Genomic DNA, 54950 nt, shown 5'->3' with positions numbered 1-54950 from the left:
TTCACCGAGTTCCTGGCGGCACACCGCCCGGAGCTGCTGGTCACTCGACGGGTCCTCCCGGACGGCGTGCGCGCGGCACCCGGCCGGACACCGCACGGCACCACGGTGCTCGCCCTCACCTACCGCGACGGCGTGCTGATCGCCGGCGACCGCAGGGCCACCATGGGCAACCTCATCGCACAGCGCGACCTGGAGAAGGTGCACCCCGCCGACGACCACACCGCGGTCGCCTTCGCGGGCACCGTCGGCCTCGCGCTCGACATGGTGAAGCTGTACCAGGTCGAGCTGGCCCACTTCGAGAAGATCGAGGGCGCCCCCATGACCCTCGGCGCGAAGGCCAACCGGCTGGCCGGGATGGTCCGGCAGAACCTCGGCCAGGCCATGCAGGGCCTCGCCGTCGTCCCGCTCCTCGCCGGCTACGACCTCACGGCACCGGGCGGCGGCCGCGGCCGCGTCTTCGGCTTCGACGCCGCCGGCGGCCGCTACGAGAAGGCCGACTTCCACGCCGAGGGCTCCGGCTCCCCGTACGCCCGCGGTGCGCTGAAGAAGCTGTTCCGCAGGGACCTGGTCCGGCGCGAGGCCGCCCTGGCCGCGCTGCAGGCCCTGTACGACGCGGCGGACGAGGACTCGGCGACCGGCGGCCCGGACATCGGGCGGCGGATCTACCCCGTCGTGTCGGTCGTCACCGAGGAGGGCTTCGAGCGGCTGCCGGAGGACGAGACGGAGGAGCTGAGCCGCGAGATGGTCCGGCAGCGGCGAACGCGGCCGGACGGCCCGGCCGCCGAGGTGTGACGGGCCCGCGCGGAGGCCACCGCGGGGCCGGAGGCCCGGGCGGGCGGAGCCGGCGAGGTTAGAGATCGCGTTTCGGGAAACGCGAATCACGCACGTGAACCAGGCGACGCACCGCGAGAGGGAGGCAGCGATGGGCACGGACCCGATGGCCGACGACGCCTACCAGCCCACCGGAACCAACGAGGAGCAGGAGGACGCCGCGCCCCTCGACCTCCAGGACGCCGTCGACGAGCGGACCTACGACGACACGCTCGACGAGGGCTACTCCCCGCCGGAGAAGCCCCTCGGAGTGACCAAGCACGGCACGACGGCCGCCGAGCAGCACGACGGCGAGACCCTCGACGAACGGCTGGCCCAGGAGGTCCCCGACACCTCCGAGCCCGCCGGGGACGGCGTGGGCGACCTCCCCGGGGGCACGGGCGAACCGGTCGACCCCGAGGCCGGCACGGAGCGGTCCGGCCGTCTGGTGGCCCCGGACGAGGGCGTGCGCACGGACACGACCAAGGAGAGCGTCGCCGAGGACGTGGGCATCGACGCGGGCGCGGCCGGCGCCGAGGAGGCCGCCGTGCACGTCGTGGAGGACGACACGGCACTGCCGGACGAGCGGTAGCCGAAGCAGCGGGAGGGCCCCCGGCCCCGGACGGACCGTCCGGGGCCGGGGGCCCTCCCCGTGTCAGGGCAGCAGCTTGTCGAGGGCCGCGGGGCCCTCGTCGGCCAGCTTGCGCTTGGCCCATTCCAGGTTGCGCTCGGTGAGGTCCCTGCCGGCGGCCAGGACGATGTCCTCCGGCGACACGTCGGTGCCGTTGCGGGTGTGGAGCAGATTGTCCGGGGTGGCGCGGTCGTCGGCCGCGCGGACCTCGGACGGCCGGGAAGCGCCGGGCTGTGACGTCGACATGATCTCAAGCTCCTCGGGTCCGATTCACGGGTTCGGTCCCGGTGCTGACATCGGTCCCGAATCTCCCTGTATCACCGTAACGTCCCCGCCCGATGCCCGCTGTGCCACTTCTGAGCCGTTCGTGGCCCGACGGGCCGCAGGGGACTGTGGGACGTTCCCCGGAGCCCCGGAACGCCGAGGAGGTGCACGCACGCCACCTCACCGGTCAGCCGGCGGGGACGGTGTGAGCACGAGCATCGTGACGTCGTCCTGCACGTCCGGGCAGAACCGTACGAGCTCCGCCCAGACCCGCTCGGGAAGCACGGCGGGGTCCTCGTCGGCCAGCGCGCTCAGCCGGTCGGCCAGCGGGAAGAACGCGCCGCCGTCGTCCCTCGCCTCGACCACGCCGTCGGAGGCGAGGAAGAGCCGGTCACCGGCGTGCAGGGACACCGTGCAGGACCTGATGGAGCCCGCGTCCTGCAGACCGAGCCCGAGCGGCGTCCACGGCGCGATCTCCAGCTCCGTCGCCGTCGCTCCCCGCAGCAGGACGGGCGGCGGACTGCCGCAGACGACGACGCGCACCTGCCGGGCGTCCACGGAGAACTCCAGCAGCGTGGCCGTGGCGAACAGCTCGGCGTGCCTGGCGCCCGCCGAGTCCACCAGCAGTCTGCGGTCGAGGCGGGCGGCCACCGCCGCCAGGTGGGGCTGGTCGAGCACCGCCTCCCGGAACGCCCCGAGCAGGGACGCGACCGTCGCCACCGCCGACAGGCCGTGCCCCTGCACATCGCCCATCACGGCCCGCACGCCGTGGGGCCCGCCGCGCACGTCGAAGAAGTCGCCCCCGACGAGCGTCCCGTGCTGCGCCGCCCGGTACAGCCCCGTACAGCGCACCGGTCCGACCCGCTCGGGCAGCGGGGGCACGACGGCGTGCTGCGCGGCCTCGGCGACCGTGCGCTCCAGGGTCAGCTGGGCGTCGCGGCGGCTGCGCACGAAGGACACGAACACGCTGAGCACGGCGACGAAGGCGACGGTGAGCAGGTCGGTGTCGCCCGGCCGGTTGAGCTGCAGGTTCGGGACGGTCAGCAGGGCGACCACGGTGCCGCCGAGCAGCGCGGTCGCCAGCGGCCCGTACGACAGGACGGCCAGCGGAGGGATGGCGCCCAGCAGGAAGCCGATGTCCAGCGGGTCGCGGCTGAGGAGTGCCGCGGCGCAGATGGCGACGACGAGGGCGAGCGGAAGCACGCGCACCCAGCGGGGTGGCGGCGCCCCGCGCAGCCATCCCCGCCGGTCCTCGGCCCGGCCCGGCGCCACGGCGGACGGCTTTCCCACATCACCACGCTCCTACGTCGCCCCACCCCACGCACGCCGAGCCGGGCCCGTACGGCTCAGAACGCGGTGAGCGTCAGCCGGATCCCGGTGGGAGCGGTGTCCTGGATGTAGGAGGCGAAGTCGGCCACGTCGTCGAAGGCGAAACCGTACGCCCTGCCGTCCTCGGTGGCCGCGTGCATGGCCTTGGCGTAGTGGTTGGTCAGGCCGGTGCGGTAGAAGGCCGCGGCGTCGGTCGTCGGCTGGTCGGCGAAGGAGAGCAGGGTGGAGCGGTTGAAGCCGGCCCCGAGGACCGCGGCGACGGGACCGGTCGTGCCGTCGTTGGGTGCCGCGAGCGCGCCGTCGCAGAACAGCACGTCCCGGGTGGACGGCCTGGCGAAGGACACCTGGGCGGGCCCGTCGAACGTCAGCCGGTCGCCGCGCACCCGGCCGGTGAAGGTGCCGGCGTTCGTGGTGATCCTGAGGTCCTTGCCGGTGTAGGCGCTCCAGACCTCGTCGATGTACGGGGCGAGGTAGTCCTCGGGGAACAGGCCGGCGTCCAGGCCGTGCCCCGGGGCGATCACACGGGTGTCGTCCACGACCAGCGGCGCGAACTCCTCGACCTGCCGCACCGCCGCGAAGGCGGCGGCCCGGCCTCCCGCGCGCACCGTGCCCGTCGTCTGGTCCTTCGCCCCGGTCAGCCGGATGCTCAGCGGCACGCTGAACATGTCGACCATGGTGGTGTTGCAGAACATGCCGGCGGCGTTGTACGTGAACTCGGCACAGTCGTGCAGCACGCCATGGCTGGGATCGGACGTCACCCAGCCCGCCGGGTACTGCAGCGCGGGGTTGCCGGCGCCGTCCGTGACCACCTTGAACCTCAGCTTCTCGCCGAGCGCCACGTAGATCCGGCCGGACATGTGGGGCAGGGACAGCCGGGTCTCCCCGCTGCCGGCGAGGCCTATGGCGTAGTCGGTGTAGCCGTCGGGGCCGTTGTCCGACAGGGCGACCGGTGCCAGGGTGCCGTCGGGGGTGACCCGTACCTGCCGGCCGTCCTGGTTGCCCACGATGTAGACGTGGACGTCGGCGTTGCCGAAGGAGCCGGTGCTGTTGACGATCGTCAGCGGCAGGGACCCGGCGGCCGGGGCCGCCTCGGCGTCCGGGGTGGTGCCGGCCAGGGCGTGGGGCGCCACGGCGGCGACGGCGGGGGCGGCCACGACCGCCCCGCCGAGAGCGACGAGCAGCTTGCGGCGGGCGAGTGAACGCTGGTGACGAGGAGTCATGTGGGGGCCTCCGACGATTTTTGAGCAGGACATGACAGACTGAGAGCGCTCTCAGATCGTGGGCTGATGGTACGCAGCGGGGGTGCCTCGGCCAACCGGTGCGGCAGGTCTCGAACGCGTTCGCGCTGGTGCGGCTCGGGCGCCAGGGCGTTGCGCGTGAACGCTTAACCGCCGTTTAAGGCCCCATTAAGGACGTCCCGCCGCGGTGCTCCGCGACGGAAAAGCGGTGGCGGGACTCGCGGGCGGCCCCGTACCGTGTGACGCCACGCCACCCGAGACCGAGGGAAGGAGGGCAGAGCCGTGCAGTACACACCACCCCCGCGCTCCCTCCCCGTCGTCCCGGCGTGCCGTCCGTGAACCCACCGGGAGCGCTCCACGCACCACGCATCCCGGAGGAATCCGTGACCGATCCGGTCATCCGCGCGCTCGACGCGAGCGACGCCCATCTCTTCGACACCCTGCCCGACCCACTGGGCGCCCGTGAGGCGCACCGGCAGACCCGGCACCGCCCCGACTGGAAGCGGGTGGCCCTGCGCGACGGCACCGTCGTCGCCCGCGGCGCCTGGTGGGGCGGCCCCGACGACGCCGAACCCCTCGTCGTCAACTGGTTCGACGTGGCCGAGGGCGAGGAGGAAGCGGGCGCGGAGCTGCTGCGGACCGCTCCCCGGCAGGTCGACCTCGAACTGAACCTGCCCGCCGCCTGGCGCGAGGACCCCGCCCTGCGCTCCGCCGCGCGGGCACGTTTCGCCGCCGCGCGGGCGGCCGGCTACGAACTCCTGGTCGAACGCTTCCTGTACCGGTGGACGCCGGAGTGCGGACTGCCGCAGCGCCCGGGACGGCTCGACTTCCGTCCCGAGCCGGACGACGCGGTCTTCTTCGACGCGCTGCGCCGCATCCACTCCGTCACCCTGGACGCCCACGCGCTGATGGCCGTTCGGCAGGGCGGGCTCGACCGGGCCGCGCAGGAGGAGCTGGACTTCTTCCGGTGGTGTCCGTCGCCGCGGGAGTGGTGGCAGGTGGCGTACACCCCGCGGGGCGAGCCGGTGGGCATCCACATCCCGGCGCACAACCCCTCCGGCCCGTGCGTCGGTTTCATCGGCGTCCTGCCGGAGCAGCGCGGGCACGGCTATGCCTACGACCTCCTGGCCGAGTGCACCCACTTCCTGGCCGACCGGGGCGCGGAGTTCGTCGCCGCCGCCACGGACCGCGGGAACCACCCCATGGCCGCCCATTTCGCCAAGGCCGGCTATCCGGTCGTGCGGGAACGCGTCAACTTCCGTCCCCGCACGGCCGGACAGCGGTGAGTCAGGTCTCCGGCAGGCTGCCGACGACCGTCACGGGCGGCGGATTCGCAGGCGTGGGCACCTGGATCAGGAAGGGGACGAACTCGATCTGCCCGTTCTGGTGCAGATGCCTGTACGAAACCCGATAGCACACCACTCTGTCGGGCTCACTCACGGTGGCGTAGCACGTGAGGACCTGCGGGAGCGCCACCACCTGGGAGCGCTGCGGCCGAGTGGTGAACTCACTCGCCGTGGCGCCCCAGGCGCTCCCCGTGAGGAAGCAGAGAGTCGCTGCCGCGGCACCGACGCTCCGCAAGGCGATCTTCCCCATACGTCATCACCCCGAAGGTGGGCGTCGAAGAACCAACGCTACCGCGGACGCCGCACATAGGCGTCCGCTCCCGCGCTGCGCGGGCCCGGGGCCACGTCGTCGGCCGCCGAGGCGAAGGCCACCGTCCGTCCCCGGGCGTCGAGCGGCCGGTTTCCGGTGGTCGCCTGCACCGGCGTGCCGGCCGTGTCGGCGATCGCCACCCGGGTGCGGCCGCTGTGCAGGTCGCGCAGGTACCAGGTGCCCGGATCCGACGACCCGGCCGTGAACGCCCGGAAGAGCAGGTAGCGGCCGTTGCCGTTCAGCGCCCCGTCGGCGGTCGAGAGAGCGGGATCGGGTGCCTCGACGATGCGCAGGGCGTCGGTGCGCAGGTCGCGGACGAAGACGTTGGAACCGGTGCCGTTGGTGTCCTCGGGACCGAGGTCGGCGGCGGTCGAGGTGAAGGAGGCGTAGCGGCCGTTGCCGCTGATGCCGGCCTGGGACGCCCTGCCCTGGGCCCGGGTGCCGTCCGGCCGGGTGTGCAGCGACCGGGACGTCCCGGTGAGCGGATCCGCCACCACCACGTCGGAAGCCGGATTGTCGTACGGCCAGTAGCTGAAACTCGAGTACACCAGGACGCTGCCGTCGTCGCTGAGCAGCGGGGTGTGGGACCGGTGCAGGTTGAACGACTGCTGCGTCAGCTGCCCGGTACGCATGTCGCGCACGGCGACCCTCGCGCCGGGCCGGGGAACGGTCTCGCTCACGGCGAACGCGACGTACCGGCCGTCGGCGCTGACGGACGCGTGCAGGGCCCACGTCATGTAATGGCCGAGGTCGTTGCCGACGTACTTCAGTCCCCCGGTCCGCAGGTCGCGCCAGTAGACCGACGGCTTGTCGTGGACCTCGCCCGGGATCAGGTCGGGCTGGGCCGACACGAAGACCGCGTACCGGCCGCTCGCGCTGATCGCCCCCGCGGTCGCGCCGAGCCCGGCCTGGCCTCCGGCGGCGTCCGTGCTGACGCGCTGGGTCCGGCCCGTCCTCAGGTCCCGCACGAAGACGTCCGGGGCGCCGTTGGTGTCGCCGGGGACCAGGTTGGAGGCCCACGAGGTGAACACGGCGTAGCGGCCGTCGGCGCTGAGTGACGGCGCGTCCGACTTCCCGTCGGCGTCCTGGGTGAGCCGGACGGTGTGCGCGGCCTTCGGCTTCTTCTTCCCGTGCTGCTCGTGATGCGCGCCCTGCGGTGCGGCCTGTGCTCCTGCGGGCGTCAGCAGCGCCGCGACGCACGCGGCGGCCACGACCGCGGTCGCGGCTCCGAGTCTGCTTCGCATGAATGCGGTTCCCCCTTCGGAGAGCGGTCGGTGTGTGCTCGGTCAGCGCGACGTGTGGACGTACACGTCGCCGCCCGGACTCGGCGTGCCCGGCGCCAGGGCGCCGTCGGTGGAGGAGAAGACGACGGTGCGGCCGCGGGCGTCGACCGGCCGCTCTCCGGTCGTCGCAGCGGCGGGAGTCCCCTCCGGTGTCCGGCTGACCGGAGTGGTGCGTCCGGTGCGCAGGTCGGTCCGGTACAGGTGGGTGGTGCCCCAGGTGGTGCCGGACGGCGTGAAGCCGAAGACGACGTACCGGCCGTCGCCGCTCAACGACGGGGCCGTGCTGTGGCCCTGCGGGGCCGGGGCGTCGAGGCGCCGGACGGTCCTGTCGCGGAGGTCGGTGACGAACACGTCGTGTCCCGCGCCGTTGGGGTCCTCGCCGGGCACCAGGTCGGTCGCCCACGAGGCGAACGCGGCGACCCGGCCGTTGCCGCTGATCGCCGGGGAGCCCGAGAGCGAGGTGGTGGTGGAGCCGTCCACCGCCACGTCCAGCCGCCGCGACTCACCGGTCCTCAGGTCCACCAGGAACACCCTGGACGGCGGCTTCTGCACCGGTGCGGGGACGCTCTCCCAGTAGACGAGCCGACGGCCGTCGTCGCTGAGGTGGGCCTCGGCCGCCCAGCCGGACTCCAGGACCGTCAGCTCGCCGGTGGCGAGGTCCCGTACGGCGGTGCGGTGGGCGGGACGGCCGCCGTTGTTCTGCCGCGCGGTGAAGGACACGTAGCGTCCGTTCGCGCTGAGGGAGGCCCCCACCAGGGTGCCCCGCACCGGGTACAGGTCGTCGGCGCCGCCGACCCAGGCGGTCGAGCCGGTCTTGAGATCACGGCGGAAGTACCCGGTCCGCTCCTGTCCCTCGATGAGGTCGCGCGACTCGAAGACGACGTAACGGCCGCCGGCACTGATCACCGGTGACCTGCCGCCGTACGGCGCCTGGGCGCCGTCCGCGGTCAGGCTGATCCTCGTGGTGCGGCGGTTTCGCAGGTCGTGCACGAAGACGTCCGGAGCGGCGTTGGTGTCGCCCGGCACGAGGTTGTCGGCGAACGACCCGAAGACGACGTAGCGGCCGTTCGCGCTGACCGAGGCGTCGCCCGAAGCGCCGTTCGCTCCCTGGGTGATGCGCTGGACGGAGAGCGCCTCGGGCTTCTTCCGCTGCTCGTACGGCGACGCGAGGGCGCCCGCGGGCGCCAGGAGCGTCGTGGCGCTCGCCGAGGCCACGACCGCGATCATCATGGATCTGAGCTTTCCGCGCATGAATCCCCCCTGATTCATCCGTGCCCGGCCCCCACCGGGCACCCGCCCGATACAAGCCCAACTCCCGTCCCCTGACAATCCGTTGATTGCTGTACAACCCGGTGGAGAGATCAGCGGTCCGTGCGCGCGGTCCGTCGCCCGGCGGTGCGGAGCCGCCCCGGGTGCGCCGGGTGTCCTCGGGCCCGGTGTCGGTGCCGGGTGGCATGCTGTTCGGCACGGCGATCACGGCATGCGGGCGGCGGAGGCTTTGTGGGGTTCGAGGGCGAGATCTGGCGCGTGCGCGGCGACGGCCAGGAGGTCGGGGAGATCCTGATCGACGACGCCGACTTCCCCTGGTTGTCGGGCCGGTTCAGCGCCGGTCCGGGGTTCGGTGCCGTCCGGGACCTGTTCGCCCGTGAGCTCGCCCTCGCGGAGCGGGACGACGAGGATCACTGGAGCGAGTGGGAAGCGGTCCACGACGAGATCCGAGGACGCGTGTCGCTGGCCTCGCCCGACGGCCCGGTCGCCGAGTTCCTCCTGCACATCCAGGGTGACCGGGCCTGGTTCCGGTGGAGCGACGAACCCTTCGGGCAGGAGCGGTCCGACGGCTGACCGGGGTCAGGTCCCGCCGTTCAGCAGGGCCTCGGCCTCGGCGAGGATCTCGGTGATCCGCAGGCCGAACGCGGCGTCGCAGGGGTGCGGTCGCCCGCCCTCGGCGGAGGCGAGGAGGGCGTCCGCGGCCCGCACGAGTGCGGGCACCGGTCCCTCCGTGGTCTCCGGGAGCAGCGTCGCACCGGCCCGGCCCCGCAGTTCCACCGCCGCCCCCGCCGCGGCGGGCGGCGCCGTCAGGCTGAGCGTGAGCGTGCTGGACGCGCCGCCGGTGTGGTCGAGGACCAGATGGACGGTGTCCCCGGGCCCGTGCGCGGCCGCCGCGACCCGCCGGGTGTCCCCGAGGACGGGCAGCAGCACGGACAGGGCGTGCGGGCCGACGTCCCACAGAGCGCCCTTCTCGCGCCGCCACGGCGAGTCCGCGAACGGACCGTCGCCGGTGAACACCGCGCCGAGCCACTCGGCCCGGGCCGTGAACCAGCCGTCCGAGGAGGCCTGTTCGGTGATCCACGCCTCGGTCTCGGACTGGAACCGGGTGGTGAGGAAGACGACCGAGGAGACACCGGCCTCCCGCACCGCATCGACCACCGCACGGCCCTGCGGCACCGTCGCCGCGAGCGGTTTGTCCAGCAGCAGATGGCACCCGGCTCGCGCCGCCCGCACCGCCAGTTCGGCCTGCACGCCGGGAGGGAGCGCGACCGCGACGGCCTCCACGTCGGCCAGCAGGGCGTCCACGTCGTCGTAGGCGCGGGTGCCGTGACGGTCCGCCAGTTCCCAGGCGGCCTCGGGCCGTCGCCCCCACACGCCCACGAAGTCCAGGCCCTCGTGCCGACGCAGGGCGGGCGCGTGCGCCATGTCCGCCCAGGGGCCGGTGCCGAGCAGTCCGATGCGCATGCCGCCGCCTCTCCACGGTGCCGGTCCTCACGGTGACCACCGTGCACGGTGGCCGGTCGAGGCCGAGGGTGTCACACGGACCTGGCGGGGGCGCAACCCCGCACGGCAGCCGCCGCGGTCCGCTTCCGGCCTCCCTCGCCCCATGCCTCACGGGAGACCGGTGATTCTGCCGATCCCCCCGACCGCACCGCCCCTCGACAGTGGCACCGCCAGCACATCGGCGAAACCCGGTCGGCGGATGTCCGGGGACGCGACCCCACGCGTTCCCGGGCCGTGCGCGACCGCCGGCCGGTTCCCTCGCCACGACAGAGAGGACGACTCGTCGTGCACCAGCACCCCCACACCCACACCGCCTCCCGGGCCTCCCGCCCGGCGTCCGGCGGGATGCGGCGGCGACTCGCCGGAGTGACGGCGGCCATCGTTGCCGTCGTCGGGCTCGGCACCCTCAGCGGCCCGGGCGCCCACGCCGCCGACAACCCCTACGAGCGCGGCCCGGCGCCCACCGAGGCCGGCATCGAGGCCCTGCGCGGCCCGTACGCCGTGTCGGAGACGAGCGTCTCCTCGCTCGCCGTCACGGGATTCGGGGGCGGCACCATCTACTACCCCACGAGTACCAGCGACGGGACCTTCGGCGCCGTCGTCATCTCGCCCGGCTTCACCGCGTACCAGTCCTCCATCGCCTGGCTCGGACCGCGCCTGGCCTCGCAGGGCTTCGTGGTGTTCACCATCGACACCAACACCACGCTGGACCAGCCCGACTCCCGGGGCCGGCAACTGCTCGCGGCCCTGGACCACCTCACCGAGCGCAGCTCCGTCCGCGGCCGGATCGACAGCAGCCGGCTCGGAGTCATGGGCCACTCGATGGGCGGGGGCGGCAGCCTGGAGGCCGCGAAGTCCCGTCCGTCCCTGCAGGCCGCGATCCCCCTGACGCCCTGGAACCTGGACAAGACCTGGCCCGAGGTCAGCACACCGACGCTGATCGTGGGAGCCGACGGGGACACGGTCGCACCGGTCGCCTCCCACTCCGAGCCGTTCTACTCCAGCCTGCCGGCCGCCACGGACCGCGCCTACCTGGAGCTGAACAACGCCACGCACTTCTCGCCGAACACGTCGAACACGACGATCGCGAAGTACAGCATTTCCTGGCTCAAGCGGTTCATCGACAACGACACCCGCTACGAGCAGTTCCTGTGCCCGCTGCCGCGGCCGAGCCTGACCATAGAGGAGTACCGGGGCAACTGCCCGCACGGCTCCTGACGGCTCCCGGCACCTCTCCGGCACCATCCGGCGGCGGTCGCGGACACGCGGGCGCCGCCGGCGCTGTGCCGGTGCACGGTCCCGGGGGCCGCGCACTGGGCAGCGGCACACGCCGTCACCCGCCCGCACCGGGCGAAAACGCAGGTGACACGGCCGACGGGCCTGCGAGCCGGCGCCGACCAGTGGCTTCCGCCCCAGGTTACGCGCGCGTAACCTCCGGGGAATGACCGGAGAGACGACGGTACGTGAGGCCGTGCGGATCCACGGCCGGGACGCGGGGCGGCGTGCGGTGGGCGCGCTGCTGGAGCGCCTGCGCGGTCACAGCGGCCGGCTCGTCGTGACCGGTGAGCCCGGTCTCGGCCGTACCACCCTCCTCCACTGGGCCGCCCGCTCCTTCGACGCGGGGCCGGTCGTGGGCCTGGAGAACGGACCGGACGGACTCACGGCCGTCGGCCACGACGGCCGGCGAACGACGGTCCCGGGGGCCGCAGTCGCGCCGGAGCGACTGCTCGCCACGCTACGGGCGGCGGCGGGAGCCGTCGACGCGCCGCTGCTCGTTTGGGTCGACGACGCGCATCAGTGGGACGCCCCGGCCCGGGCCCTGCTCGGCCGCGCGGCACAGGATCCACACACCGGAGGCCGGGTCGGCCTGCTCCTCTCCGTCGCCGGACACCGTGCCGTCGACCCCGAGTTGGCCCACCTGCCCGTCGTACGCCTGGACCCGCTGACACCGCAGCAGGCCGACGCCCTGCTCGACGACGTGACCGACGGCGCCGCCGACCCCGCCGTACGCGAGCGCCTGCTGGCCGAGGCGGAGGGGAACCCGGCCCTGCTGCTCGCCCTGACCCGGCGCCTGTCACCGGCCGAACTGCGCGGCCACCGCCCGCTGCCACGGCCCCTGGCCGACGCCGGGACCCTGGCGGACGTCGTGGGACGGGCCGTCCTGTGCGCGCCGTCGCCCGAAGAGCGGGACCTCCTGCTGACGGTGGCGGCGGCGGTACGGGCGTCGGACACCCCGGACGTCGACGCCGGCCTCGTCCTCGCCGCCGTACGGCACCCGCGGACCGCCGCGCCGCCGCCGTGCCCGGCGCCACCGCCCGAGTACCTCGCCCTGGCGGAGGGCCGGCTCCGATTCCTCAGTCCGCTGCTCGGCCGGGCCGTCCACGCCACCGCGGCGCCCGACCGGCGCCGTGCCGCGCACCGGGCCCTCGCGCACGTCCTGGAAGCCGGCGGACACCGGCTCCCCGGTCTGCTGCACCGCTCCTGGTCCCTGCCCGCAGGCGCGTCCGCGCCGACGCTCGCGGACCGGCTGGCGGCGCACGCGGCCGACAGCACGGCCACCGTCTCCTACCGGCAGCGCGCGCTGGCGTACACCCGCGCCGCGGAGCTGACGGCGCACGGCCCGGCACGGGCGGAGCGGTACACCGCCGCCGCCGAACAGGCACTGCTCGCCGGACGGCCGGACCGGGCACGCCCGTTGCTCGCCGCCGCCCGCGACTGCGGCGGCCCGGCCGCGGTACGGGGGCGGGCCGAGCTGGTGCGCGGACTGACGGAACTGCGGGACGGTCCCGTCGGCGACGCCCACCACTCCCTCCTGCTGGCCGCGACCCTGCTCGCCGCGGACGCCCCCGACCAGGCCGCGTCGGCCGCTCTCGCCGCGGCCGACGCGGCCTGGTCGGCGGGGGACCTGACGGCCTGCCTGACGGCACTGGGCACGGAACAGTGCCGTCCGGACGGCACGGAGCCGCCCGGAGCAGGAGACCCGGACCGGGCCGACCAGCCGGGAACCGCCGAGCCACCGGACGAGCCCGCCACCCCGTGCCCCGCGGACGGACCCGCCGCAGTCCGCGATCCGGGACCCGCGTCCCGCCCCCTCGGCCCCGACCCCGTGCGCGACCACCGCCTCGGCATGCGGGCGTTGCTCGAAGGACGACTCGACCGGGCCGCCGTGCCCCTCGGGCAGGTGGTGGACCGGGCCGGGAGCGACGACCGGCCCGAGGGGCTGCTGCGGTCGGCGGCGGCCGCCCTGCTGCTGGGGGACGTGGACGCCGCCCGCCGGGCGGGCGCCCGGGCCCTGGCCGCGGCCCGGCACGTCGGCTCGCACGCGCTGGTGCCGCAGGCGCTGGAGTACCTCGCCTACGCCGAACTGCGCGCGGGCCGGCACGCGCAGGCCCGGGCCCACGCCGAGGAGGGGCTGCGCACCGCGCTGCGGGCCGGGCAGCGCAACACGGCGGCCCACCACCACGCGGTCCTGGCGCTCGCGGGATCGATCGAGGAGCAGCCCGCCGCCGTCGCCCGGCATGTGACGGCCGCGCTGTCCATCGCGCGGCGGCACGGGCTGGCCCAGGCGGCCACCCTGGCGGAGTGGGCGGTGGCCCGGGCCGACCTCGGACGCGGCCGTCCGTTCGACGCCGCCGACCGGCTCGGCCTGCTGGTGCTGCCCGGGCCCCGGCGCGGCCACTTCGCCGTGTGGCGGCTCGCCGTGCCGTGCTTCGTGGAGGCCGCGGTCCTCGCCGGACGGCACGACGAGGCCCGTGCGCTCATGACGGACTTCGCCGGCTGGGCAGCCTTCGGCGCCGACCCGCACGCCGCCGCCCAACTGGCCCGCTGCCACGCCCTGCTGGCCCCGCCGGACCGCGCCGACGACCTCTACCGGCGCGCACTGGACCGGCACGACGAGGCGGACGGCGACTTCGAACGGGCGCGCACGGCTCTGCTGTACGGCAAGTGGCTGCGCCGGCGGCGCCGGCCGCGCGAGGCCCGCGACCGGCTCGGCACCGCCCTGGCGGGCTTCGAGCGCTGCGGCGCCGGCGTATGGGCCGAGCAGACCCGCGGCGAGCTGCGCGCACTCGGAGCCGCCTCGCCCGGGGCGGGCGCCGGGGCGCTGACCCGCCTCACGCCGCAGCAGCTGCGCATCGCGAGGCACGTCGCCGAGGGTGCCACCAACCGCGAGGTGGCGCTGGCCCTCGCGGTGAGCACCCGCACCGTCGACTACCACCTGCGGAAGGTCTTCGCGACACTCGGCGTGCGATCCCGGGTGGAGCTGGCCCGCATGGTCGAGCAGGTGGAGAAGACCGGTGCACGAGTCTAGGGACCGACCAGACGGTATGCGATCCTTCGGGGCAGGACGAGTCAGGGGACGGGCCCCGCACGGCGGACAGAGCCCGCCGCGGGACGGCCCCGGAAGCCCTAGCCAGGGGGAGGGCCGCCATGCAGCACGCCGTACGGTCACGAGCAGCGATCCGCAGCGGACTCACGCCCGTTCCACGCCCGCGGACACCGAGCGTCGCGTCGCTGATCGACGCCGACGCCCTGCGGGTCCTGCACCGGGCCGCCCGTGCCCTGCTCGACGACCTCCCCGGTCTCACCGACCGGCTGGTGGCCGTCCTGCAGGAACAGGAACCGGCCTATCGCGCCGCCATGACGAAGGACCCCACCGCGACCTGGCAGGAGGCGCACCGCTCGCTGCGGCACAGCGTGAACTCGCTGGTCGACCCCCGCGGTGCCCGGGACGCGGCCCGCCGCTGTTCCTGGCGGATCGGTGCCACGCGCGCCGAACAGGGACTGCCGCTGGACGCCCTGCTGCACGCGTTCCGCCTGGGCGGGTCGCTGGTGTGGCAGCGGCTGGTCGAGGAGACCTCCCGCACCGCACCTGAGGACGTCCGCCTGCTGGTGCACGTGGCGGCCGACGTGTGGAACTTCGTCGACGAGCACTGCACCCTCGTGGCGGACGCCTACCGGCAGACCGAGTGGCAGCTCAGCCGCCGCCGCGAGAACCGCGCCCGGCTCCTTGCGGCCGGACTGCTCGACGGCACCAGCCGCATCGCCGACCTGCCCGAGGCCGCCCAGGCGCTGGACCTGCCGGAACACGGCCGGTACGTCGTCGTCGCCGTCGCCGTCGGACCCGGTGTGCGTCCCGGTGCCGCCCGGTCCGCCGCCGTACCGGACGGAACACGGGTGCAATGGCACGCCGGCGCGGACGTCGACTACGGCATCGTCCTGCTCGGCGACGGCGACGGCGACGCCGGGCCGCCGCAACCCGTGCCGGACGGCCCGCCCCCGGGCGTCAGGATCGGCGTCGGCAGCCCCGTCGCCGGGCTGGCCGCGGTGGGCGACGCCCGCAGGCTCGCCGACACCGCCCTCGGTATCTGCCCCGCGGCCGGCGGCGCGGTCCGCCTCGACGACCACCTGCCCGCCGCCCTGGTCGTCTCCAGTCCCGAACTCGGCCGGGCCCTCGCAGGGCAGGTGCTGGGCCCGCTGCTGCGGCTGGAACCCGCGGACCGGGACGTGCTGCTGGACACCCTGACCACCTGGCTCGACTGCGACGGCTCGGCGCAACGCGCCGGCGAACGCCTCTATTGCCACCGCAACACCGTCCTCAACCGCCTGCGCCGCTGCGAGCAGCTGACCGGACGGTCCCTGGCCCGCCCGGCGGACCTCGTGGAGATCAGCCTCGCCCTGACCGCCCGCAGGCTGCTGCGCGACTAGGCCCTGCCCTGCGGGCCGGGTGAGCAGGGAGGCCGTGGTGGCTGTCGAGGCAGGTCAGCGGCGCCGGGGCGTCCAGCCGCGCGGCGGCGGAGGAGGAGGCCGGCACCAGGCGACGACGCCACTGCGGCACCCCCGCCCCTGAGCCGGTGGGGGAGGGGGTGCCGGACCCGGCGTCAGCGGCCTGATCCACCGGACGGGCCCAGGGAGGTGCGCGCCAGGACCGCCCGTGCCTGGGCATCCGCACAGACTGACCGCCCCCGGACTGGGACGCCGCAGCGACCCGGGCCGCGGCCCCTGTACGGCCACCCCCGCCCGTGCTGTCGTGAGCTCCCCCTTCCCTCGTCACCGTGCCGCTTCGGCACGGTCCCAAGGAGCCGCGATGCCCGAAGCACCACCGGACGACGAGCCCGCGCTGCACGTCGAGAGCCTCGACGTGACGTACGGGCGCGCCCTGTCCGCCCTCCGTTCCGTGTCGCTGACCGTTCCGCACGGCGGCGTCGTCGCCCTGCTCGGCGCCAACGGCGCCGGCAAGACGACCCTGCTGCGGGCCGTGTCGGGCACGCTGCGCCTGCACCGCGGCGCGGTCACCGCCGGCCGTGTCCGCTACGGCGACACGGTTCTCGACGGCCGGGACCCGGTCGCGGCGGTACGCGCCGGAGTCGTGCAGGTGCCCGAGGGCAGGCGGGTGTTCGCCGGGCTCACCGTCGACGAGAACCTCCGGGCCGGCGGGCTCGGCCTCTCCCGGCGTGCCCCGGCCCAGGTCCGCCGGGCCCGCGACCGCGTCTTCGCGCTCTTCCCGCGGCTCGCCGAACGCACCCACCAGGCCGCCGGCCTGCTGTCCGGCGGCGAGCAGCAGATGCTGGCCATCGGCCGTGCCCTCATGGCCGCACCCCGCCTGCTCCTGCTCGACGAACCGTCACTGGGGCTCGCCCCGCAGATGGTGCACCGGATCGGCGAGGTGATCCGCGAGATCAACACCCAGGGAACCGCGGTCCTGCTGGTCGAGCAGAACGCCGGCATGGCGCTGTCGCTGGCGGACCACGCCTACGTCCTGGAAGTCGGCGAGGTCGGGCTGTCCGGGCCCGCCGCCGAACTCGCCCGGACGGACGCGGTGCGCCGCCTCTACCTGGGCGAGACCGCCGACGGTCAGGGGGCCGCGTGACCACCCGTACCACCACACCCCCCGCGCTCCACGTCCGGGACGTGACCGTGCGCTTCGCCGGTCTCACCGCCCTCGACGACGTGTCCTTCACCGTCGCGCCGGGCACCCTGCACGCCGTCATCGGACCCAACGGCGCGGGCAAGTCCACCTGCTTCAACGTCCTGTCCGGCCTGTACCGGCCCGCCCGGGGCTCCGTACGGCTCGGTGACGAGGAGCTCACCCGGCTCGCCCCGCACCGGATCGCCGCCCTCGGGGTGGCCCGCACCTTCCAGAACATCGTCACCACCCAGGGAACCGTCGCCGACAACCTGATGCTGGGCCGCCACGTCCTGTCCCGCTCCGGCTTCGCCGCCAGCGCCCTGCGCCTGCCGCGGGCCCTGCGCGAACAGCGCGAACACCTCGCCGCGGCCCGCGGGATCGCCGAACTCACCGGTCTCGGAGAGCACTTCGAGACACCGGTCGCCCTGCTGTCCTACGGCGACCGCAAGCGGGTGGAACTCGCCCGCGCCCTCTGCCTGGAGCCCCGTGTGCTGCTGCTCGACGAACCCGTGGCCGGCATGAACGCCGCCGAACGCGCCCGCACCGCCGAGGTCGTCCGGGACATCCGCGCCGAACTCGGCCTCTCCGTCGTCCTGGTGGAGCACGACATGGGGCTGGTCATGCGGCTCGCCGACGAGGTCACCGTCCTCGACTTCGGCAAGGCCATCGCCCACGGCACCCCCGACGAGGTCCGCGGCGACCCCGAGGTGCTGCGCGCCTACCTCGGCACCGAGACCACGGGGGAGGACGCGGCATGACCGGCCTCCTCGACAACCTCCTGAACGGCGTCGCCCTCGGCTCGGTCTACGCCCTGATCGCCCTCGGCTTCGTCACCATCTTCAAGGCGTCCGGCGTCCTCAGCTTCGCCCACGGCTCCCTGCTGCTGCTCGGCGGCTACCTCGTCGCCGTCCTCCACGACGACCTCGGCTTCGCCGGAGCCCTGGCGCTGGCGGTCGTCGTGACGGCGCTCGTGGCCGGAGCGCTGGACCGGCTCGTCCTCCAGCGCGTCGGCACGGACTCCCACGCCGCGCACGTGCAGACCATCGTGACCATCGGCATCGACATCCTCCTCGTGACCGACCTGGCCCGCCGCATCGGCGGCGACCTGCTGACCCTGGGCGACCCCTGGGGCGACTCGGTGACCGACCTGGGGCCGGTGACGGTCGCCGACAGCCGCATCGCCGCGATCGTGGTGTCCGCGGTGGCCATCGCCGGCGCCTTCGCCCTCTTCCGGTTCACGCCCTGGGGCCTGTCCCTCAGGGCCGCCGCCGAGGACGCCGAGGCCGCTGCCCTCATGGGCGTACGCCTGACCCGGGTACGGGCGATCGCCTGGTGCCTGGCGGGCGGCCTCGCCGCGCTGGCCGCGGTCTTCCTCGTCGCGTTCCCGGCACCAGGCCTGGAGCGCACCACCGGCCAGATCGCGCTGAAGGCGTTCCCGGCCGCGATCCTCGGCGGCATGGCCTCCCCGGTCGGCGCCCTGGTCGGCAGCATGCTGATCGGCCTCACCGAGGCCCTGGTCGCCGGCTACCAGTCCGACCTGCACGTCCTCGGCGAGGGCTTCGGCGACGTCGCCCCGTACGCCGTGATGGTGCTGGTCCTCCTGGTGCGTCCCACCGGGCTGTTCGCGGCGAGAGGAGCGGCCCGTGTCTGACGTCCTCACGTCCGTGCTGCGCAGGCGGGGCTGGACCCTGCTGCTCGCCCTCCTCCTGTTCGCCCTGCCCTTCTACCTCGACGCCTTCTGGCTGCGCATCGGCCTGTTCTCCATGGCGGCGGCCATCGGGGCCGTCGGGATCGGCCTGCTCAGCGGGACCGCGGGACAGCTCTCCCTCGGCCACGCCTTCTTCCTCGCCGTCGGCGCCTACGGCTACGTATGGCTCGCGGGCGAGCCCGGACCGGGGCTGCCGCCCGCCCTCGCGGTCCTCCTCGCGGTGCTGCTGGCGGGTGCGGCGGGCGGACTGTTCAGCCCCGTCGCCGGCCGGGTGAAGGGCATCTACCTCGGTGTGGCCACCCTCGCCCTGGTCTTCCTCGGCCACCACGTCCTGCTCACGGCGGACTCCGTCACCGGTGGCTTCAACGGACGCTCGGTGCCGCCGCTGGAGCTCGGCGGCTTCTCCTTCACGGAGGCCGACCCCGGCCTCACCGTCCTGGGCGTGCCGTTCGGCGCGGAGGAACGGCTGTGGTACCTGGGCCTCGCCCTGTTCGCCCTCACCTGGTTCACCGCCCGCGGACTGCTGCGCGGCCGCCCCGGCCGCGCCCTGGTGGCGCTGCGCGACAGCGAGACCGCCGCATCGGTGATGGGGGTGCACGTCGCCAAGTACCGCTCGGCCGCGTTCGTCGTCTCCTCGATGTACGCGGGCCTCGCCGGCGTCCTGCTGGCGCTCTCCTTCCGCCGCGTGGTGCCCGACTACTTCTCCCTCGCCCTCTCCGTCGACTACCTCGCCATGATCGTCATCGGCGGGCTCGGCTCCGTGGCCGGGGCCACCGCGGGCGCCGTCTTCGTCACCGGGCTGCCGTTGCTGATGACCCGCTACGCCGACCAGTTGCCGCTGGTCGCCACCCCCGGCTCGGGCGACGGCTCGATCGGCCCCACCGAGGCCGCCCGCTACCTCTACGGCGCGGCGATCGTCGTGATCCTGCTGTACGCGCCCGACGGCCTGCACGGACTGGCCCGCCGGACCCGCGCCCGCCTGCGCCGCCGACCCCCCGTCACCGTCCCTTCCGAGACCGGGCCTGCGCCCGGGACCTCCGCCACCACCGCACGAGCCAAGGAGCACACCCCGTGAACGTGACGCACCCCAGGCCCCGCACCACTCGGACCGCCGTGGCCGCGGCACTGGCCGCCGTACTGCTCGCGGGCACCGGCTGCAGCTCCAAGGCGGACGGCGGGAGCACCGGCGACGGCGCCGACGGCGTCAAGTCCGGCCCCGGAGTCACCGACAAGGCCATCAAGCTGGGCGCGCTGACCGACCTGACCGGCCCCTACGCCACCCTCGGCAAGAGCATCGTGCAGGCCCAGCAGATGTGGGCCGACGAGACCAACGCCGCGGGCGGCATCTGCGGACGGAAGGTCGAGATCGTCGTCAAGGACCACGGCTACGACGTGCAGAAGGCGGTCACCGCGTACGCCGACATCTCCCCGGACGTCGTGGCCCTGCCCCAGGTCATCGGCTCGCCGGTGGTCGCGGCCCTGCTCGACGACATCCAGCGCGACAAGGTCCTCACCTTCCCGCAGGCCTGGGCGGCCTCCCTGCTCGGCAAGGACGCCGTCCAGGTCCTCGGCACCACCTACGACCTCGACATGATCGCCGCCGTCGACTTCCTGACCCGCACCAAGAAGGTGGCCGAGGGCGACACGATCGGCCACGTGTACTTCGAGGGCGACTACGGGGCCAACGCGCTGGAGGGCTCGCAGTGGGCCGCCCGGAAGGCCGGTCTGAAGGTGGTCGGCCAGAAGATCAAGGCCACGGACACCGATCTGTCCGCGCAGGTGTCGGCGCTGCGCAAGGCCGGCGTGAAGGCCGTCCTGATCAGCGCGGGTCCCGCCCAGACGGCTTCGCTCGCGGGCGTGGCCGCCTCCCGGGGCCTGCGCGTGCCGGTCGTCAGCAGCGCCCCCGGGTACGCTCCGCAGCTGATGAAGACGCCGGCCGCGGCGGCCCTGGAGGCGATGGTGCACGTGGTCAGCGCCGCACCGGCGGTCAGCTCCGACCTGCCCGGCGTGAAGAAGATGGTCGCCTCCTACGGGAAGAAGTACCCCGGCTCACCCGTCGACTCCGGTGTCCTGTCCGGGTACAACGCCGCCCAGCTGATGGGCGCGGACCTGAAGAAGGCGTGCGAGGACGGCAGCCTCGCCCGGGAGGACGTGGTCAAGGCGCACCGCTCCCAGAAGAACGCCGACACCGGTCTCGGCACCCCGCAGGACTTCACCGACGTCGCGGCGCCCGCCAGCAGGTCCACCTATGTGCTCAAGCCCGACCGCAAGGCGGTCGGCGGCGTGGTGAACGTGGAGGAGGCCCACCAGGCACCCGGGGTCGACGAGTACCTCGCCTCGCGCGGCTGACGTGACGGGGTCTCCCGGTCCGCGGCACGGGGCGCGGACCGGGAGACCGCCGGCGACCGGGGCAGCGGCGTGTCAACTCCTAGGTGACAAGGGTGACTTGCCGTTGACCCTGCTCATGCTCTGGTTTCGGTGAGCGACGGCTCTCTAGGATGTACTCTCGGTCAGGCCAGTGCAGTTGGCGCGGTACGGAGCTGGGGGAACGATGCAGGGCGACAAGCAGCTGTCCACGGAGATCGACGCCAACGTGCCCACGGCCGCACGTATGTACGACTACTACCTGGGTGGCAAGGACAACTACGCGGCCGACCGCGCCGCCGTCGAGGAACTCGACAAGGTCGTGCCCAGCACCCGCCGGCTGGCGCTGAACAACCGGCGCTTCCTGCAGCGGGTCGTGCGGACCCTCTCCGAGGAGTACGGCATCCGCCAGTTCCTCGACCACGGATCAGGTCTCCCCACCCAGGACAACGTCCACCAGGTCGCCCAGCGCATCGCGCCCGACTCGCGTGTGGTCTACGTCGACAACGACCCGATGGTCCTGGTCCACGGCCGGGCGCTGCTGGACCAGAACGACCGCACCGCCGTCATCCACGCCGACATGCGCTCCACCGACGAGATCTTCTCCCACCCGGACACCCAGCGCCTGATCGATTTCTCGCAGCCGGTGGCCGTGCTGTTCAACTCCGTCTTCCACTGCATCCCGGACAGCGACACCGACGGCCCGTCGGCCGTCGTCCGCCGCGTGACCGAGCGTCTCGCGCCCGGCAGTTACGCGGTGATGTGCCAGCTGGTCAGCGAGGACGCGGAGGTCCGCAGGTCGGTCACGGAGTTCATGGACCAGGCGACGCAGGGACACTGGGGCCGTGTCCGGGAGGAGAAGGACGTCGCGGAGTGGTTCGAGGGGATGGAGATCCTCGAACCCGGACTGGTCGAGGTGTCCACCTGGCGGCCGGACAGCGAGGTGGCTCCGCGTCAGCTCACCCGGGAGTGGATCGAGTTCGGCGGCGTCGGGCGCCTCTCCTAGCAGCGTGCCAGGGGGCCGTGCGGGACGGCGGGAAGCCGACCGCTCGGCCCGGCCTTCCCGCCCGAGCCGCTCACTTCACGGTGTGTAGCGCTGGGCCATCGTCGCCCGCAGCATCTCCACGGAATCGCGCGGCGTCAGCGCCTCGTCGGCCAGCCGGTCCAGCGCGAGCCGGTACTCCTCGGTCTCGTCCCGGTCCTCGAGGAAGTTGGCGCTCTTGATGTGCTCCAGGTAGACCACGTCGGGCAGGTCGATGCCGCCGAAGCGCAGGTAGGTGACCGGGATGGCGGGCGCCGACGCGTTCGTCACGTTCAGCGGCACGATCTGCAGGGTCACGTTGGAACGCCCGGCCATCTCGACGAGGTGCCCGAGCTGCTCACGCATGACGTCCGAGCTGCCCAGCACCCGCAGCAGTACGGACTCGTCGATGATCGCCCAGAGCTGCGGTGCGTCGGCGCGGAACAGCAACTGGGCCCGTTGCATGCGCAGTTCGACGCGTCGCTGCACCTCGGTGGCGGGCGCGTTCGGCAGGCCGCGCTCGACGACGGCCCGTGTGTAGGCCGCCGTCTGGAGGAGACCGGGGACGTACTGGATCTCGAAGGTCCGGATGGTCGCGGCGGCCTCCTGCAGGCCCACCAACCGGTCGAACCACTCGGGCATCAGCCGCTTGTCGTAACGCTGCCACCAGCCCGGCTCGCCGGCGCGCTGCAACAGCTTCAGCAGCACGGACGCCTCGTAGGCGTCGGTGCCGTACAGCTCCAGCAGTGCGCGGACGTCGTTCTCGGTCGGCGGCCTGCGGCCCTTGCCCGACTCGATGCGCGAGAGCTTCGCCGCGCTGAACCCCAGTTCGCGCGCCGCCTGTTCCTGGGACAGGCCGGCGTCGTCGCGGAAGCCCGCCAGCTGTACACCGACGAGCATCTTCAGCAGGGTCGGTGCCGGCTCGGACCGGTCCTGGTAGGGTTCGAGACGGGAGATGCGATGCGACGCGGCGGACATCCTGACTCCCAGCAGACCGGCAGACTCGAGAAACACACTATCTCATCCACTCGGTCCCCGGCGCATCCGCCTGTGGAAATCGGGTAGTTGGACTCCGCTTCACCGCCGGGCGTCCCGCTCGGCGGTGAAACCCCCGCGCCTCACACCAGGTGGTCGAACTCGCCGTCCTTCGCCCCGGCCAGGAAGGCCGCCAGCTCCGCGGAGGTGTAGACCAGCGCGGGGCCGTCCGGGTCGCGGGAGTTGCGCATCGCGATGCCTCCGTCCACGGGGGCGACTTCTACGCAGTTGCCCTCGGCGTTGCTGTGCCGGCTCTTCATCCAGCAGGCCTCCAGCGAACTGGCCTGCACTCCGTTGCGTGGCACCGCGGTCTCCTTGCTGTTCGGGGGAGCAGGCCGCACCCGGCGGCTCCCACACGCTCCCAGCCGATTTTTTTCGCGCAATTTCTCGTGCAATTGCACACGAGCGCTGTCTGCGTGGATAATAGCCGGGGCGTCAACCCCCGGTTGGCCGCACAATTCTGACGTCGCATCAGGGAGATGCCGTGTCATCACCTGCGCACCGCACCCTCCGGCCGCTCGACCGGTCCGCGCCGGAGGCGGGCCCGACGAGTGAGTTCGGCGGGCTCCCGCGCGCGACGCGGCCGGCTTCCCGTCCGGACGAGTGGCCCCTCGCCAAGACCCCTGAGACGCCTGGCGCCGCAAACCCCCCACAGGGTGGCCGTACCGCCTCGGCGGCGCTGCGTATCACGTGTACCGGGGCAGGGTTCGCCCGCGCCCGGAGCTTCGCCAGGGAGACGCTGTGCGGCTGGTCCCTCGGACACCGGGCCGACGACGCGGTCCTCGTGATCACCGAGCTCGCCTCCAATGCCGTGGTGCACGCGGCGCCGGCCGTCGCCCCCGACGTGCCGGAGATCGGACTCGGACTCGCCCGGCACCCCGAGCACGTGATGCTGACCGTCTCCGACCCCGGCGACACCATGCCCGTGTTCGCACCGTCCGACGGCTCCGCCCTTCAGGAGGGCGGACGTGGCCTGTGCATCGTCGACGCCCTGGCCGAGGAGTGGGGCTGGGCCCCGCGACTCCCCGCGGGCAAGACGGTCTGGGCCAAGCTGTCGACCCGCTCCCACACCTGACCCGACTGCCGCGGAAGGGCCCCACACCATGCGCAGCGCTCCGACACCACAGCCGAGCACCGGGCGCACCGATCGTCAGGCGTCGCCGACCGGACCGGCCCGGACGGCCCCCCTCGCGGGGCTCGACCGGGTGCCCTGGGAGGCGATCCAGGACTCCAGCGGCTCGGCGGCGGCGATTCCCCGCCTGCTCAAGAAGGTCGCCTGGGGCGACCCCGAGACCGCCGGCGCCGCGCTCGACGATCTGCGGAAACGCATCTGCCAGTACGGCTTCGTCGTCGAGCAGGCGACCGCCGCGACGGTCCCCTTCCTGTGGGAGCTGGCGCAGCGGCCCCAGGTGAGCTGCCGGGCGCAGATCATCCAGCTGCTGAAGAACATCGCCGACGCCCGGCAGTGGGAGAGCACGGCCGCCGTCTATCCCAAGCTGCTCAACCGCCGCGAGAACCCCGTGGCATGGGAGCGCGCGGCGCGGCAGGCCGTGCGCGCCCGGCGGGGTGCCCTGCGGGGACTGCTGGCCGAGAGCGACACCGAGATCACCCGGGCCAGCACCGAACTGGCCCGCACCCTCGGAGACTGAGGCCCGCGCCCTCTGCGGGGGAGAAGGCGCGGGCCTCCTCCGGCGTACGGCAGGGTGTGGTGCGTTCCTCGCCGCCGGAGTGGGGCCGCAGGCGGTACGTCCTTTTTCTGTCGATTCGCCGCCCGTTTTCGGTGATGGTCGGTCAGGAAGCGAAGTATTTCGGTCAATCGCACGCGAGGGTGCCCATGGTGTGAATGTTTCGGCCGTGTTCGGGCATACGCAGCGAAAATCGAGAGAGGGGCGCTTCGTGCTCGAACCGGACCCGAAGGTCGTCAGAGAGTTGCTGACGCGCTACGCGTCGCTGCGGATCGCTCAGGCGGAGAGGGAGAGGCCGGCGGCGGCGCGCGAGCTGGCGGACGTGAGCTACACGCTGTGCGTGATGATGGCGACGACCAGCATCCACGACGCGGTGGCCAAGGCGGACGCCCTGCTGCTCGCCAAGGGCCGGACGACGGCCGCCGCACCGGCGGAAACGGAAGGGGAGAGCGGCCTGTCGCTGGCCGTGTGACACCGCCGCCCGTGGGGCCCGTCCTGCGGATCGGACCGAACTCGGCCTGATCCGCAGGACGGGCCCTACGCACGGTTCGCCGGGGCGGCCGGCTTCCCGTGGAACGCCGAACGGTAGGCGTACGGTGTGGTGCCCACCACCCGGCGGAACCGCTCCCGGAAGGCCGTGGGCGACCCGAAGCCCGCCTGCTGCGCGATCCGTTCGACCGTGTGATCGCTGTTCTCCAGCAGGTACTGCGCGCGCCGCACCCGCGCCCGGAGCAGCCACTGCAACGGCGTGGTGCCCGTCTGTTCGCGGAAACGGCGGCTGAACGTGCGCTCGCTCATGCCCGAACGCGCGGCCATCGCCCCCAGGGTGACCTCGTCGGCCAGATGGTCCTCGATCCACTCCAGCACGGGTTCGAGGTCCGAGCCCCGCGGCACGGGCGGGTGCTCGTGCACGATGAACTGGGCCTGTCCGCCCTCCCGTTCCAGCGGTACGACACACATCCGCGCGGCGTGCGCGGCCACGGCCGACCCCAGGTCCCGCCGGATCATGTGCAGGCACATGTCGAGGCCGGCGGCGGCGCCCGCCGAGGTGAGGATCTGCCCGTTGTCGACGTAGAGCACGTCCGGCTGCACCTCGATCCGCGGATGGCGGCGGGCCAGCTCCGCGGCGGCCATCCAGTGCGTGGTGGCACGCAGCCCGTCGAGCAGCCCGGCCTCGGCGAGGACGAAGGCGCCCACGCACACCGACGCGATGCGGGTACCGGCCGCGGCCGCCTGCCGCAGGGCCGCCAGCACGCCGTCGGACGGCGGTCCGTTCTCCTCGGAGCGGCCCGGCACGATGATCGTGTCCGCGTCCTCGAGCGCGTCGAGCCCCCGGTCGACGCGGAGGACGAGTCCGTCCGTGCGCACCTCCGGGGACTCGGCGCACAGCCGGACCCGGTAGGGGCTGCGCCCGTCGGGCAGCCGCGTCCAGTCGAAGACCTGCATCGGCGCCGCCAGGTCGAAGGGCACCACGTCGTCGAGGGCCAGGATCGCCACGGTGTGCATGGCCGCCACGATAGGCGGGTTCACGCCTGCGGCAGAAGCCCCGGTCACAGGGGTGCGCGGTCGGACTTCTCCTGGTCGGCGCGTTGGCGAGAACCCGTTGGAAGCTGTCGTTTCAGCCTCTGTGGGCCCCCGTGGCGGCTGCCTAGCGTGGGGGTTCCCCGACAGTCCGTCCGATCCAGCCCTGCGGAGCCCCGATCCATGACCGAGTTCCTGTTGTCCCTCCATGTCCTGGCCGCCATCATCGCCGTCGGTCCCGTGACCGTCGCGGCCAGCATGTTCCCCCCGGCGGCCCGCCGCGCGATGGGTCCGGACGGTGACGGGGCCGGTGCGGGGGCCGTGGGCACGGTCCGGCTGCTGCACCGCATCTGCCGGGTCTACGCCGGCGTCGGAGTGGCGGTGCCGGTCCTGGGTTTCGCCACCGCGTCGGCGATGGGAGTCCTGGGGGACGGCTGGCTCGTCACGTCCGTCGCCCTGACCGCGGCGGCCGCGGGCGTCCTGGTCGCCTTCGTCCTGCCCCGTCAGGACGAGCTCCTCGCGCAACTGGCCGACCACCGGCCCGTCGAACGGGCCGGGACGGCCCGGCTCGCCATGTTCACCGGCCTGTTCAACCTGCTGTGGGCGACGGTCACGGTCCTCATGATCGTCCGTCCCGGGTCCACCACCGGCGCCTGAGGCGATGTCACCCGATCGGTGGAACGTGCACCCATCCGGTGGACGGACGCCTAGACTTCTCAGTCGCGCCTCCGCGGGGAGGCGGACGATACGAAAGGCACGTTGACGGGTGTTCCAGGATTCTCCCATCTACGACCGACTCGTCGCCGAATGCGGTGACGTCCCCACGCAGGTGCGCCGGGAGGCCGAGCGCCTGAGCAGGGAACTCGCGGTCGTCCTGCCCCCGCTGCACGCTCCCGGCCAAGGGCCCGGCGCCGAACGTCCGCCGTCCCCGGGCGCAGGCTGGCAGCGCACCGCCCTGCTGCCCGGCCCGCGCCCGCAGTGATGCCGGCCGGGGACGGCGCTCAGCGGGCCGTGCTCCGCGCGTCGTCGGCGGGAGCCGGGTCCTCGTTCCCGGGCCGGGCCAGCCACTCGGCGATGGCGCGGGCGATCGGCTGACCCGTGTCCACCTCGACGAAGCCGAACTGACCCGACTGGTTGCACTCCAGGAACCACCAGGTCCCGTCGCCGTCCTCGGCGAAGTCGAAGGCTCCGTAGGCGAGTTCCGCCTCGCGGACGTAGGCGCGGACGGCCTCGGCGACGCGCGGCGGCACCTCGGCCGGGCGCCACGGCTCGTCGGACGGGTCGAAGCGGACGTCCACCTCGTCGGTGTCCGGGCCCGCGCCCGTGGCCCTGCGGGCGGCCAGCAGCCGGTCACCCACGACGGTGAGGCGGACGTCGGCGCGCTTGGCGACCCGCCGTTGCAGCAGCGTGGGGCCGAGGGTGACGGCGGAGAAGTCGGCCTCCGGCGGAACCCTGCTGGTGGGCACGGCCCGCGGCGGATCCTGCGGATGCGTGCCCGAGACGGGCTTGACGACCAGATCCGGGTAGCGCTCGGCGAACTCCCGGGCCGCCCGTGGAAACGTCGTGATCAGCGTGGCGGGCACGGGCAGGCCGCACCGCTGGGCCAGCCGGAGCTGCCAGGGCTTGTGACGGGCCCGGCGGGCCGCGTCGGGGTGGTTCATCCAGCGAGCCCCGCAGTCGCGGAGCATGCCGTACAGCGCCTGGGTGGACTCCTCGGTCAGCCACGCCGAGGGCGCGGCGGCCCGCGCGGCCGGGGTACCCGGCCTGCGCACCCACACGGAGCGCAGCCCGCCGATGCTCACCAGGCGGCCCCCGGACGACAGATGGCCGCGGAAGGAGCCGTGCACGAACTCCCCGGAGAGCGCGACGGATCCGGTCAGGTCGGCCGGGTCCAGGCGGACGACCGGCACCCCCGAGGCGTTCAGGTGCACGACCACCATGTCCGCCGTGACGTCCTCTTCACAGGTCAGGATCAACACGGTCATTCTCGACGGTCCGTGTTCAGTCGTCGAAATGGGTCTTCGAGCCCGCAGTGGACGTCGTGGTCCCCAGCTCTCGCAGCAGGGCGTGGTCACAGGCGGCCACACGCCCGTCGAGGAGCACGTTCAACTGCAGCCCGCTGTCGTAGACGTACGGAGTGGTGGCTTCCAACTCCACTGCGGGCCGCGCGTAGTTGAGCGCAAACGGTTGCATCGTCTCTCCCTCGTCGGTGCTGCGCCGATCAAGCGATGGTCCCTGTGCGCCGTCGCCTGGTCCGCCGACTTCCTTCGGCTTCCAGAGACTTATACGAATCGAACGGGTGAATGGTTTCCTTACGCAGCGTAGTCGTGGGGCGGGCTCGCGCCGGGGCGGCGGTCCGGGGGCCGCCCTCTCTCGCCGACCGGGCTGCGCAGGGTGCGCAGAGCGAGGAGCAGTACGCCGATGTCGTCCAGGTACACGGGATCGGGCACCAGGTCGGCGGGGAGCACCAGGTACAGGACGGCTCCCCAGAAGACCCACCGCGGACCGGTGGGCAGCCCGGCCCGTCTCAGTTCCCGTCGGGTGCGGACCAGCCGCACCAGCACGGCGACGGCCAGGCCCAGGAGGACCGCCGCGAGCGTCACCGCCACGGCGATCACCATCGTGGTCGTATCCACCCAGCCCCTCCTCGTGGTGCCGTGGCGCACGCCTCATCCTTCCGATTCCCGTTCGGGGCGCCGGTATGGCTGTACGGCAGGTCTCTCATCCCCGTGGCCCGCCCGAGTGGCAGCGTGGGGTGGACGGGCCTAGTAATGGTCAGCACAGCTGCGTGTCGCAGGTCGGGGACGCCGGAGCGGCCCGCACCCCCATCACACGGAGAGATCATGACCACCGGCTCTTCAGCACCCCGTCCGCCCGAGTACGTCATGGCCTGCGCCGACCCGCCGTCCGTGGGCACGGCCGTGGTCACGGACGAGCACCCGGTCCGCCCGCCGGAGGCCGAGCCCGACGACGCCGAGCCGCTCGCCGTGGGGGGCCGCCCGGCGGACGCGTCCGCCGTCGGGCACGCCTACGACGACCTCCTCGACGTCCTCCACGACGGACTTCCCGTCCCGGAGACCGCGGCGACGACCGCGTACGGCGACCCCGTCGGCGACCTGGTGCGGACAGCCGTGGCCGACCGGCCGCTGGAGGACGTCGCGGACCTCATCACGACGCTGGAGCAGTACCCCGAACACGCGCGGGCCACGGTGGAGGCCCTCCGCGCGGTCGGCGTGAACCGCTCCGTCGAGGACGTCGCCCGGCTGGCCGTCCTGCTGACCCGGCCGCCACGCAACCCCGACAGCGCGGACGAGGCGATCCGCGCCGCCGTCGAGTCCCGCTCGGTGGAGGACGTCTCCCGGCTGATGGAGCTGCTGCACCGGACGCCGCTGGAGCCGCACTGCGGACAGGCGGCGGTACGCGCCGCCGCCACCGGCCGGCCCGTCGGGGAACTGGTGCGGCTGATCGGCCGCGTGGCCGAGGGGAGACGGGCACACACGGATCCTCTGCAGGCCCGGGTCGCGCCGGTCCCCGAGGAGGCGGACGACGCGCGGCAGGAGCCGACGCGGGTTTGGCGGTCGCTGAAGGCCGTCGTGGCCGGCCGGAGGCCGCGCCCGGCGCGCGAGCGCTCCGGGGGGCGGCCCGCGATCTGGCCGACGTGGCTCGCCGTCGCGGCCCTCGCCGTGTGCGGAGTCGCTTACTTCCCGTTGCAGCAGCACGGCGCGTCCCCCCGCGCCTACGGACTGGCCCTCGGCCTGTCGGCGCTCTGCCTGGTCCTCGCCCTGCTGCTGACCGTGCGGCCCGCCGTGCCGACGCTCGCCGCGGCGGTCGTGGGCCCGGCGGCACCGGCCGCGGCGAAGCTGTACGGCAGCGCCACGCCCTCGGCAGGCGTGTCCCGGGCCGTCGACCTGACACTGGCGTCGGCCTGGATCGCCGTACCCGTCGCCGTGTCCGCCTCACTGGTGGCACTGACCGCCCTGTGCGTCCAGGTGGCCCGGCAGGCGCCGGACACGGGCCCGCCGGCGCCTGCGATCGCCCACGCCGGCCGCGCCCCGGACTGACCGTCCGCCCACGAACCGCCGCTGCCGGCGACCCTCGCGTCCGGGTCGCCCCGGCCCCGCCGCTGAGCCGGGGGCCGGCCCGGGCGTCCGGCCTGACCCGATCCGCTCGGGTCAGGCACCCAACGTGCCCGCGGGGTGCTCGTGTTCGAGCAGCCCGGTCAGCACCCGGTCCGGAGTGAGCGGGAGTTCGCGGAAGCGGATGCCGGTGGCGTGGTGGACGGCGTTGCCGATCGCCGCCGCCGAGCCGACGATGCCGATCTCGCCGATCCCCTTGCTCCCCATCGGGTTGAGGTGGTCGTCGTCCTCGTCGACCCAGTGCGCCTCGACGGACAGGACGTCCGCGTGGGCGGGCACGTGGTACGAGGCCAGGTCGGACTGGGTGAAGTCGCCGAAGGCGGGGTCCATCGTGCTGTCCTCGGTCAGCGCCATGCCCAGTCCCATCGTCATGCCCCCGATGAACTGGGAGCGCGCCGTACGGGCGTTGAGGATGCGCCCCGCCGCGAACACGCCCAGCAACCGGCGGACCCGTACCTCACCGGTGACCGTGTCGACCGCGACCTCGGCGAAGTGCGCCCCGAAGGCATGCCGCGACCAGGGCTGGTCCGCGTCGGCCCGGCCCGAGGTGTCCGCACTCGCCGTGACGCCCTCCGCGGGCAGCGGCCCCGAGTGCCCGGCCAGACGGTCCCTCAGCCGGACGCACGCCTCGTGCACGGCCCAGCCCCAGGAGGCGGTGCCGGACGAGCCGCCGGCCAGCGGAGCGGGTGGCAGGTCGGTGCTGCCCACCTCGATACGGACCCGCTCCAGCGGTACGCCGAGGGCGTCGGCAGCGACCTGCGCGAGGACCGTCCGGGCTCCCGTGCCGATGTCGGTGGCGTTGGTGCGTACCAGGAATCCGCCGTCCGGCAGTGCCTGCGCCGCCGCGGTGGACGGGGCCACCAGCACCGGGTACGTGGCCGCGGCCACCCCGGTACCCACCAGCAGGGGACCGGCGGCGCGGGACCGGGGCCGCGGATCGCGCTCGGACCACCCGAACCGGCGGGCACCCTCGCGCAGACACTCCACGAGGTGCCTGCTGCTGAAGGGCCGGCCGCTGTCCGGCTCGGTCTCCGGCTCGTTGCGGATCCGCAGTTCCACCGGATCCATGCCGAGTTCGGTGGCCAGCTCGTCCAGGGCCGACTCCAGCGCGTACATGCCGGGTGCCTCGCCCGGGGCGCGCATCCAGGACGGCGTGGGCACGTCCAGCCGGGCCACGCGGTGCAGCGTCCGGGCGGTGGGCGTCGCGTACATCACGCGCGCCGGCACCGCGGCCTGCTCCACGAACTCCTTGATGCGCGAACTGTGCGTGGTCACCTCGTGCACCAGGGACGTGAGCCGGCCGTCGGCCTCGGCACCGAGCCGGAGCCGGTGCAGCGTCGGCGCACGGTGGCCGACGACGGCGGGCAGGCAGCGGCGCGGCAGGGCGAGCGTGACCGGGCGGCCCGTGTGCCGCGCCGCCATCGCGGCGAGCACCACGTCGGGACGCGGCGTGCCCTTGGAGCCGAAGCCGCCGCCCACGTGCTCGGCGACGACCCGGATCCGGTCCTCGGGCAGCTCGAACATCGCGGCCAGCGCGGCGCGCACGGCGTTGGTGCCCTGGCTGGAGGTGTGCACCACGAGCCGGTCCCCGTCCCAGTACGCGGTGCTGGCGTGTGGTTCCATCGGGTGGTTGTGCAGCGGCGGCACCCGGTACTCGACGTCGACCCGGGCCGGCGAGGCGGCGAACGCGGCGTCGGGATCGCCGTGTTCGCGCAAGCCCGGGTAACCTGCGTTGACCTCCTGCGGAACGTACGCCTCCGGGTGCGACGGTGTCAGCGTCACGTCGTACCCCTCCGCGTCGTAGGTGATGCGGACGGCCGCGGCGCCGGCCCGGGCCGCCTCCAGGGTCTCGGCCACCACCAGGGCCACGAACCAGCCCCGGTGCGGCACCCGGGGGCTCTGCAGCACGGCCAGCACGGGATCGTCCGGTGCGGCGAGCCGGGGCGCGTTCTCGTGCGTGAGCACCGCGAGCACGCCGGGCAGCGCCAGGGCGGGCGCGGCGTCGACGCCGGTCACCCGGCCCCTCGCCACCGTCGCCGGGACGGGCAGGCACTGGGCGCGGCCCGGGACGTCGAACTCGGCGGCGTACCGGGCGGTGCCGGTGACCTTCTCCCGCCCCTCCCGGCGCTCGGCGGGAGCGCCCAGGACGGTCTCGGTGCCGGTCATGGAGTCCTCCTCGTGGACGCCGGTGCCATCAGGTCGTGACCGGCGGCGCGAGCCGGCCGAGTACGTCGAGGGCGAGCCGTCGGGCCAGCGGCACCTTGTAGGCGTTGTCCCGCAGCGGCCGGGCGGCGGCCAGTTCCAGATCGACGGCGTGCTCGAAGGCCGCCGCCGTCGGGGCCGCGCCCAGCAGCGCCTCCTCGGCCCGCCGTGCCCGCCAGGGCCGGTGCGCCAGCGCCCCGAAGGCGATCCCGACCCGGTCCACCACGCCGTCCGTCATGTGCAGCACGGCGGCGACGGATGCCAGGGCGAAGGCGTACGACGCCCGGTCCCGGGCCTTGCGGTACGCCGACGCCGACGCCGGCCCGGCCGGCAGGACCACACCCGTGATCAGCTCGCCGGGGCGGATCTCGGTGTCGCGCTCGGGATGGTCGCCGGGCAGCCGGTGGAAGTCCGCGGCGGCCACGCTGCGGGCGCCCTCGGTGCCGTACAGCTCGACGCGCGCGTCGAGGGCGGCCAGCGCCACCGCCATGTCGGAGGGGTTCGTGGCGATGCACTGCTGCGAGTACCCGAGGACGGCGTGGTCGCGGTGGACGCCCTCCAGCGCCCCGCACCCGGTGCCGGGCTCGCGTTTGTTGCACGGCTTGGACACGTCCTGGAAGTAGGGACAGCGGGTGCGCTGGAGCAGGTTGCCGCCGGTGGTGGCGGCGTTGCGCAGTTGCCCCGAGGCGCCCGCGAGCACCGCCTGGGACAGCGCGGGGTAGCGGTCGCGGACCGTGGGATGGGCCGCGAGGTCGCTGTTGCGGACCATGGCCCCGATGCGCAGCGCACCGTCGGGCAGCTCCTCCACCGTGTCCAGCGGGAGCCGATGGACGTCGACGAGGGCGGCGGGCGCCTCGACGCCGAGCTTCATGAGGTCGACCAGATTGGTGCCGCCGCCGAGGTAGCGGGCGCCGGGGTGGGCGGCGAAGGCGTCGGTCGCCTCCTCGACGCTGTCGGCCCGGACATAGGTGAACGGCTTCACGGAATCACGTCCTCCACCGCGTCGGCGATGCGCGGATACGCACCGCACCGGCACAGGTTGCCGCTGAGCCGCTCCCGGATCTCCTCCCGGCCCAGGGGCACGGGCTCGCCGGAGGGTGTCGCCGGATCGGTGACGTGCGAGGGATGCCCGGCCGCCGCCTCGGCCAGCGCGCCGACCGCGGAGCAGATCTGGCCGGGAGTGCAGTACCCGCACTGGAAGGCGTCCCGCTCCAGGAACGCCCGCTGCACCGGGTGGAGTTCCTCGCCGTCCCCCGCGAGGCCCTCGACGGTGGTCACCTCGCAGCCGTCCAGGGCGACGGCGAACAGCAGGCAGCTGTTGACGCGCCGGCCGTCCACCAGGACCGTGCAGGCCCCGCACTGCCCGTGATCACAGCCCTTCTTGGCGCCCGTGAGTCCGAGGTCCTCCCGTAGGAGATCCAGTAGAACGCGTCGGTGGTCGACGACGAGGGTGTGCGGTTTGCCGTTGACCCGGAGCGTGGTCTCCGAGTGGTGGGACTCCGGGGAGCGGGAGGCGGCGCTCGCGCGGTCGCTGTCCATGGCGTCGATGACCTTCCGGGACGTGCCGAGCTGCTGTCCAGTCCGCGTATCCAGGTTGACCGCGCTGACACGTGCGCGGGCCCTCGGCCGGTCGCGGACCTCCGGGAGGCCCCGGCCCAGGGGTGGCCACGGAGTCGCACCTGCCCCGCGGAACCTGGCTCGCCCGCCTCCGCTCGCGCGGGTGGCGCCCCCGCCCCCACCGGGCGGTACACCGGAGTGCGGCCGGCACGCGGGGGTCCGCCCGGTGCGCCGAGTCGGCCTGCTGGTGATCGTGGGAACTGTCGCGATCCTCTCGATCCTGAGCGTGCTGTCCAGGCCCGCAGGCAGTCGCCGAGGAGACGGCGGGCGTTGTCGGTGTCGCCGTCGCGGTACTCCAGCTCGACCGTGAACCGGTCGCCGGGCGTGACGACCCGGCGGTGCCCCGGACCATGGCGTCGATGTTGCGGCGCAGTGCGGTCCCAAGGATGCCGGACCCCGGACGGGGCCGCTGCGTGTCAGGAGTTGTCATCGAGGTGGCGGGCCGGCACGCACCGGGCGCCGCGGGGGCCCGCCGCCGGGCGGACGACGCGACATGGCCGACCCCTCTAGGGTGTCGGCCATGAGCACGGGATTCGAACACCATACGGAACCGGCCCACGTCGTCCGCGACGCCTACGACGCCCTGGCGGCGGTCGTCCTGCCGCTCGGGGACGAGGAGTCCTGGCGGCCGACCGGCTGCACCGGATGGGCGGTGCGCGATCTGGTCTTCCACCTGACCGGCGACGCCCAGCGGGCCCTGGTCGCCCTGCACACGCCCGCCGCCGACCCGCCCGACCGCGACGCCGTGACCTACTGGCGGGACTGGGCGCCCGACCCCGTCGGCGCCGCGAACGGACGGCGCTGGAACCGGGTCGCAGGCAGCATGTTCCTGGACTTCCGGCAGCTCAAGGAGCTGTACCTCCAGACTGCGGCGGCCGCCGTCCGGGCCGCCGCGACGACCGGGCCGGACCGCCGGGTGGCCACCCAGGGCCACGTGCTGACCGCGGGCGACCTGATGATCACCCTCGGCGTCGAGGCGGCCGTCCACCACCTCGACCTGATCGCGGGGCTGCCGGGAGCGCCGGGACCGTCACCGACCGGCCTGGCCGCGGTGCGCGCCACCCTCGACGGCCTCCTCGGCAGGCCCGTCCCCCTGGAGTGGAGCGACGAGCACTACGCCCGCGCGGGCACGGGGCGGACGCCGCTCACCGAGGCCGAGCGTCGCGCTCTTGGCGCGGACGCCGACCGTTTCCCGCTGTTCAGCTGACCCGCCGCCCCCCGGACTCCGCCCGGTCCGCGTCCGCGGCGGGGCCGGCCGTGTCGCCGCCGGACGCCGGACGCGGCATCCTGGCGGAGCCCCGGAGGCGTTCCAGGGTGCGGGTGAGCTGCCGCAGCGGAGAAGCGGGGTGCGGGTCGGCCGGCTGCCTCGCGTCGGACGACCGGTCCGCGTCGCGGTAGGCGGCCAGCGCCTCGTTGGCCCGCTCGGCCGCCTCCCGGTACAGGTCACGGGACTTCGTCATGGCCTCCAGCGCCTCGGCGTACATGGCCACCAGCTTGCGCTCGCGGGCCAGTTCCTCCTCCAGGGTCAGCAGCCGCCAGTCCTCCCGCAGGCCGGTGAGCGCCTCCTCGGCGCCGTCCGGCAGTGGCCGGGGCAGCGCGGCGAAGGCCGTCACCGCGGCGATCAGGTCGGAGGGTTCGGAGCCGTCCAGGAAGACGCTGCGCACGGAGAACCGCTCCGCGTCGTAGTCGGAGGGCGCCGGGGTGCCGGGCAGCACCACGGCACCGCCCCGCGGCACCTGGACGCCGAAGTCCTCCAGGGCCCAGTTCACGACCCGGTGCTGGTGGGGCGCGGCGCGATGCTCCACCACGCGGTGCCGCAGGCCCGCCGGCAGACGTCCCGCCAGGGGCAGCCGGCCCCGGTGGTCGGGCGTCATCGCCTCGTGCACGACGACATGGATGTTCCACGGGCTTCGCCCGGCGTCCTTGAGCAGGCGCCGGACGGCCTTGTCGTCGTCGGGCAGGTCGTTGATCCCCCGCAGCCGCAGGCCCGTGGCGGCATCCCGGTCCCAGGTGACGTCCGGGTCCTCGGGCCAGAACATGGTCGCGGGGGAGGGCCAGGAGGGCTCCCAGGGCTGCTCGGCCTCCGCCAGCAGGGTCCACTCCTGCCCGCCGGCCGTGCCGGGCGCCAGGGCCAGCCGGGCCCGCACCGTGACGGCGCCGGGGGCCTTCCAGCGCGCCTCGAAGATCCGTACCTCGTCGGTCCCCTCCTCCGGCAGCTCCAGGAAGTCGTCGATGACATGGCTGTCCGTCAGCTGCTGCAGGGTGTGCCGTACGACGTCCTCCGCCGCCGAACCGACGTGGCGGCCGCGAGCCGGCCACACCGTGGGCGGAGTCATGGGTCGGGCGGTGCGAGAGGTCGGCATGAGTCCATCTGGGAACGGGGGCACGTGCGAAGGCCAGTATCGTCGCCGCAGGTCAAGCGAGGCCACTCGGGGTCCGCCGAGTGGGCGGCGCCCGGGCGGCCGCGGTGCCGTCGGCCGGGCAGGACGTGGATCGTCGGCGAAGGTGGGCAGGAGGACGGCGGACGGCCGTACGGGACGAGTAGGAGTGACCTGATGAACCTGGACCTCGACGGGCGGACCGCGCTGGTGACGGGCTCCTCGCAGGGCATCGGCGCGGCGATCGCCGCCGGGCTGGCCCGCGCCGGTGCGCGGGTGGGGGTCAACGGACGCGACGCCGCCCGGCTGGAGAGGAGCGTCGAAGAGCTGCGCGCCGAGGTGCCGGAGGGCGATTTCGTGCCCGTGGCCGCGGACCTGGGGACCGAGGAGGGCGCCGGCGTGGCCGTGGAGACGCTGCCCGACGTCGACATCCTGGTGAACAACCTCGGCGTCTTCGGCGCCGTACCCGCGCTGGAGATCAGCGACGACGAGTGGCGGCGCTACTTCGAGATCAACGTCCTCGCGGGCGTCCGGCTCACCCGCGCGCATCTCCCTCGAATGAGGGAACGGGGCTGGGGCCGGGTGCTGTACATCGCGAGCGACTCGGCCGTCGTCATCCCGGCCGAAATGATCCACTACGGTGTGTCCAAGACCGCGTTGCTCGGGGTGAGCCGCGGCTTCGCCAAGGAGGCGGCGGGCAGCGGTGTCACGGTGAACTCCGTGATCGCCGGGCCCACCCGCACCGAGGGCGTCGAGGACTTCGTCTACCAGCTGGTCGACCGCGACCTGCCCTGGGACGAGGCACAGCGCGTCTTCATGCGCGAGCACCGCCCGCAGTCGCTGCTCCAACGGCTGATCGAACCCGAGGAGATCGCCAACCTGGTGGTGTACCTCAGTTCGGCGCAGGCGTCCGCCACCACCGGCGCGGCGGTGCGCGTGGACGGCGGCTACGTCGACTCCATCCTGCCGTGAGCGCCTCAGGTCCGGTCGGTCTTCCGGCCGCCCGGCCGGGTCTCGCGGCCGCCGACGATGTCCGTCACACCGGACTCCTCGGCGGTGTCCTCGCCCGCCCGCGGGGTGCTCCGGCCGCCGGCCGTGGTGCCGTAACCGCCCGGCACGCCGGGAACGCTGTCCGCGTCGGCCTGCTCACGGCTGATGTGCCGGGTGGCGCGCACATTGGCGTGCCGCTCCGGATACCGGTAGCTGAAGGGGCGGGCCTCGGCGCGGTCCTCCTCGGCCTGTGCGGCCTCCGCGGCCTGCGCGGCGCGGGCATCGTCCTGTGGTGCGGGGGTCTTGCCTTCGGTCATGGCGTCCGCGTACCCGTGCGGGCCCGGCCCATGTGGGGCGTCACTCCCGCGGTGTCGCGCGCCGTCGGTCCGCGTCGTCCCAGGCACTGGTGTCGCGGGGCTCGACGTAGGGCTCGCTGTCGGCGGGGTGACCGCCGTCGATGACACGCTGCCGGGCCAGTTCGGCGTCGAACTCCAGGCCGAGGAGGATGGCGAGGTTGGTCACCCACAGCCAGACCAGGAAGATGATGACACCGGCCAGGGTGCCGTAGGTCTTGTTGTACGACCCGAAGTTCGCCACGTAGAACGCGAAGCCGGCGGAGGCGGCCAGCCAGATCAGCAGGGCGACGACGCTGCCCGGTGTGATCCACCTGAAGCCCCGCACACGGGCGTTCGGGGTGGCCCAGTACAGGATCGCGATCATGATCGTGACCAGGAGGACCAGCACCGGCCACTTGGCGATCGACCACACCGTCAGGGCGGTGTCGCCGATGCCGAGCGCGGAGCCCGCCTGTTCGGCCAGGGTGCCGGTGAACACGACGATGAGCGCGCTGACCACGGCGAGCACGAGCAGCACCACGGTCAGGGTCACCCGCAGCGGCAGCACCTTCCACACCGGGCGGCCCTCGGGGATGTCGTAGACGGCGTTCGCCGCGCGGATGAACGCGGCCACGTACCCGGACGCCGACCACACGGCGCCGACCAGGCCGACGACGGCCAGCAGGGACCCCAGTCCGGCCTGGCCCTGCAACTGCGTCACCGCGTCGGAGATGATGTCCCGCGCGGATCCGGGCGCGAGTCGCTGCAGGTTGTCCAGGATCTCCTGGGTGGCGGACCGCCCGGCGATGCCGAGCAGGGACACCAGCACCAGCAGGGCCGGGAACAGCGCCAGCACCCCGTAGTACGTCAGCGCGGCGGCGCGGTCGGTCAGTTCGTCGTCCTTGAACTCGGACAGCACCCGCCGCAGCAGCGCGGACCAGGAGCGTTTCGGCAGGTCGGTGGGTGAGTCGGGTGCGGCGCGCTCGGTGGAGGCGTCCGGGCCGTAGTCCCGCGACGCCGGCTCGCCGGTGTGGTCCTCGTCGGTCGCGTGCTTCCCGCGATGGGGGAGGTGCAGTCGGGCCATGCCCGACGGGTAGCCCGCTCCGCCGCGTCCACGCCTGCGCGGACCGGTGCGTGGCCGAAACGCCCGAGTATGCCGCACCGCCCGCACGTTCCTCTGGAAAATGCCAAAGCGCTCACCAGATGCGTGCACTTTCCGTAGTGTCGGCATCACGTTCGCGGTGCAGCCGTGCAGGGGGAGGGGATCCGGCGTGCCCGGAATCGACGAGAGTCTGCTGGAAGCCATGCGACTGCCCGGCGCCCGGGGTGCGTCGCTGGTCGACTGGATCAGCGGGCTCGCCCTGGGCGCGGTGGGCGACGCACCGGGCGGCGACCTGGAGGCGACGGCCGCGGAGACCGCGGAACTCGCCCGGCACGTCGCGGAGAGCGGCTCGCTGGCACAGGGCGGCGAGACGGCCGCGCCCGACAAGGAACCGCCGGTCGAGGACATGATCGTCACGACGGCGGACTCCTACCACCTGCTGAGGTTCGTCAGCACCCCCTTCGAGAGCACCGTCTTCCTCCACCTGTGGCTGGACCGCAACGACGGGAACCTGGCCCTCGCCCGCATCCGACTGGCCGAGATGGCCGACCGGCTGGTGCTCGGATGACCAGAGTGACCACCACCTGGACCACGCACGGGACGACGTCGGCGGCGCTCCGCGCGCTGGCGGCCGAGGGCGCGACCGGTGCACTGTCGGGCGAGCGGGGCGTCGTCTACCTCTCCGCCGGCCGTGTCGTGCACGTCGAATCGGCGTTCACCCCGGACCTCGGAACCCTGCTCACCCGCAGCGGCGCCGTCGAGCCGGACGGCTGGCGGGCGGCGGTCGACGGTGGCGGACGGCAGCACCGGGTCGGCCGCAGACTGGTGGACAGCGGCCGGCTCGCGGCCGGCGCGCTGGAGGTCTGTCACCTGGGTGCCCTCTTCGACGCGGCCTACTTCGTCCTCGCCCACGACACGCGACCGCGGCGCTTCAGGCCCGGTGCCGTGCACTGGCTCGGCGCGGTGCGCCCCGTCCCCGTGGACGTCGTCGTCCGCGAGTCGAGACGCCGCCGCGCCCTGCTGGAACGCATCTGGCCCGACCCCGACATCGACATCGCCCCGCTCACGAGGGCGGCCGGCGCCGACCCGGCCGACCTGCCCCGCCGGCGCAGCCGGACCCTGACGCAGGTCGACGGCGTCCGCACCGCCGCGGACATCGCAGCGGCACTGGCCTGCCGCACGTACCACACACTCGTCGAACTGCGCCGCCTGGCCGCCGCCGGACTCGTCACCGCCGCCCCGCCCGCCCCCGTGACGGCCGGGCCGGGCCCCGGGCCGGGCGCGGTGGCGTGGGACGACCCGGACACGGCCCTGCTGCGACGGCTTCGAGACGCCTTGGAGGCCCTGTGATCCGCGCGCGTCGCCAGCGTGCCGAAAGGAGACTGCTCATGGCCGTCGAGAGCGACGTCCTGGACGAACTGCACCGACTGCGCAACCGCGTGCCCCAGCTGACCGGGTCGCTCGCGGCCACGGTCGACGGGCTCGTCCTGGCCCACGACGCGCCGGGGACGGAACCCGAGGGGCTCGCCGCGCTCACCGCCGCCGCGCTGGGTGTCGCGCACCGCATCGCGGACGCCACGGCGCGCGGCGAGTTCCGCGAACTGCTGCTGCGCGGGACCGAGGGCTACGTCGCCACCTACGCGGCCGGTCCGACCGCCGTGCTCACCCTGCTCGCCGACGGCCGCGTCAACGTGGGCCGGCTGCACCTCGAGGGCCGGCGCAGCGGGGCGCGGATCGGCGACCTGGTGGCCGTCCGGATCGGCCCGAACCGTGAGGCGGCCACGTCCGCCGAACACGTCCCCGTGCCCGCCTCGGGCACGGCCCGTCCCATCGGCACGCTGCCGGTGCGCACACCCCAGCGGCCCACGCACCAGCCCAGTCCCCAGGCCGGCGGCCACCGCCGGCCGACCTGACCCACCGATCACGTAAGGAAAGGAACCCACGCATGGCCAACTTGGAGACGTCGCTCAAGGAATGCCTCAGCTCCATCGACGGAGCGTCGGCCGCGGCCCTGGTCGACTACACCAGCGGCATGGCCCTCGGCACGCTGGGCGGGACCAAGGACTTCAACCTGGAGGTCGCCGCCGCCGGCAACACGGACGTCGTGCGGGCCAAGCTGCGCACGATGGAACTCCTCGGTCTGAAGGAGGAGATCGAGGACATCCTGATCACGCTGAGCAGCCAGTACCACTTGATCCGCCTGATCAAGGGGCGCGGCGGCAACGGGCTGTTCCTGTACCTCGTGCTCGACGCCAGCCGCGCCAACCTCGCGATGGCCCGTCACCAACTGCGCCGCATCGAGAACGAGCTCGAGGTCTGAACACAGCACGCCCGGCGACCGGGTGCGGGCCCGGCGGGACCTCCCCGCCGGGCCCGCACCCAGGCGCGTCGGTCCCCGGTGCGGCAGCGGATGACGGAGACGACCGGCGACGGAGGCCCTGGGCCGCCGACGCCGGTCGTCACGGCTCAGGCGCCGCTCTCCCGGAGCATGTCCTCACGCTCGACGAGCTTCACGCGCTCGCGGCCCTGCGGCTCGCCGAGCGCCTTCTCGGCGGCGTCGAGCCTGTACCAGCCCTCCCACGTGGTGAAGCGGATGTTCCGCTCGGCGAGGAAGGCGTCCACGGCCTCCGGACCGGGCGAGTCGGGCGTGTGGAGCCGGCCGTTCGCGAAGTCGTCCAGCAGGTTGGCCACCGTCTCGTTGGCGTCGCCCTTGGTGTGGCCGATCAGGCCGACCGGGCCGCGCCGGATCCAGCCGGTGACGTAGGTGGACTGCAGGTGCTCGCCGGACTCCTGGACGACGCGTCCGCCCTCGTCCGGGACCGTGCCGGAGTCGATGTCCCAGGGCAGCTTGGGCAGCTGGTCGGACAGGTAGCCGACGGCCCGGTAGACCGCCTGGACGTCCCAGTCCTTGAACTCGCCGGTGCCCTTGACGTTCCCGGTGCCGTCGAGCGCGGTGCGCTCGGTGCGCAGCCCGACGACCTTGCCGTCCTCGCCGAGGATCTCCGACGGCGACTCGAAGAAGTGCAGGAACAGCTTGTGCGGGCGGTCGCCGGCATCGCGGATCGCCCAGTTCTCCAGCGTCTTGGCGACCATGTCGGCCTGCTTGTTGCCGCGCCGGGTCGCGATCGAGCCGTCGTCGTAGTCGATGTCCTCGGGGTCGACGATCACCTCGATGTTGGGGGAGTGGTCCAGCTCCCGGAGCTCCATCGGGCTGAACTTCGCCTGCGCCGGGCCGCGGCGGCCGAAGACGTGGATCTCCAGCGCCTTGTTGGCCTTCAGACCGTCGTAGACGTTCGGCGGGATCTCCGTCGGCAGCAGCTCGTCCGCCGTCTTGGCGAGGATGCGGGCCACGTCGAGGGCGACGTTGCCGACGCCCAGGACGGCGACCTTCTCGGCCTCGAGCGGCCAGGTGCGCGGCACGTCCGGGTGGCCGTCGTACCAGGACACGAAGTCGGCGGCGCCGTAGGAGCCGTCGAGGTCGATGCCGGGTATGGGCAGCTCCCGGTCGGCCGTGGCGCCGGTGGCGAAGATCACGCCGTCGTAGAACGCGCGCAGGTCGTCCAGGCTGATGTCGGTCGGGTAGTCCACGTTGCCGAAGAGACGGATCTGCGGCTTGTCGAGCACCTGGTGCAGGGCCGTGATGATGCCCTTGATCCGCGGGTGGTCGGGGGCGACGCCGTAACGGATCAGTCCGAACGGGGCGGGCATGCGCTCGAAGATGTCGATGGACACGCCGGGGTCGGCGGCCACCTCGGACTTGAGCAGGGCGTCGGCGGCGTAGATTCCGGCCGGGCCGGATCCGACGATGGCTACCCGCAGAGGGCGGGGCATGTTCAGGTTCCCTTCGAGCGGTGACAGATCGACTCGACGGGAAGCCTAAGCTGAGGCAACCCTAAGTCGGTACGCGGGTCCGGTCTATGGGCACATAAGGCTGCCTTATGGGTTCTCTTCGTGCGTGTTTGAATCGCTCGTCCCGGGTGACGCAGGCGTGAGTGTGCGGCGATCGCACCGACCGCGTGGAGGGAGCCCGAGTGGAGCGCGATGCCTGGACGGACGAACGCGGTCGCGGCGGCGGGCCGACCGGGGACCGGCCCGATCCGAACCGGTGGCGGGCCCTGTGGGTGACCCTGGTCGCCGGTTTCATGATCCTTCTCGATGTGACGATCGTCGCGGTGGCGCTGCCGTCCATGCAGCGGGGCCTGAACGCCTCGGCCGCGGGCGTGCAGTGGGTCGTCTCCGGCTACGCCCTGGCATTCGCGCTGACCCTGGTCACGGCCGGACGGATCGGTGACGCCTTCGGAAGACGCCGGGTCTTCCTGGTCGCCCTGGCCGCCTTCGTGGTGTGCAGCGCCGCCGCGGGAGCCGCGCCCACGGTCGCACTGCTCATCGTGGCGCGGCTGGCCCAGGGGGTCGCCGCGGGCAGCCTGGCTCCGCAGAACTCGGCCCTGATCCAGCAACTGTTCCAGGGCGCGGAACGCGGTCGGGCCTTCGGGCTGTTCGGCGCCACCGTGGGCGTCTCCAGCGCCGTGGGACCGGTCGTCGGCGGACTGATCCTGGCGCTCGCCCACGGCCCCCAGGGCTGGCGGTGGATCTTCTACGTCAACGTGCCGGTCGGCGTGGTCGCCCTGCTGCTCGGCAGGCGGCTCCTGCCCCGGGTGGCGCCCCGCGGCCGAGGGCACCTGGACCCGGTGGGCGTCGTGCTCCTGGGCGCGGGGATCCTGGCCGTGATGCTCCCGCTGGTGCTCGCCGAGGCCGGCGGCCTGCGCCACCTGTGGTGGCTGTTCCCGGCCGGGCTGCTCGTGCTCCTCGGATTCGCGGTGTGGGAGCGCCGGGTCGTCGGCCATGACGGGGAGCCGCTGCTGGATCCGCGGCTGCTCACCGGCACGCGCGGCTACGCCACCGGCGCGGGCCTGGCCGCCCTGTACTTCGTCGGATTCAGCGGGGTGTGGCTCGTCTTCGCGTTGTTCTTCCAGAACGGACTGGGCTACTCACCCCTGCGGTCCGGCCTGGCGGTGACGCCGTTCGCCGTCGGCTCCGCCGTCGCGGCCGCCGTCGCGGGCCGGCTGGTCGACCGGCTGGGGCGGCTGCTGACCGTCTGCGGTCTCGTCGCCGTCATGGCCGGTCTGGGCGCGACGGCGCTCGTACTGTGGCTGGCCCCCGAGGGCATGGCCGTGTGGCTCGCGGCCCCGGCGCTGCTCCTGGGCGGTCTCGGCAGCGGCTGTGTCATCTCCCCGAACGTCACGATGACGCTCCGGGAGGTCCCGGTACGCGTGGCGGGCGCCGCCGGCGGGGCCCTGCAGACGGGGCAGCGGCTGGGCGGCGCCGTGGGCACCGCGGCGCTGCCGGGGCTGTTCTACCTGGTGCTCAACGCCACCCACGACGACTACCGGGGCGCCGTGGCCCTGTCGGTCGGGGCCGGCGTCGCGGTGATGCTGTGCGCCCTGGCCGTGGCGGTCGTCGACTGGCGGCGGGACCGCTCCGACGGCGGCGGGCGCTGCCCCCCGGAGGCGTCCCACAGCCACACCCACGCGAGCCAGATTTGAGGCGCCGCGCCACGCGCTCAGCGGCGCTTGCCGAACTTCCGCAGCATCTCCTGCGCCTGCGCACGGCGGCGGGGGTCCGCCGCGGCACGGCGCACCTGCTCCGCCGCCCGGCGGCCCTGCGGGCTCCGCGCGAACTGCTTGATCCTATCCATCAGTCCGGCCATGACGTTCCTCCGAGTCGACGACATCCCCCGTCCTTCCCCCTCCTACCCCACGGCCCCGCGATCACCCCGGCGGGCCGCGGCAGGTTTGACCTCGCTCTGCGGGGCGACCCGCAGGATCAGGAGCACGCAAACGAACGCCGTGAGGTGACCAGCTGTGGCCCGCAACCAGAAGTCCAAGAGCAAGATGGAGCAGGCGAAGGGCAAGGCCAAGGAAGCGATCGGCCGCGCCGTCGGCAACGAAAGGATGACGGCTGAGGGCCGCGCCGAACAGTCCAAGGGCGACGCCCGTCAGGCCAAGGAGAAGGCCAAGGACGCGTTCCGGCACTGACGCCGGTACCGCCGAAGCACGGCAGGGCCGCGGAAGCCGGCGTACGACCGGCTTCCGCGGCCCACGTGCGCGTGCCCCGCGCTCAGGGCGCCGGCTGCTCCGCCCAGATGACCTTGCCCGCCGGCGTGTAGCGGGTGCCCCAACGCTCGGCCAGTTGGGCGACGAGGAACAGGCCCCGCCCGCCCTCGTCGGTCATGGCCGCGTAGCGCAGGTGGGGTGAGGTGCTGCTGCTGTCGAACACCTCGCAGATCACGCTGCGGTTGCGCAGCACGCGTACGTGGATGGGCTCCCCGCCGTACCGGATCGCGTTCGTCACCAGCTCGCTCAGGATCAGCTCGGTCGTGAACGCCAGCTCCTCCAGCCCCCAGTCCGCCAGCCGCCGGGTGACCTCGGCGCGGACCTCGCCTACCGCCGCCGGGTCGGACGGCACCTGCCACTCGGCGACCCGGTCGGGTCCGAGGGCGCGGGTGCGGGCGACGAGCAGGGCGATGTCGTCGCCCGGCCGGTCCGGGAGCCGGACGTCGAGCACGGCCCGGCAGGTGTCCTCCGGCGACGCGCCGGCCGTCTCCAGGGCCCCGCGCAGCTGCTCCAGGCCGACGTCGATGTCGTGCTCCCGGTCCTCGACCAGCCCGTCGGTGTAGAGCACGAGCCGGCTGCCCTCCGGCAGTTCCAGCTCCGTCGCCTCGAACGGCAGGCCGCCCAGACCGAGCGGCGGACCGGCGGGCAGATCGAGGAACTCCACGCTGCCGTCGGGCCGGATGAGGGCCGGCGGAGGATGGCCGGCCCGGGCCATCGCACAGGTGCGGGAGACGGGGTCGTAGATGGCGTAGAGACAGGTCGCGCCGGTGACCGGGGCGCTGTCGGCCTCGACCGTCTCGTCCTGGTCGATGCGGCCGACCAGCTCGTCCAGCAGGGTGAGCAGCTCGTCGGGCGGCAGGTCGAGGGCGGAGAAGTTGTGCACCGCCGTCCGCAGCCGGCCCATGGTGGCCGCGGCGTGCAGCCCGTGACCGACGACGTCGCCCACGACGAGAGCGACCCGGGCCCCGGACAGCGGCAGGACGTCGAACCAGTCCCCGCCGACGCCCGCCTGCGCCGGCAGGTACCGGTAGGCGATGTCCAGGGCGTCCTGGTCGGGCAGCGTACGGGGCAGCAGGCTGCGCTGCAGCGTGACCGCCATGCTGTGCTCGCGCGTGTAGCGGCGCGCGTTGTCGATGGAGACCGCCGCACGCGCGACCAGCTCCTCGGCGAGGTCGAGGTCGTCGGCGTCGAACGGCTCGGGATTCTCCGAGCGCCAGAAACTGACCACCCCGAGCAGCACGGCGCCCGCCCGCAGGGGCACGGTGATCAGCGAGTGGATGCCGTGCTCCAGCAGCTTCGCGGAGCGTTCGGGGTCCTGCACCCGCCAGGCGCTGTCGCCGCGGAGGTCCGGTTCGAGGCCGGGCCGGCCGGTGCGCAGGGTCCGGCCCTGCGGCGAGGAGGCCACGAAACGGATCTGCCGGCCCACCGGGTAGAGGGGCACGTCCTTGCGGACGCCGCCGAGCGCGGCCCGGCGCAGCGGGCTCACCGCGTCCGCCTCGCCACCGCCGAGGACGGCGTCGAACAGGTCCACGGTGGTGTAGTCGGCGAACCGGGGCACGGCCAGCTCCGCCAGTTCCTCGGCGGTCTGCGTGACGTCCAGGCTGGTGCCGATGCCCACGCCCGCGTCGTAGAGCATGTTGAGGCGTTCCCGGGCGGTCTCCGCCCGGCCGGACAGGGCCCGCAGCTCCGTGGAGTCGCGCAGCGTGGCGACGCTGCCGGGCGGGCCGCCCTCGATGTCCGTGGGCCGCTGATTGACCGCCAGCAGCCGGTCCCGGACCAGATGCACCTCGTCCGTGGCGACCCGTCCCGAGGCCAGCAGGGCCGCCGTGTCCGGGTCGAGTCCCAGCTCCAGGACATCCCGTCCCTCGGCGTCCTCGGGCAGGTCCAGCAGCCGGTGCGCCTCGTCGTTGGCGAGCAGCAGCGTGCCCTCCCCGTCGACGATGAGAACGCCTTCCCGGACGGCGTGCAGCACGGCGTCGTGATGCTCGTACATCCGGGTCATCTCGTCCGGCCCCAGGCCGTGCGTCTGGCGCAGCAGCCGCCGGCTGACCAGTGCCGTGCCCACCGTCGCCAGGGCGAGGGCGATGCCCGCGGCGATCAGCACCAGCGGCAGCTGCCGGGCGACGGCGCCGCCCACGTTCTCCGTCGTGATGCCGGCCGAGACCAGACCGACCACCGTTCCGTCGGGCGCGGTGACGGGCACGATGGCCTGGACCAGGGGTCCGATGGTCCCGGTGATCTCCTCGATCACGGTCTTCCCGGCCAGCGCGGGGCCGATGTCCCCCACGAACTCCTTGCCGATCCGGTCGGGCTGGGGGTGGGTGTAGCGGACGCCGTCGGTGTTCATGACGACGACGAAGTCCACCCCCGTCGCCTTGCGCACCGCCTCGGCGCGCGGCTGCAGCACCGCCGTCGGGTCCGGACTGCGGAGCGCCTCGACCATGCCGGGGGAGTCGGCGAACGCCGCGGCCACGGCGACCGAACGGTTGCGGGCCTCCTCCGTGCTGTCGTGCCGCACCTGGAGCACCAGCGCGACCACCGCCGCCACCACCAGCAGCAGCACGATCGCCAGGTTCAGCACGAAGACCTGTCCGGCGACGCTGCGCCCGGTCAGCGCCGACCGCAGTCCCGCCGCCCGTCCCCGCGGCCCCGCGGGCTCTCCCCGCCGGGACCGGCCCGTCTCCCGCCGCCGGGCGAGCGGACCGCTGGGGCGACGGGTTGACCGCTCTCCCGATCGACCCATTAGTCGGACCATGTGCCCATGTCTACACTGCCCGGCCGTGGGAGGCGAGGGGCGTCCCCCCGGGTGCCGGAGTCGCTGCCGGGGTCCGGTGCCGTCCGGCCGGCGTGCGCCGCGCCCCGGTCACTCACCGCGGACTCCCGTGGCCGGGGCGGCGGACCGCCAGCAGCAGGGAGATGTCGTCGGGGCGGTCGACGGCGTGCCGTGCCATCACGGTGAGCCGGTCGGCGATGCTCGCCAAGGAGCGGCCGCCGGGTCCCGGGACGGGTGCGCCGCACTCGGCCAGGGCCACCCGCAGGGCCGTGATGCCGTCGTCGATGTCGGTGCCGGGCCGCTCCACCAGCCCGTCGGTGTACAGGGCGAGGACGGCGTCGGGGTCGAGCCGGAACTCCGTCAGCGGGTACTGGGCCTGCGGGTCCACCCCGAGGACGACGCCGCCGGGGACGTCCAGCACCTGGGTGCGGCCGTCCGGGTGGACGGGCGACCCGCCGCCGTCCTCCCACCGTTCCAGGGACGCACCGAGTTCCCCGGCCAGCCGTTCCACCACGTCCAGGCCGTCCAGCATCTCGGCGACGTCCGGGACCGCGGGGCGCAGGACGGTCAGTACGCCGAAGGGGTGTGCGGCGCCCGTGATCGGCACGTGCAGCGAACCGAACGGGAACGGCAGGCCGGCCGCGAACTGGGGGTAGCGGCGCATCGTCTCCGTGGCATTGGGCAACAGCACCCGGACGCCCAGCCGGTAGGCGTCCGCGACGGGGAACGGGCGGTCGGCGTGCATCCGCCACCAGGGGCGGAACAGCGGACCGGGCAGTCCGGCGAGCACGGCCAGCCACAGCACCCCGGGCGAGCGGGACCGCAGGTAGATCCCGCCCGCGTGGCCGCCGGTCGCGCTGATCGCCTCCGTCGAGGCGTCGATCAGCAGTGCCGCCGGCAGCCCGGGCGGCCGGTCTGCGTCCTCGGCGCCTGCAGTCATCGGCCCCACCTCGTCCGTGCGCGGTCACGCGGGCGACACAGCAAGAATGCGCCCCCGCACCCCCTGTGCGCACCCGGACCCGCCGCCGGACGCCGGCTCCCCGGAACTTCCGTCCATGCCCAGGCCGTCACCGCGGGGCTCCTCGCGGCGGCGCCGACCGGTGCGGCCCACTTCGCCGAGGCCGCCGACACGCTCGCATCGACGGCCGCCGGCAAGGGCGTACTCCGGCACCGGCATCACCGTCTGGGGGCGCCGTCCTGGCCGCCCTCTGCGGCACCGGCTCGGGTGGCGGCGGCGCGAGGCAAGGTCACCGTCACCGCGGGCGGTTCGGCGATCGGCAGCTGGACGACGACCGTCACGCCGGCCCCACCGCAGAAGATCTTCGCCACCAGGAACGGCAGCCCCACGTGGGACGACGGCAGCCGTGCCCGTCGTGGGCGGCCGGACCGGCTCCTGAAGCGGCCGGCGCAGGCCTAGGGCCGTACGTAGGGCCGCGTCATGATCTCCATGTTGTGGCCGTCGGGGTCGTCGAAGTACGCGCCGCGACCGCCGAACAGCCGGTTGATCCGGCCGGGTTCGGTGTGGGAGGGGTCGGCGAAGTACGTGACCCCCACCGCCTCCAGTCGGGCGATCATCGCGTCGAACTGCTCGTCGGGCACGAGGAACGCGTAGTGCTGCGACTGGATCGGCTCGTCCCGCATCTCGTAGTAGTCGAGCGTCACGCCGTTGCCGAGGTCGACCGGCAGGAACGGGCCGAACGGAGCGCCCACCTCCAGCCCCAGGATCGTGGCGAGGAACTCGGCCGACAGGCGTCGGTCCCGGGCGAGAACGGCGGCGTGGTCGAGCCGGACGGCTGTCGTCGCCGGCTCGGTGGGGTGCGGGTGCTGCGGTTCGTGAGGCATCGTCGGGGTGTCTCCGGGTCTCGGGTTCGAATCGGTGGCCGGCGCGGGGCGCCGGGGGACGAGGAACGCGGAGGAAGACGGCGGGCCCCTGGCGGTCGGGCTCGCGGGGCGGACGGCGGTTCGACGACCGGTCCTGGCCCGCCGCGTGCTCACGCCCGGGCCGGGACCCTCACTCGTGCATGGCCCTCGGCGGCCGACCCGGCAGTCACGCGGCCGACATTAGTTCCCGTCGGTGCCCGCGGCAACGCCGTTTTCCGTGGCACCGCGGATCGGCCGGGGGCTCAAATCAGGGCGGGTCCGGCGGAAGTTGGGACAAGGCAGCCGTCCCGGCCGGTGCGATGCGTATCGTGAAGGACCCTGGGCCTTCGCTCCCACTACTCGGCCCCGGACCGGACGGTGAGGCTCTGTATGACTCCGGCGCACAGACCCGATGCCGCGGGCCCTTCTGCCGTGGCCACGGTGGTGGACTTCACGGGCGGGTCGGCGATGATCCCCGCCTCCCGGGACGTCGTTCAGCGGTTCGTCGCACGACTCGGCGAGGCGGGCGTGGAGATGGCCGACAGCTTCCTGGACGCCGCCCGGCTGGTCGCCAGCGAACTGGTGACGAACGCGCTCCGCCACGCGCCCGGCCCCTGCCGGTTGGGGCTGACGCTGGTGGGCGACAGTGTCGAGATCGCGGTGTCGGACACGGGCGACGGCTTTCCCACGTTCCTGCCGCGGGACCCGCTGCGGGTCGGCCGGCACGGTCTGGAGATCGTGACGCGCCTGTGCGACGAGATCATCACCAAGCCCCAGGCGACGGGGAAGACCGTGTACGCGCGACTGCCGCTGCGGTGACCGGCGGCGAGGCCCTTCGCGCCGCCGGCGCTCAGGCGGCCAGGGCCTGCTCCACGGTGGGGTGGCAGGCGATGAGCGCGTCGACGCCCACGAGTTGCAGAACGCGCCGGACGGCCTGCCGCGGCGCGGCCAGGCGGAACCAGACCCCGCGGGACTCGGCCGCCTGGTGCGCGGCGATGAGCACGTTGATGCCGCTGGAGTCCAGGAAGTCCACCTCGCCGAAATCGACCACCGTGCCCGGCGCCGTCTGCACCGAGGACAGCAGCACGTCGCGGAGCTGACTGCTGCCGTCGAGATCGACCTCTCCGGCGAGGGTGACGATGCTGATGCCGTCGCCCGTGGTGGTGCGGGTGATCAGCAGACGCTCCGGTACTGCCGCTCCCTCGATGTCCGCCACGCTTCCCTCACTTCTCGCATGTGCCCGGCCGTCGTCGGTGGCTCGATGCTAAGGCTCTTGGGGCGTTGTGTGGGCAACTTGTGCCCATGAGCGGCACCGGGCACGGACCCGGCCGCACGGCAGGCGGGATGCCGGGGGCCGGCCCGGCGGCTCGACGCGCGCGATGCCGGTCCTCTGACTAGGGTCTTCATGTGTGGCTCACACATTCGAAGAGCTCGTGCACAAGCGTCGCGCGGCCGACCAGGCACACCACCGGGTCGAGCAGCTGCGGGACTCGTACGGGCCTCCCACCCAGAATCAGTGGACCCGGCGGCAGTCGACCACCTACGAGACCGCCGTACGGGCATGGCGCGACCTCGACCGGGACGCGCAGACCGCGATGCGGGAGTACGTCAAGGAGGGGGGTCAGTCCCTGCACAAGATCGAGGCCAGCGTGCGCAAGGCCGTCCAGGACGGGGAACAGGGAAGGTGATCGCGCGGACGCCGTGCCCGAGTCAGTCCCGGCGGGCCGTGGCCTCGCCGACGAGGTCGTGCACGGCGTCCAGGGCCGCGGCCCGGTCCTCGGGGACCAGCCCGATGCGGGTGCGCCGGTCGAGCAGGTCGGCCGCGTCCAGGGCCCCCTCGTGGCGCAGCGCCCAGAGCAGCTCGGCACCCGTGGTGGGGTGCCGGGGCAGGACGCGTTCGCCGAGCCGCGGGTCCTGCGCGATGAGCGCGTGGACGGCCGGCGCCTCGGTGCCGTAGCGCCGCACCAGGCGGCGCGGGGCGCGCAGCGCGGCGAGGGTGCCGGGTGCGGCGGCGCCGACCAGTGGCAGCGTGGCGGTGGGGGAGGGGCCGGCGGTCAGCCGGCGGGCGGCGACGGCGGCGTCCACCGCGTCCTCGGCCATGCGGCGGTAGGTGGTCAGCTTGCCCCCGACGACGGTGACCACCCCCTCCGGCGAGGTGAGCACGGCGTGCCGGCGGGAGATGTCCGCCGTTCGCGGCGCAGCTCCCGGCCTGCCCTCCGGTGCGGTGTCCAGCAGGGGACGCAGCCCCGCGAAGGCCCCCACGACGGCGTCGCGCGGGACGGGGACGTCCAGGACGGAGCCGAGCACGTCGAGCAGGAAGCCGATGTCCGTCTCCGGAGCCTCCGGGACGTCCGGGACCGCCCCCTCCACGGGCTCGTCGGTGAGCCCGACGTAGACCCGGCCGTCGTCCTGGGGTAGGACGAGGACGAAACGATTCGTCTCGCCGGGGATCGGCACGTGAAGGCCCGCCGGGAGCGGGCCGAGGTCGTCGGAACGCAGGACCAGGTGGGTGCCGCGGGAGGGCCGGACCCGGATGCCGTCCACGAGGTCGCCGGCCCACACGCCGGAGGCGTTGATCACCGCGCGGGCCCGGATCTCGCCTTCCTCGCCGGTGAGTTCGTCCCGTATCCGGGCCCCGGACCCGGTCAGCTCCAGGGCCCTGACCCGGGTCAGCACCCGGGCGCCGTGCGCGGCGCCGGTCCGGGCGACGGCCGTCACCAGCCGGGCGTCGTCGGTGAGCCGGCCGTCCCAGGACAGCAGTCCGCCGCGCAGTCCGCCGGAGCGCAGCGCCGGGGCGAGGTGGCGGGTCTCCAGGGCGGAGAGCCGGCGCGGCGCGGGCAGCGTGGCCCGGGCCGTGCGCGCCGCCAGGCGCAGCGTGTCGCCGGCCCGGAATCCGGCCCACGCCAGCGTGGCCTGGCCGCGGGAGACCAGGGGCGTCAGCGGCAGCACGAACGGCTGGGCGTGCACCAGGTGGGGCGCGGTGCGCTCCATCAGCACGCCGCGCTCCACCGCGCTCTCGTGGGCGACGTCGAGCTGGGCCGAGGCGAGGTAGCGCAGCCCGCCGTGGATGAGCTTGGAGCTCCATCGCGAGGTGCCGAAGGCCAGGTCATGGGCGTCCACGGCGACGACGTCCAGGCCGCGGGCGGCGGCGTCGAGGGCGGCGCCGGCACCGGTCGCGCCGAGACCGACGACGAGGACGTCCACGACGGGTCCGCCGACGGCGTCGGCCAGCTCGCGGGTACGACGGGCGGCGGACAGGGAGGCCCCGGCGGGGCTGCTGGTCGGGCTCATGGGGTGAGGGTCCTCTCCAGGATGGTCCGCAGCTCCGCGAGGAAGGCCGCGGCGGTCAGGTCGGCGTCGTCCTCGTCGGTCATGGTGCGCAGGGACAGGGCGAAGGACTGGACGATCAGCAGCACGGACCGCGCCTGCCGTCCCGGGTGCGCCGCGCGTACCGAACCGTCGGTGTGGCCCTCGCGCAACGCGTCGGCGAGCAGCTCCAGCAGGGCCTCCTGGCTCGCCCCGCGCCGGTCGAGCACATAGGGCAGGAGCAGCTCCGGATCGACGTCGACGATCTTGCGGAAGAGCGGATGGGCGCGGAACGCCTCCACCCCGGCGACGAGCCCCTCGACGATGCGCGGGCGGGTGCCCAGGTCCGGCCGGGGCTCGGGCATGTTCCCGGTCGCCACGGCGATCCACTCCCGCGTCATCAGGTCGCCGACCAGCGAGCGCACATCCGGCCAGCGCCGGTACAGCGTCATCCGGGAGACGCCCGCGCGGCGGGCCACGTCGGTCATGGTCGTCCGGCGGACCCCGACGGCCAGGACGCAGTCGCGCACGGCGTCGAGGACGGCGTCGTTGTCGGACGGGTTCGGGCGGGACGAGTCCTTGTGACGGTTAGGCGTCATGTGTAACAGTGTAACGCCCGTGAGGCCGCGCAGACGGCATCCCTCGAATCGACCGGTGAGGACGACAGGCAATGGACATGCTGTGGAACGGCTGGGGCGACCCGGCGAGGGCGACTCCCCTGCCCGACACGGTGACCGGGCTGCTGCGCGAGCTGCTCGGCGTCAAGCCCCGCGACACCGCGTCCGTCCGCCTCGCGGAGATCGACGTCCCCCCGTCACCGCTGGACGACGCCGCCCACCGCGCGCTGCTCGCCGCCGTCGGCGACCGGGACGACCGCGTGCGCCGGGACGCGGAGACGCGCGTCCGCCACACCCGGGGCAAGTCCACCCCCGACCTGCTGCGGATCCGCGAGGGCGACGTCACCGACACCCCGGCCGCCGTCGTCCTGCCGGAGAGCCACGACGAGGTGCTCGCCGTCCTGCGCGCCTGCGCCGGACACCGGCTGCCCGTCGTCCCGTTCGGCGGCGGCACCTCCGTCGTCGGCGGCCTCGCCCCCGGCCGGCCGGACGCCTTCGTCGCCCTGGACCTGCGGCACATGAACCGGCTGCTCGACCTCGACCCGGTCTCCCGCACCGCCACCCTGCAACCGGGCCTGCGCGCCCCCGAGGCCGAGGCACTCCTCGCCGAACACGGCTACACCCTCGGCCACTTCCCCCAGTCCTACGAGTGGGCCACCATCGGCGGCTTCGCCGCGACCCGCTCCAGCGGCCAGGCCTCGGCCGGCTACGGCCGCTTCGACGAGATGGTCCTCGCCCTCACCCTCGCCACCCCCGAGGGCACCCTCGACACGGGCCGTGCCCCGCGCTCGGCGGCCGGCCCCGACCTGCGCCAGCTCGTGCTGGGCTCTGAGGGCGCGTTCGGCGTCATCACGGCCGTCACCGTGCGCGTCCGGCCCGTGCCGCGGGTCCGCCGCTACGAGGGCTGGCGCTTCGCCTCGTTCACGCAAGGAGCCGCCGCCCTGCGCCGGCTCGCCCAGGACGGCCCGCGCCCCACCGTGCTGCGGCTCTCCGACGAGACCGAGACACTGATCGGCCTCGCCCAGCCCGACGCCATCGGGGCCGCCCTCGAACAGTCCGCGGGATGCCTGGCGGTCGTCGGCTTCGAGGGCACCGAGGAGGACACCGCCCACCGCCGCGAGGGCGCCGCGGCCGTACTGCGCGAGGCCGGCGGGACGTTCGCCGGCGAGGAACCCGGCGAGCGCTGGGCCCACGGCCGCTACTCGGCGCCCTACCTGCGCGACTCCCTGCTCGACGCGGGCGCGCTCGCCGAGACCCTGGAGACGGCGACCTACTGGTCCCGTGTCCCCGCGCTGTA

General features: G+C 73.9%; 58 protein-coding genes (2 of these 58 cut by a window edge). 30 read left to right on the top strand and 28 right to left on the bottom strand.

What is annotated here, in order from left to right; all coding sequences use genetic code 11:
• On the top strand, positions 1–792 hold the 3' portion of the coding sequence (prcB, locus tag IE260_RS20935) for a proteasome subunit beta (RefSeq protein WP_189874071.1). It extends 63 nt beyond the left edge of the window; 792 of the gene's 855 nt are visible here — the last part of the coding sequence; its start codon lies beyond the left edge, outside the window; its stop codon occupies positions 790–792.
• A 130-nt stretch (positions 793–922) separates the two neighbouring features.
• The gene (locus tag IE260_RS20930; RefSeq protein ID WP_189874070.1) at positions 923–1402 is read left to right on the top strand and encodes a DUF5709 domain-containing protein; all 480 of its coding nucleotides are present in this window, start codon (positions 923–925) and stop codon (positions 1400–1402) included.
• Positions 1403–1465: 63 nt separating this feature from the next.
• Here the strand turns inward: IE260_RS20930 and IE260_RS20925 are convergent, their stop codons facing one another.
• From IE260_RS20925 to IE260_RS20915, 3 genes are all read right to left on the bottom strand, one after another.
• Positions 1466–1687 carry a hypothetical protein gene (locus IE260_RS20925; RefSeq protein WP_189874068.1) on the bottom strand — a complete coding sequence of 74 codons (222 nt, stop codon included), beginning with the start codon at positions 1685–1687 and terminating at the stop codon, positions 1466–1468.
• 198 nt (positions 1688–1885) lie between these two features.
• Positions 1886–2995 (bottom strand): PP2C family protein-serine/threonine phosphatase, encoded by a 1110-nt coding sequence (locus tag IE260_RS20920; protein WP_189874066.1) that lies wholly within the window; start codon positions 2993–2995, stop codon positions 1886–1888.
• Between the two features lie 56 nt (positions 2996–3051).
• Positions 3052–4254, bottom strand: coding sequence for a glycoside hydrolase family 64 protein (locus IE260_RS20915; protein ID WP_189874064.1), 1203 nt, complete (start codon positions 4252–4254; stop codon positions 3052–3054).
• A 401-nt stretch (positions 4255–4655) separates the two neighbouring features.
• Between IE260_RS20915 and IE260_RS20910 the strand changes: the two genes are divergently transcribed.
• Positions 4656–5558, top strand: coding sequence for a GNAT family N-acetyltransferase (locus tag IE260_RS20910; protein ID WP_189874062.1), 903 nt, complete (start codon positions 4656–4658; stop codon positions 5556–5558).
• 1 nt (position 5559) lies between these two features.
• Here the strand turns inward: IE260_RS20910 and IE260_RS20905 are convergent, their stop codons facing one another.
• Genes IE260_RS20905 through IE260_RS20895 form a run of 3 tightly spaced genes read right to left on the bottom strand, consistent with a single transcriptional unit; the run spans position 5560 to position 8441 of the window.
• Complete coding sequence (locus IE260_RS20905) at positions 5560–5868, bottom strand: hypothetical protein (protein WP_189874060.1); 309 nt, start codon at positions 5866–5868, stop codon at positions 5560–5562.
• A 38-nt stretch (positions 5869–5906) separates the two neighbouring features.
• Positions 5907–7172, bottom strand: coding sequence for a TolB-like translocation protein (locus tag IE260_RS20900; RefSeq protein ID WP_189874058.1), 1266 nt, complete (start codon positions 7170–7172; stop codon positions 5907–5909).
• 42 nt (positions 7173–7214) lie between these two features.
• On the bottom strand, positions 7215–8441 hold the full coding sequence (locus tag IE260_RS20895) for a TolB family protein (protein ID WP_189874056.1): 1227 nt from the start codon (positions 8439–8441) through the stop codon (positions 7215–7217).
• 270 nt (positions 8442–8711) lie between these two features.
• On the opposite strand from IE260_RS20895, the gene IE260_RS20890 reads away from it, so the two are divergent.
• On the top strand, positions 8712–9053 hold the full coding sequence (locus IE260_RS20890; protein WP_189874053.1) for a hypothetical protein: 342 nt from the start codon (positions 8712–8714) through the stop codon (positions 9051–9053).
• A 6-nt stretch (positions 9054–9059) separates the two neighbouring features.
• On the opposite strand, the gene IE260_RS20885 is transcribed toward IE260_RS20890, so the two are convergent.
• Positions 9060–9944, bottom strand: coding sequence for a Gfo/Idh/MocA family protein (locus IE260_RS20885; protein WP_189874051.1), 885 nt, complete (start codon positions 9942–9944; stop codon positions 9060–9062).
• A gap of 324 nt (positions 9945–10268) precedes the next feature.
• Here IE260_RS20885 and bdeA point away from each other — a divergent pair, with 324 nt between their 5' ends.
• The 9 genes from bdeA (at position 10269) to IE260_RS20840 (ending at position 21968) form a co-directional block, all read left to right on the top strand.
• Positions 10269–11201, top strand: a complete 933-nt coding sequence (bdeA, locus tag IE260_RS20880) for a bis(hydroxyethyl) terephthalate hydrolase (protein WP_189874048.1) — start codon at positions 10269–10271, stop codon at positions 11199–11201.
• A 223-nt stretch (positions 11202–11424) separates the two neighbouring features.
• Entirely contained in the window at positions 11425–14292 is a 2868-nt protein-coding gene (locus IE260_RS20875; protein WP_189874047.1) for a helix-turn-helix domain-containing protein, read from the top strand.
• Between the two features lie 119 nt (positions 14293–14411).
• On the top strand, positions 14412–15689 hold the full coding sequence (locus IE260_RS20870) for a PucR family transcriptional regulator (protein ID WP_189874045.1): 1278 nt from the start codon (positions 14412–14414) through the stop codon (positions 15687–15689).
• A gap of 379 nt (positions 15690–16068) precedes the next feature.
• Positions 16069–16851 (top strand): ABC transporter ATP-binding protein, encoded by a 783-nt coding sequence (locus IE260_RS20865; protein WP_189874043.1) that lies wholly within the window; start codon positions 16069–16071, stop codon positions 16849–16851.
• Positions 16848–17648 carry an ABC transporter ATP-binding protein gene (locus tag IE260_RS20860; RefSeq protein WP_189874041.1) on the top strand — a complete coding sequence of 267 codons (801 nt, stop codon included), beginning with the start codon at positions 16848–16850 and terminating at the stop codon, positions 17646–17648. The genes IE260_RS20865 and IE260_RS20860 overlap by 4 nt, the downstream gene beginning before the upstream one ends.
• Positions 17645–18541 carry a branched-chain amino acid ABC transporter permease gene (locus IE260_RS20855; protein ID WP_189874039.1) on the top strand — a complete coding sequence of 299 codons (897 nt, stop codon included), beginning with the start codon at positions 17645–17647 and terminating at the stop codon, positions 18539–18541. The genes IE260_RS20860 and IE260_RS20855 overlap by 4 nt, the downstream gene beginning before the upstream one ends.
• On the top strand, positions 18534–19673 hold the full coding sequence (locus tag IE260_RS20850; RefSeq protein ID WP_189874037.1) for a branched-chain amino acid ABC transporter permease: 1140 nt from the start codon (positions 18534–18536) through the stop codon (positions 19671–19673). Before IE260_RS20855 ends, IE260_RS20850 begins: the two co-directional genes overlap by 8 nt.
• On the top strand, positions 19670–20947 hold the full coding sequence (locus tag IE260_RS20845) for an ABC transporter substrate-binding protein (protein ID WP_189874035.1): 1278 nt from the start codon (positions 19670–19672) through the stop codon (positions 20945–20947). The genes IE260_RS20850 and IE260_RS20845 overlap by 4 nt, the downstream gene beginning before the upstream one ends.
• Positions 20948–21149: 202 nt before the next feature.
• Complete coding sequence (locus tag IE260_RS20840) at positions 21150–21968, top strand: SAM-dependent methyltransferase (protein ID WP_189874033.1); 819 nt, start codon at positions 21150–21152, stop codon at positions 21966–21968.
• 75 nt (positions 21969–22043) lie between these two features.
• On the opposite strand, the gene IE260_RS20835 is transcribed toward IE260_RS20840, so the two are convergent.
• Both IE260_RS20835 and IE260_RS20830 read right to left on the bottom strand, forming a co-directional pair.
• On the bottom strand, positions 22044–22961 hold the full coding sequence (locus tag IE260_RS20835; protein WP_189874031.1) for a helix-turn-helix domain-containing protein: 918 nt from the start codon (positions 22959–22961) through the stop codon (positions 22044–22046).
• Between the two features lie 140 nt (positions 22962–23101).
• Entirely contained in the window at positions 23102–23278 is a 177-nt protein-coding gene (locus IE260_RS20830) for a DUF397 domain-containing protein (protein WP_373303374.1), read from the bottom strand.
• 224 nt (positions 23279–23502) lie between these two features.
• Between IE260_RS20830 and IE260_RS20825 the strand changes: the two genes are divergently transcribed.
• The 3 genes from IE260_RS20825 to IE260_RS20815 all read left to right on the top strand — a co-directional run bounded on the left by IE260_RS20825 (position 23503) and on the right by IE260_RS20815 (position 25175).
• Positions 23503–24093: an ATP-binding protein gene (locus tag IE260_RS20825; protein ID WP_229880962.1), complete on the top strand. Its 591-nt coding sequence runs from the start codon at positions 23503–23505 to the stop codon at positions 24091–24093.
• 28 nt (positions 24094–24121) lie between these two features.
• Positions 24122–24667: a hypothetical protein gene (locus IE260_RS20820; protein ID WP_189874027.1), complete on the top strand. Its 546-nt coding sequence runs from the start codon at positions 24122–24124 to the stop codon at positions 24665–24667.
• A gap of 247 nt (positions 24668–24914) precedes the next feature.
• Positions 24915–25175, top strand: coding sequence for a DUF5133 domain-containing protein (locus IE260_RS20815; protein ID WP_189874026.1), 261 nt, complete (start codon positions 24915–24917; stop codon positions 25173–25175).
• Positions 25176–25240: 65 nt separating this feature from the next.
• On the opposite strand, the gene IE260_RS20810 is transcribed toward IE260_RS20815, so the two are convergent.
• Complete coding sequence (locus tag IE260_RS20810; RefSeq protein ID WP_189874025.1) at positions 25241–26209, bottom strand: GlxA family transcriptional regulator; 969 nt, start codon at positions 26207–26209, stop codon at positions 25241–25243.
• A 198-nt stretch (positions 26210–26407) separates the two neighbouring features.
• Here IE260_RS20810 and IE260_RS20805 point away from each other — a divergent pair, with 198 nt between their 5' ends.
• Complete coding sequence (locus IE260_RS20805; RefSeq protein ID WP_189874023.1) at positions 26408–26881, top strand: hypothetical protein; 474 nt, start codon at positions 26408–26410, stop codon at positions 26879–26881.
• Positions 26882–26990: 109 nt separating this feature from the next.
• On the top strand, positions 26991–27206 hold the full coding sequence (locus tag IE260_RS20800; protein ID WP_189874021.1) for a hypothetical protein: 216 nt from the start codon (positions 26991–26993) through the stop codon (positions 27204–27206).
• A 19-nt stretch (positions 27207–27225) separates the two neighbouring features.
• On the opposite strand, the gene tgmB is transcribed toward IE260_RS20800, so the two are convergent.
• The 3 genes from tgmB to IE260_RS20785 form a co-directional block, all read right to left on the bottom strand.
• Positions 27226–28209, bottom strand: a complete 984-nt coding sequence (gene tgmB / locus IE260_RS20795; RefSeq protein ID WP_189874019.1) for an ATP-grasp ribosomal peptide maturase — start codon at positions 28207–28209, stop codon at positions 27226–27228.
• Between the two features lie 16 nt (positions 28210–28225).
• Positions 28226–28417 (bottom strand): putative ATP-grasp-modified RiPP, encoded by a 192-nt coding sequence (gene tgmA / locus IE260_RS20790; protein WP_003978169.1) that lies wholly within the window; start codon positions 28415–28417, stop codon positions 28226–28228.
• 119 nt (positions 28418–28536) lie between these two features.
• A complete protein-coding gene (locus IE260_RS20785) occupies positions 28537–28860 on the bottom strand; it encodes a YkvA family protein (protein WP_189874017.1) in 324 nt (107 codons plus the stop codon).
• A gap of 207 nt (positions 28861–29067) precedes the next feature.
• Between IE260_RS20785 and IE260_RS20780 the strand changes: the two genes are divergently transcribed.
• Positions 29068–30285: a hypothetical protein gene (locus tag IE260_RS20780; RefSeq protein WP_189874015.1), complete on the top strand. Its 1218-nt coding sequence runs from the start codon at positions 29068–29070 to the stop codon at positions 30283–30285.
• A gap of 111 nt (positions 30286–30396) precedes the next feature.
• On the opposite strand, the gene IE260_RS20775 is transcribed toward IE260_RS20780, so the two are convergent.
• From IE260_RS20775 to IE260_RS20765, 3 genes are read right to left on the bottom strand one after another with little or no spacing between them, the layout of a single operon-like run.
• Positions 30397–32526 carry a xanthine dehydrogenase family protein molybdopterin-binding subunit gene (locus tag IE260_RS20775; RefSeq protein ID WP_189874013.1) on the bottom strand — a complete coding sequence of 710 codons (2130 nt, stop codon included), beginning with the start codon at positions 32524–32526 and terminating at the stop codon, positions 30397–30399.
• A gap of 28 nt (positions 32527–32554) precedes the next feature.
• A complete protein-coding gene (locus tag IE260_RS20770; RefSeq protein WP_189874011.1) occupies positions 32555–33544 on the bottom strand; it encodes an FAD binding domain-containing protein in 990 nt (329 codons plus the stop codon).
• Positions 33541–34101, bottom strand: coding sequence for a (2Fe-2S)-binding protein (locus IE260_RS20765; RefSeq protein WP_189874009.1), 561 nt, complete (start codon positions 34099–34101; stop codon positions 33541–33543). The genes IE260_RS20770 and IE260_RS20765 overlap by 4 nt, the downstream gene beginning before the upstream one ends.
• Positions 34102–34699: 598 nt before the next feature.
• On the opposite strand from IE260_RS20765, the gene IE260_RS20760 reads away from it, so the two are divergent.
• On the top strand, positions 34700–35386 hold the full coding sequence (locus IE260_RS20760) for a maleylpyruvate isomerase N-terminal domain-containing protein (RefSeq protein WP_189874007.1): 687 nt from the start codon (positions 34700–34702) through the stop codon (positions 35384–35386).
• Here the strand turns inward: IE260_RS20760 and IE260_RS20755 are convergent.
• Entirely contained in the window at positions 35379–36542 is a 1164-nt protein-coding gene (locus tag IE260_RS20755; protein WP_189874005.1) for a hypothetical protein, read from the bottom strand. The genes IE260_RS20760 and IE260_RS20755 overlap by 8 nt on opposite strands.
• Positions 36543–36734: 192 nt before the next feature.
• Here IE260_RS20755 and IE260_RS20750 point away from each other — a divergent pair, with 192 nt between their 5' ends.
• Positions 36735–37529, top strand: coding sequence for an SDR family NAD(P)-dependent oxidoreductase (locus IE260_RS20750; protein WP_189874003.1), 795 nt, complete (start codon positions 36735–36737; stop codon positions 37527–37529).
• Between the two features lie 5 nt (positions 37530–37534).
• Here the strand turns inward: IE260_RS20750 and IE260_RS41730 are convergent, their stop codons facing one another.
• Together IE260_RS41730 and IE260_RS20740 are read right to left on the bottom strand one after the other, a co-directional pair.
• The gene (locus IE260_RS41730) at positions 37535–37864 is read right to left on the bottom strand and encodes a hypothetical protein (protein ID WP_229880960.1); all 330 of its coding nucleotides are present in this window, start codon (positions 37862–37864) and stop codon (positions 37535–37537) included.
• 40 nt (positions 37865–37904) lie between these two features.
• Positions 37905–38966, bottom strand: a complete 1062-nt coding sequence (locus IE260_RS20740) for a YihY/virulence factor BrkB family protein (protein WP_189874001.1) — start codon at positions 38964–38966, stop codon at positions 37905–37907.
• Between the two features lie 187 nt (positions 38967–39153).
• Between IE260_RS20740 and IE260_RS20735 the strand changes: the two genes are divergently transcribed.
• The 4 genes from IE260_RS20735 to IE260_RS20720 are packed head-to-tail and all read left to right on the top strand — an operon-like array spanning position 39154 to position 41304.
• Positions 39154–39552, top strand: a complete 399-nt coding sequence (locus IE260_RS20735; RefSeq protein WP_189873999.1) for a hypothetical protein — start codon at positions 39154–39156, stop codon at positions 39550–39552.
• Positions 39549–40334, top strand: coding sequence for a hypothetical protein (locus tag IE260_RS20730; protein WP_189873997.1), 786 nt, complete (start codon positions 39549–39551; stop codon positions 40332–40334). Before IE260_RS20735 ends, IE260_RS20730 begins: the two co-directional genes overlap by 4 nt.
• 38 nt (positions 40335–40372) lie before the next feature.
• Positions 40373–40897, top strand: coding sequence for a roadblock/LC7 domain-containing protein (locus tag IE260_RS20725; protein ID WP_189873995.1), 525 nt, complete (start codon positions 40373–40375; stop codon positions 40895–40897).
• A gap of 32 nt (positions 40898–40929) precedes the next feature.
• Positions 40930–41304 (top strand): roadblock/LC7 domain-containing protein, encoded by a 375-nt coding sequence (locus tag IE260_RS20720; RefSeq protein WP_189873993.1) that lies wholly within the window; start codon positions 40930–40932, stop codon positions 41302–41304.
• 146 nt (positions 41305–41450) lie between these two features.
• Here the strand turns inward: IE260_RS20720 and IE260_RS20715 are convergent, their stop codons facing one another.
• On the bottom strand, positions 41451–42815 hold the full coding sequence (locus IE260_RS20715; RefSeq protein ID WP_189873991.1) for an FAD-dependent oxidoreductase: 1365 nt from the start codon (positions 42813–42815) through the stop codon (positions 41451–41453).
• A gap of 200 nt (positions 42816–43015) precedes the next feature.
• Here IE260_RS20715 and IE260_RS20710 point away from each other — a divergent pair, with 200 nt between their 5' ends.
• The gene (locus IE260_RS20710) at positions 43016–44527 is read left to right on the top strand and encodes an MFS transporter (RefSeq protein ID WP_373303369.1); all 1512 of its coding nucleotides are present in this window, start codon (positions 43016–43018) and stop codon (positions 44525–44527) included.
• A 17-nt stretch (positions 44528–44544) separates the two neighbouring features.
• Here the strand turns inward: IE260_RS20710 and IE260_RS42615 are convergent, their stop codons facing one another.
• Entirely contained in the window at positions 44545–44679 is a 135-nt protein-coding gene (locus tag IE260_RS42615; RefSeq protein WP_268254931.1) for a hypothetical protein, read from the bottom strand.
• 166 nt (positions 44680–44845) lie between these two features.
• Here IE260_RS42615 and IE260_RS20705 point away from each other — a divergent pair, with 166 nt between their 5' ends.
• Positions 44846–45019, top strand: coding sequence for a CsbD family protein (locus tag IE260_RS20705; RefSeq protein WP_189873989.1), 174 nt, complete (start codon positions 44846–44848; stop codon positions 45017–45019).
• A gap of 82 nt (positions 45020–45101) precedes the next feature.
• Here the strand turns inward: IE260_RS20705 and IE260_RS20700 are convergent, their stop codons facing one another.
• From IE260_RS20700 to IE260_RS20685, 4 genes are all read right to left on the bottom strand, one after another.
• On the bottom strand, positions 45102–47840 hold the full coding sequence (locus IE260_RS20700) for a SpoIIE family protein phosphatase (RefSeq protein ID WP_229880958.1): 2739 nt from the start codon (positions 47838–47840) through the stop codon (positions 45102–45104).
• Positions 47841–47964: 124 nt separating this feature from the next.
• Positions 47965–48810, bottom strand: a complete 846-nt coding sequence (locus tag IE260_RS42810; protein ID WP_189873985.1) for a SpoIIE family protein phosphatase — start codon at positions 48808–48810, stop codon at positions 47965–47967.
• A 236-nt stretch (positions 48811–49046) separates the two neighbouring features.
• Positions 49047–49217 carry a hypothetical protein gene (locus IE260_RS20690; protein ID WP_189873983.1) on the bottom strand — a complete coding sequence of 57 codons (171 nt, stop codon included), beginning with the start codon at positions 49215–49217 and terminating at the stop codon, positions 49047–49049.
• A gap of 66 nt (positions 49218–49283) precedes the next feature.
• Complete coding sequence (locus tag IE260_RS20685; RefSeq protein ID WP_189873981.1) at positions 49284–49712, bottom strand: VOC family protein; 429 nt, start codon at positions 49710–49712, stop codon at positions 49284–49286.
• A gap of 450 nt (positions 49713–50162) precedes the next feature.
• Here IE260_RS20685 and IE260_RS20680 point away from each other — a divergent pair, with 450 nt between their 5' ends.
• Complete coding sequence (locus tag IE260_RS20680; protein ID WP_229880957.1) at positions 50163–50549, top strand: ATP-binding protein; 387 nt, start codon at positions 50163–50165, stop codon at positions 50547–50549.
• 31 nt (positions 50550–50580) lie between these two features.
• Here IE260_RS20680 and IE260_RS20675 read toward each other — a convergent pair whose 3' ends face one another.
• Entirely contained in the window at positions 50581–50946 is a 366-nt protein-coding gene (locus IE260_RS20675) for an STAS domain-containing protein (RefSeq protein ID WP_189873977.1), read from the bottom strand.
• Positions 50947–51139: 193 nt separating this feature from the next.
• On the opposite strand from IE260_RS20675, the gene IE260_RS20670 reads away from it, so the two are divergent.
• On the top strand, positions 51140–51418 hold the full coding sequence (locus tag IE260_RS20670) for a hypothetical protein (RefSeq protein WP_229880956.1): 279 nt from the start codon (positions 51140–51142) through the stop codon (positions 51416–51418).
• Between the two features lie 22 nt (positions 51419–51440).
• On the opposite strand, the gene IE260_RS20665 is transcribed toward IE260_RS20670, so the two are convergent.
• Entirely contained in the window at positions 51441–53021 is a 1581-nt protein-coding gene (locus IE260_RS20665) for a glycerol-3-phosphate dehydrogenase/oxidase (protein WP_189873975.1), read from the bottom strand.
• On the bottom strand, positions 53018–53635 hold the full coding sequence (locus tag IE260_RS20660; protein WP_189873973.1) for a TetR/AcrR family transcriptional regulator: 618 nt from the start codon (positions 53633–53635) through the stop codon (positions 53018–53020). The genes IE260_RS20665 and IE260_RS20660 overlap by 4 nt, the downstream gene beginning before the upstream one ends.
• Positions 53636–53706: 71 nt before the next feature.
• Between IE260_RS20660 and IE260_RS20655 the strand changes: the two genes are divergently transcribed.
• Positions 53707–54950, top strand: the 5' portion of a protein-coding gene (locus tag IE260_RS20655; protein WP_189873971.1) for an FAD-binding oxidoreductase. The gene runs 355 nt beyond the window's last position; 1244 of the gene's 1599 nt are visible here — the first part of the coding sequence; its start codon is at positions 53707–53709; the stop codon falls past the right edge of the window.

This window comes from Streptomyces viridiviolaceus, from assembly GCF_014650995.1.
In the GTDB taxonomy this organism is placed as follows: Bacteria; Actinomycetota; Actinomycetes; order Streptomycetales; family Streptomycetaceae; genus Streptomyces; species Streptomyces viridiviolaceus.
The sequence above is the reverse complement of the archived record's forward strand: the minus strand, read 5'-3'. Positions and strand labels throughout refer to the sequence as shown.

Bases quoted from the DNA above. Each gene is read 5' to 3' on its own strand.
- IE260_RS20930 (WP_189874070.1), top strand. From the start codon at position 923: ATGGGCACGGACCCGATGGCCGACGACGCCTACCAGCCCACCGGAACC.
- IE260_RS20925 (WP_189874068.1), bottom strand. From the start codon at position 1,687: ATGTCGACGTCACAGCCCGGCGCTTCCCGGCCGTCCGAGGTCCGCGCG.
- IE260_RS20915 (WP_189874064.1), bottom strand. From the start codon at position 4,254: ATGACTCCTCGTCACCAGCGTTCACTCGCCCGCCGCAAGCTGCTCGTC.
- IE260_RS20905 (WP_189874060.1), bottom strand. From the start codon at position 5,868: ATGGGGAAGATCGCCTTGCGGAGCGTCGGTGCCGCGGCAGCGACTCTC.
- IE260_RS20900 (WP_189874058.1), bottom strand. From the start codon at position 7,172: ATGCGAAGCAGACTCGGAGCCGCGACCGCGGTCGTGGCCGCCGCGTGC.
- IE260_RS20895 (WP_189874056.1), bottom strand. From the start codon at position 8,441: ATGATGATCGCGGTCGTGGCCTCGGCGAGCGCCACGACGCTCCTGGCG.
- IE260_RS20885 (WP_189874051.1), bottom strand. From the start codon at position 9,944: ATGCGCATCGGACTGCTCGGCACCGGCCCCTGGGCGGACATGGCGCAC.
- IE260_RS20875 (WP_189874047.1), top strand. From the start codon at position 11,425: ATGACCGGAGAGACGACGGTACGTGAGGCCGTGCGGATCCACGGCCGG.
- IE260_RS20870 (WP_189874045.1), top strand. From the start codon at position 14,412: ATGCAGCACGCCGTACGGTCACGAGCAGCGATCCGCAGCGGACTCACG.
- IE260_RS20865 (WP_189874043.1), top strand. From the start codon at position 16,069: ATGCCCGAAGCACCACCGGACGACGAGCCCGCGCTGCACGTCGAGAGC.
- IE260_RS20855 (WP_189874039.1), top strand. From the start codon at position 17,645: ATGACCGGCCTCCTCGACAACCTCCTGAACGGCGTCGCCCTCGGCTCG.
- IE260_RS20840 (WP_189874033.1), top strand. From the start codon at position 21,150: ATGCAGGGCGACAAGCAGCTGTCCACGGAGATCGACGCCAACGTGCCC.
- IE260_RS20835 (WP_189874031.1), bottom strand. From the start codon at position 22,961: ATGTCCGCCGCGTCGCATCGCATCTCCCGTCTCGAACCCTACCAGGAC.
- IE260_RS20830 (WP_373303374.1), bottom strand. From the start codon at position 23,278: ATGAAGAGCCGGCACAGCAACGCCGAGGGCAACTGCGTAGAAGTCGCC.
- IE260_RS20820 (WP_189874027.1), top strand. From the start codon at position 24,122: ATGCGCAGCGCTCCGACACCACAGCCGAGCACCGGGCGCACCGATCGT.
- IE260_RS20810 (WP_189874025.1), bottom strand. From the start codon at position 26,209: ATGCACACCGTGGCGATCCTGGCCCTCGACGACGTGGTGCCCTTCGAC.
- IE260_RS20805 (WP_189874023.1), top strand. From the start codon at position 26,408: ATGACCGAGTTCCTGTTGTCCCTCCATGTCCTGGCCGCCATCATCGCC.
- tgmB (WP_189874019.1), bottom strand. From the start codon at position 28,209: ATGACCGTGTTGATCCTGACCTGTGAAGAGGACGTCACGGCGGACATG.
- tgmA (WP_003978169.1), bottom strand. From the start codon at position 28,417: ATGCAACCGTTTGCGCTCAACTACGCGCGGCCCGCAGTGGAGTTGGAA.
- IE260_RS20780 (WP_189874015.1), top strand. From the start codon at position 29,068: ATGACCACCGGCTCTTCAGCACCCCGTCCGCCCGAGTACGTCATGGCC.
- IE260_RS20775 (WP_189874013.1), bottom strand. From the start codon at position 32,526: ATGACCGGCACCGAGACCGTCCTGGGCGCTCCCGCCGAGCGCCGGGAG.
- IE260_RS20765 (WP_189874009.1), bottom strand. From the start codon at position 34,101: ATGGACAGCGACCGCGCGAGCGCCGCCTCCCGCTCCCCGGAGTCCCAC.
- IE260_RS20760 (WP_189874007.1), top strand. From the start codon at position 34,700: ATGAGCACGGGATTCGAACACCATACGGAACCGGCCCACGTCGTCCGC.
- IE260_RS20755 (WP_189874005.1), bottom strand. From the start codon at position 36,542: ATGCCGACCTCTCGCACCGCCCGACCCATGACTCCGCCCACGGTGTGG.
- IE260_RS20750 (WP_189874003.1), top strand. From the start codon at position 36,735: ATGAACCTGGACCTCGACGGGCGGACCGCGCTGGTGACGGGCTCCTCG.
- IE260_RS41730 (WP_229880960.1), bottom strand. From the start codon at position 37,864: ATGACCGAAGGCAAGACCCCCGCACCACAGGACGATGCCCGCGCCGCG.
- IE260_RS20740 (WP_189874001.1), bottom strand. From the start codon at position 38,966: ATGGCCCGACTGCACCTCCCCCATCGCGGGAAGCACGCGACCGACGAG.
- IE260_RS20730 (WP_189873997.1), top strand. From the start codon at position 39,549: ATGACCAGAGTGACCACCACCTGGACCACGCACGGGACGACGTCGGCG.
- IE260_RS20725 (WP_189873995.1), top strand. From the start codon at position 40,373: ATGGCCGTCGAGAGCGACGTCCTGGACGAACTGCACCGACTGCGCAAC.
- IE260_RS20720 (WP_189873993.1), top strand. From the start codon at position 40,930: ATGGCCAACTTGGAGACGTCGCTCAAGGAATGCCTCAGCTCCATCGAC.
- IE260_RS20715 (WP_189873991.1), bottom strand. From the start codon at position 42,815: ATGCCCCGCCCTCTGCGGGTAGCCATCGTCGGATCCGGCCCGGCCGGA.
- IE260_RS42615 (WP_268254931.1), bottom strand. From the start codon at position 44,679: ATGGATAGGATCAAGCAGTTCGCGCGGAGCCCGCAGGGCCGCCGGGCG.
- IE260_RS20700 (WP_229880958.1), bottom strand. From the start codon at position 47,840: ATGGGTCGATCGGGAGAGCGGTCAACCCGTCGCCCCAGCGGTCCGCTC.
- IE260_RS42810 (WP_189873985.1), bottom strand. From the start codon at position 48,810: ATGACTGCAGGCGCCGAGGACGCAGACCGGCCGCCCGGGCTGCCGGCG.
- IE260_RS20685 (WP_189873981.1), bottom strand. From the start codon at position 49,712: ATGCCTCACGAACCGCAGCACCCGCACCCCACCGAGCCGGCGACGACA.
- IE260_RS20665 (WP_189873975.1), bottom strand. From the start codon at position 53,021: ATGAGCCCGACCAGCAGCCCCGCCGGGGCCTCCCTGTCCGCCGCCCGT.
- IE260_RS20660 (WP_189873973.1), bottom strand. From the start codon at position 53,635: ATGACGCCTAACCGTCACAAGGACTCGTCCCGCCCGAACCCGTCCGAC.